This is a genomic window from Pseudomonas sp. SWRI77, assembly GCF_014269105.1.
Classification (GTDB): domain Bacteria; phylum Pseudomonadota; class Gammaproteobacteria; order Pseudomonadales; family Pseudomonadaceae; genus Aquipseudomonas; species Aquipseudomonas capeferrum.
In genome coordinates this window covers 339,855-397,525 of sequence record NZ_JABWRV010000001.1, presented here as the reverse complement: position 1 = coordinate 397,525, position 57,671 = coordinate 339,855, and the positions used below count along the sequence as shown (strand labels likewise).

Annotated in this window: 47 protein-coding genes and 1 riboswitch (1 of these 48 only partly in view); of the genes, 24 read left to right on the top strand and 23 right to left on the bottom strand. The window is 63.5% G+C overall.

The window, feature by feature from the left end; all coding sequences use genetic code 11:
- The first annotated feature begins 99 nt into the window (after window positions 1-99).
- Entirely contained in the window at window positions 100-717 is a 618-nt protein-coding gene (locus tag HU766_RS01800; RefSeq protein ID WP_033701906.1) for a hemolysin III family protein, read from the top strand.
- An 8-nt stretch (window positions 718-725) separates the two neighbouring features.
- On the opposite strand, the gene HU766_RS01795 is transcribed toward HU766_RS01800, so the two are convergent.
- The 3 genes from HU766_RS01795 to HU766_RS01785 all read right to left on the bottom strand — a co-directional run bounded on the left by HU766_RS01795 (window position 726) and on the right by HU766_RS01785 (window position 3,593).
- Window positions 726-1,445: a 16S rRNA (uracil(1498)-N(3))-methyltransferase gene (locus tag HU766_RS01795; protein ID WP_186652849.1), complete on the bottom strand. Its 720-nt coding sequence runs from the start codon at window positions 1,443-1,445 to the stop codon at window positions 726-728.
- 170 nt (window positions 1,446-1,615) lie between these two features.
- Window positions 1,616-3,022, bottom strand: coding sequence for an adenosylmethionine--8-amino-7-oxononanoate transaminase (locus HU766_RS01790; RefSeq protein WP_033701904.1), 1,407 nt, complete (start codon window positions 3,020-3,022; stop codon window positions 1,616-1,618).
- A gap of 79 nt (window positions 3,023-3,101) precedes the next feature.
- Window positions 3,102-3,593: a hypothetical protein gene (locus HU766_RS01785; protein ID WP_047582241.1), complete on the bottom strand. Its 492-nt coding sequence runs from the start codon at window positions 3,591-3,593 to the stop codon at window positions 3,102-3,104.
- 210 nt (window positions 3,594-3,803) lie between these two features.
- Here HU766_RS01785 and HU766_RS01780 point away from each other — a divergent pair, with 210 nt between their 5' ends.
- The 3 genes from HU766_RS01780 to HU766_RS01770 all read left to right on the top strand — a co-directional run bounded on the left by HU766_RS01780 (window position 3,804) and on the right by HU766_RS01770 (window position 7,025).
- Entirely contained in the window at window positions 3,804-5,675 is a 1,872-nt protein-coding gene (locus tag HU766_RS01780) for a flavin monoamine oxidase family protein (protein ID WP_186652847.1), read from the top strand.
- A gap of 191 nt (window positions 5,676-5,866) precedes the next feature.
- A complete protein-coding gene (locus tag HU766_RS01775; protein ID WP_186652845.1) occupies window positions 5,867-6,418 on the top strand; it encodes a cytochrome b in 552 nt (183 codons plus the stop codon).
- Window positions 6,419-6,449: 31 nt separating this feature from the next.
- Window positions 6,450-7,025 carry a YceI family protein gene (locus HU766_RS01770; protein ID WP_033701900.1) on the top strand — a complete coding sequence of 192 codons (576 nt, stop codon included), beginning with the start codon at window positions 6,450-6,452 and terminating at the stop codon, window positions 7,023-7,025.
- Between the two features lie 118 nt (window positions 7,026-7,143).
- Here HU766_RS01770 and HU766_RS01765 read toward each other — a convergent pair whose 3' ends face one another.
- From HU766_RS01765 to ahcY, 5 genes are all read right to left on the bottom strand, one after another.
- Complete coding sequence (locus HU766_RS01765) at window positions 7,144-9,042, bottom strand: DEAD/DEAH box helicase (protein WP_186652843.1); 1,899 nt, start codon at window positions 9,040-9,042, stop codon at window positions 7,144-7,146.
- Between the two features lie 218 nt (window positions 9,043-9,260).
- A complete protein-coding gene (locus HU766_RS01760) occupies window positions 9,261-10,049 on the bottom strand; it encodes a transporter substrate-binding domain-containing protein (protein ID WP_186652841.1) in 789 nt (262 codons plus the stop codon).
- 51 nt (window positions 10,050-10,100) lie between these two features.
- Complete coding sequence (locus HU766_RS01755; protein WP_186652839.1) at window positions 10,101-11,177, bottom strand: hypothetical protein; 1,077 nt, start codon at window positions 11,175-11,177, stop codon at window positions 10,101-10,103.
- A 92-nt stretch (window positions 11,178-11,269) separates the two neighbouring features.
- Complete coding sequence (gene metF / locus HU766_RS01750; RefSeq protein ID WP_186652837.1) at window positions 11,270-12,115, bottom strand: methylenetetrahydrofolate reductase [NAD(P)H]; 846 nt, start codon at window positions 12,113-12,115, stop codon at window positions 11,270-11,272.
- Between the two features lie 168 nt (window positions 12,116-12,283).
- Window positions 12,284-13,693: an adenosylhomocysteinase gene (ahcY, locus tag HU766_RS01745; protein ID WP_033701894.1), complete on the bottom strand. Its 1,410-nt coding sequence runs from the start codon at window positions 13,691-13,693 to the stop codon at window positions 12,284-12,286.
- Between the two features lie 20 nt (window positions 13,694-13,713).
- Window positions 13,714-13,810: riboswitch (S-adenosyl-L-homocysteine riboswitch) on the bottom strand.
- 179 nt (window positions 13,811-13,989) lie between these two features.
- On the opposite strand from ahcY, the gene HU766_RS01740 reads away from it, so the two are divergent.
- A complete protein-coding gene (locus tag HU766_RS01740) occupies window positions 13,990-14,391 on the top strand; it encodes a hotdog domain-containing protein (RefSeq protein ID WP_012312432.1) in 402 nt (133 codons plus the stop codon).
- A gap of 34 nt (window positions 14,392-14,425) precedes the next feature.
- On the opposite strand, the gene HU766_RS01735 is transcribed toward HU766_RS01740, so the two are convergent.
- The gene (locus HU766_RS01735; RefSeq protein ID WP_186652835.1) at window positions 14,426-15,661 is read right to left on the bottom strand and encodes a sodium:proton antiporter; all 1,236 of its coding nucleotides are present in this window, start codon (window positions 15,659-15,661) and stop codon (window positions 14,426-14,428) included.
- Between the two features lie 310 nt (window positions 15,662-15,971).
- Between HU766_RS01735 and HU766_RS01730 the strand changes: the two genes are divergently transcribed.
- Window positions 15,972-16,805: an EamA family transporter gene (locus HU766_RS01730; RefSeq protein ID WP_033701892.1), complete on the top strand. Its 834-nt coding sequence runs from the start codon at window positions 15,972-15,974 to the stop codon at window positions 16,803-16,805.
- 28 nt (window positions 16,806-16,833) lie between these two features.
- Window positions 16,834-17,220 (top strand): MAPEG family protein, encoded by a 387-nt coding sequence (locus HU766_RS01725; protein WP_033701891.1) that lies wholly within the window; start codon window positions 16,834-16,836, stop codon window positions 17,218-17,220.
- A gap of 92 nt (window positions 17,221-17,312) precedes the next feature.
- Here HU766_RS01725 and HU766_RS01720 read toward each other — a convergent pair whose 3' ends face one another.
- Window positions 17,313-18,464 carry a murein transglycosylase A gene (locus HU766_RS01720; RefSeq protein ID WP_033701889.1) on the bottom strand — a complete coding sequence of 384 codons (1,152 nt, stop codon included), beginning with the start codon at window positions 18,462-18,464 and terminating at the stop codon, window positions 17,313-17,315.
- A 119-nt stretch (window positions 18,465-18,583) separates the two neighbouring features.
- Between HU766_RS01720 and HU766_RS01715 the strand changes: the two genes are divergently transcribed.
- Window positions 18,584-19,030 (top strand): cytochrome c, encoded by a 447-nt coding sequence (locus HU766_RS01715; protein WP_186652833.1) that lies wholly within the window; start codon window positions 18,584-18,586, stop codon window positions 19,028-19,030.
- 71 nt (window positions 19,031-19,101) lie between these two features.
- Here HU766_RS01715 and HU766_RS01710 read toward each other — a convergent pair whose 3' ends face one another.
- The 4 genes from HU766_RS01710 to HU766_RS01695 all read right to left on the bottom strand — a co-directional run bounded on the left by HU766_RS01710 (window position 19,102) and on the right by HU766_RS01695 (window position 23,696).
- Window positions 19,102-19,494 carry a DUF1090 domain-containing protein gene (locus tag HU766_RS01710; protein ID WP_186652831.1) on the bottom strand — a complete coding sequence of 131 codons (393 nt, stop codon included), beginning with the start codon at window positions 19,492-19,494 and terminating at the stop codon, window positions 19,102-19,104.
- A 130-nt stretch (window positions 19,495-19,624) separates the two neighbouring features.
- Window positions 19,625-21,325 carry an NAD-dependent DNA ligase LigB gene (gene ligB / locus HU766_RS01705; RefSeq protein WP_186652830.1) on the bottom strand — a complete coding sequence of 567 codons (1,701 nt, stop codon included), beginning with the start codon at window positions 21,323-21,325 and terminating at the stop codon, window positions 19,625-19,627.
- A gap of 168 nt (window positions 21,326-21,493) precedes the next feature.
- Entirely contained in the window at window positions 21,494-22,684 is a 1,191-nt protein-coding gene (metK, locus tag HU766_RS01700) for a methionine adenosyltransferase (RefSeq protein WP_033701884.1), read from the bottom strand.
- 19 nt (window positions 22,685-22,703) lie between these two features.
- Window positions 22,704-23,696: a metalloregulator ArsR/SmtB family transcription factor gene (locus HU766_RS01695; protein ID WP_033701883.1), complete on the bottom strand. Its 993-nt coding sequence runs from the start codon at window positions 23,694-23,696 to the stop codon at window positions 22,704-22,706.
- Window positions 23,697-23,944: 248 nt separating this feature from the next.
- On the opposite strand from HU766_RS01695, the gene tkt reads away from it, so the two are divergent.
- From tkt to HU766_RS01650, 9 genes are all read left to right on the top strand, one after another.
- Window positions 23,945-25,942, top strand: a complete 1,998-nt coding sequence (tkt, locus tag HU766_RS01690; protein WP_033701882.1) for a transketolase — start codon at window positions 23,945-23,947, stop codon at window positions 25,940-25,942.
- Between the two features lie 152 nt (window positions 25,943-26,094).
- Window positions 26,095-27,156, top strand: coding sequence for an erythrose-4-phosphate dehydrogenase (gene epd, locus HU766_RS01685; protein WP_033701881.1), 1,062 nt, complete (start codon window positions 26,095-26,097; stop codon window positions 27,154-27,156).
- Window positions 27,157-27,168: 12 nt separating this feature from the next.
- On the top strand, window positions 27,169-28,332 hold the full coding sequence (locus HU766_RS01680) for a phosphoglycerate kinase (RefSeq protein ID WP_186652829.1): 1,164 nt from the start codon (window positions 27,169-27,171) through the stop codon (window positions 28,330-28,332).
- A gap of 32 nt (window positions 28,333-28,364) precedes the next feature.
- A complete protein-coding gene (locus HU766_RS01675) occupies window positions 28,365-28,583 on the top strand; it encodes a hypothetical protein (protein WP_033702581.1) in 219 nt (72 codons plus the stop codon).
- A 64-nt stretch (window positions 28,584-28,647) separates the two neighbouring features.
- Window positions 28,648-28,977 (top strand): MliC family protein, encoded by a 330-nt coding sequence (locus HU766_RS01670; protein WP_186652828.1) that lies wholly within the window; start codon window positions 28,648-28,650, stop codon window positions 28,975-28,977.
- 100 nt (window positions 28,978-29,077) lie between these two features.
- Entirely contained in the window at window positions 29,078-30,142 is a 1,065-nt protein-coding gene (gene fba, locus HU766_RS01665) for a class II fructose-bisphosphate aldolase (RefSeq protein WP_186652827.1), read from the top strand.
- 214 nt (window positions 30,143-30,356) lie between these two features.
- Window positions 30,357-32,483, top strand: a complete 2,127-nt coding sequence (locus HU766_RS01660; protein ID WP_186652825.1) for an EAL domain-containing protein — start codon at window positions 30,357-30,359, stop codon at window positions 32,481-32,483.
- Window positions 32,484-32,522: 39 nt separating this feature from the next.
- Window positions 32,523-33,023 (top strand): M48 family metallopeptidase, encoded by a 501-nt coding sequence (locus tag HU766_RS01655; protein WP_186652823.1) that lies wholly within the window; start codon window positions 32,523-32,525, stop codon window positions 33,021-33,023.
- Between the two features lie 12 nt (window positions 33,024-33,035).
- The gene (locus HU766_RS01650) at window positions 33,036-33,332 is read left to right on the top strand and encodes a winged helix-turn-helix domain-containing protein (RefSeq protein ID WP_033701873.1); all 297 of its coding nucleotides are present in this window, start codon (window positions 33,036-33,038) and stop codon (window positions 33,330-33,332) included.
- A gap of 30 nt (window positions 33,333-33,362) precedes the next feature.
- On the opposite strand, the gene HU766_RS01645 is transcribed toward HU766_RS01650, so the two are convergent.
- Entirely contained in the window at window positions 33,363-33,815 is a 453-nt protein-coding gene (locus HU766_RS01645) for a GNAT family N-acetyltransferase (RefSeq protein ID WP_186652821.1), read from the bottom strand.
- Between the two features lie 218 nt (window positions 33,816-34,033).
- Between HU766_RS01645 and HU766_RS01640 the strand changes: the two genes are divergently transcribed.
- Entirely contained in the window at window positions 34,034-34,771 is a 738-nt protein-coding gene (locus HU766_RS01640) for a transporter substrate-binding domain-containing protein (protein ID WP_186652819.1), read from the top strand.
- Window positions 34,772-34,788: 17 nt separating this feature from the next.
- Here the strand turns inward: HU766_RS01640 and yccS are convergent, their stop codons facing one another.
- The 8 genes from yccS to putA form a co-directional block, all read right to left on the bottom strand.
- Entirely contained in the window at window positions 34,789-36,972 is a 2,184-nt protein-coding gene (gene yccS, locus HU766_RS01635) for a YccS family putative transporter (RefSeq protein WP_186652816.1), read from the bottom strand.
- A gap of 82 nt (window positions 36,973-37,054) precedes the next feature.
- A complete protein-coding gene (locus HU766_RS01630) occupies window positions 37,055-38,236 on the bottom strand; it encodes an NAD(P)/FAD-dependent oxidoreductase (RefSeq protein WP_186652814.1) in 1,182 nt (393 codons plus the stop codon).
- A gap of 101 nt (window positions 38,237-38,337) precedes the next feature.
- Complete coding sequence (dbpA, locus tag HU766_RS01625; RefSeq protein WP_236643895.1) at window positions 38,338-39,675, bottom strand: ATP-dependent RNA helicase DbpA; 1,338 nt, start codon at window positions 39,673-39,675, stop codon at window positions 38,338-38,340.
- Window positions 39,676-39,787: 112 nt separating this feature from the next.
- A complete protein-coding gene (gene mdtD / locus HU766_RS01620; protein ID WP_186652813.1) occupies window positions 39,788-41,215 on the bottom strand; it encodes a multidrug transporter subunit MdtD in 1,428 nt (475 codons plus the stop codon).
- Between the two features lie 66 nt (window positions 41,216-41,281).
- Window positions 41,282-42,613, bottom strand: coding sequence for a TldD/PmbA family protein (locus HU766_RS01615; protein WP_186652812.1), 1,332 nt, complete (start codon window positions 42,611-42,613; stop codon window positions 41,282-41,284).
- Window positions 42,613-44,055, bottom strand: coding sequence for a TldD/PmbA family protein (locus HU766_RS01610; RefSeq protein WP_186652811.1), 1,443 nt, complete (start codon window positions 44,053-44,055; stop codon window positions 42,613-42,615). The genes HU766_RS01615 and HU766_RS01610 overlap by 1 nt, the downstream gene beginning before the upstream one ends.
- A 31-nt stretch (window positions 44,056-44,086) precedes the next feature.
- Window positions 44,087-45,889, bottom strand: a complete 1,803-nt coding sequence (locus HU766_RS01605) for an acyl-CoA dehydrogenase (RefSeq protein WP_186652810.1) — start codon at window positions 45,887-45,889, stop codon at window positions 44,087-44,089.
- A gap of 453 nt (window positions 45,890-46,342) precedes the next feature.
- A complete protein-coding gene (gene putA, locus HU766_RS01600) occupies window positions 46,343-50,296 on the bottom strand; it encodes a trifunctional transcriptional regulator/proline dehydrogenase/L-glutamate gamma-semialdehyde dehydrogenase (RefSeq protein ID WP_033701860.1) in 3,954 nt (1,317 codons plus the stop codon).
- 356 nt (window positions 50,297-50,652) lie between these two features.
- On the opposite strand from putA, the gene putP reads away from it, so the two are divergent.
- From putP to HU766_RS01570, 6 genes are all read left to right on the top strand, one after another.
- A complete protein-coding gene (putP, locus tag HU766_RS01595; RefSeq protein ID WP_186652809.1) occupies window positions 50,653-52,131 on the top strand; it encodes a sodium/proline symporter PutP in 1,479 nt (492 codons plus the stop codon).
- A 106-nt stretch (window positions 52,132-52,237) separates the two neighbouring features.
- Entirely contained in the window at window positions 52,238-53,074 is an 837-nt protein-coding gene (gene rlmJ, locus HU766_RS01590; protein ID WP_186652807.1) for a 23S rRNA (adenine(2030)-N(6))-methyltransferase RlmJ, read from the top strand.
- Between the two features lie 116 nt (window positions 53,075-53,190).
- The gene (locus HU766_RS01585; protein ID WP_186652804.1) at window positions 53,191-54,948 is read left to right on the top strand and encodes a carbamoyltransferase; all 1,758 of its coding nucleotides are present in this window, start codon (window positions 53,191-53,193) and stop codon (window positions 54,946-54,948) included.
- Window positions 54,932-56,062 carry a glycosyltransferase gene (locus tag HU766_RS01580; RefSeq protein WP_186652802.1) on the top strand — a complete coding sequence of 377 codons (1,131 nt, stop codon included), beginning with the start codon at window positions 54,932-54,934 and terminating at the stop codon, window positions 56,060-56,062. The genes HU766_RS01585 and HU766_RS01580 overlap by 17 nt, the downstream gene beginning before the upstream one ends.
- Window positions 56,062-56,958, top strand: coding sequence for an antimicrobial resistance protein Mig-14 (locus tag HU766_RS01575; RefSeq protein WP_186652800.1), 897 nt, complete (start codon window positions 56,062-56,064; stop codon window positions 56,956-56,958). Before HU766_RS01580 ends, HU766_RS01575 begins: the two co-directional genes overlap by 1 nt.
- Window positions 56,955-57,671, top strand: partial view of a PIG-L family deacetylase gene (locus tag HU766_RS01570; protein ID WP_186652953.1) — the 5' portion only. The gene runs 687 nt beyond the window's last position; the window shows 717 of its 1,404 coding nt (coding positions 1-717); its start codon is at window positions 56,955-56,957; its stop codon lies beyond the right edge, outside the window. Before HU766_RS01575 ends, HU766_RS01570 begins: the two co-directional genes overlap by 4 nt.

The window sequence follows — 57,671 nt, the reverse complement described above, 5'->3', positions numbered from 1 at the left end:
ACAGCGTTTTGTCCAACCTGAGGGAGCGGGCTTGCCCCGCGAAGAGGGACGAACGGAACACCTCAGGAACCCAGCCCGCCAAAGGAGGTCTGTGTTTGCATGTATTACGGTGAACGCTTCAACGCCTGGACCCACCTGGTCGGTGCCGTCCTGGCCTGCATAGGTGCCATCTGGCTGATCGTCGTCGCGGGCCTGCAGGGCGACCCCTGGAAGATCGTCAGTTTCTCCATCTACGGCGGCACGCTGCTGCTGCTGTACAGCATCTCCACCCTCTACCACAGCACGCGCGGGCGGGCGAAGGTGATCATGCGCAAGCTCGATCACCTGTCGATCTACCTGCTGATCGCCGGCAGCTATACGCCATTCTGCCTGGTCAGCTTGCGTGGGCCTTGGGGCTGGAGCCTGTTCGGGGTGGTGTGGGGGCTGGCGGTAATCGGCATGCTGCAGGAGATCAAGCCCCGCTCCGAGGCGCGGGTGCTGTCCATCATCATCTATGCGGTGATGGGCTGGATCGTCCTGGTGGCGGTCGACCCGCTACTGCGCAGCCTCGGCACCGCCGGCTTCGCCTGGCTGGCGGCCGGCGGCGTGTTCTACACGGTGGGCATCATCTTCTTTGCCTTCGACAGCCGTTTTCGACACTGGCACGGCATCTGGCACCTGTTCGTGATCGCCGGCAGTGTGATGCACTTCATTGCCGTGTCGTTCTACGTGCGCTAGGCGCTGGGTTAAAAGTCGCCCCACAACTGCTGTGCCACCGACAACGCCACCACTGGCGCGGTTTCGGTGCGCAGCACGCGTGGGCCGAGGCGGGCGGCGTGGAAGCCGGCGGCCTTGGCCTGGTCGACTTCGGCGTCGTTCAGGCCACCTTCGGGGCCAATCAAGAAGGCCAGGCGTGACGGCGTGGCGTGGCTGGTCAGCGGTTCGGCCACCGGGTGCAGCACCAGTTTCAGGTCGGCCTCGGTGTGCTTGACCCATTCGGCCAGTGTCACCGGCGAGTGAATCAACGGCACGCTCGACCGGCCGCACTGTTCGCACGCACTGATGGCCACCTGGCGCCAGTGGGCCAGGCGTTTGTCGGCGCGTTCGTCTTTCAGGCGGACTTCACAGCGTTCGCTGACGATCGGGGTAATTTCATTGGCGCCCAGTTCGGTGGCTTTCTGGATCGCCCAATCCATCCGTTCGCCACGGGACAAGCCCTGGCCGAGGTGGATGTGCAGCGGCGATTCGGCCTGGCCGGCAAGGGTCTGGTCCAGTGCTACGCGCACGGTTTTCTTGCCGACTTCGAGCAATTGGCCGCGAAACTCCTGGCCGCTGCCGTCGAACAGTTGCACGGCATCGCCCGGGGCCATGCGCAGCACGCGGCCGATGTAATGGGCCTGGGCCTCGGGCAAGTCATGCTCGCCAAGGCTCAGGGGGGCGTCGATGAAGAAGCGGGACAGTCTCATGGTTAAGCTCAGAAAGTGAAGAAGTCATCGACCCTTGTAGGAGCGGCCTTGCGTCGCGAAAGGGGCGCGCAGCGGCCCCAGGTTCTGTGGCGCAACACATATCGCCGGGGCCGCTGCGCGCCCCTTTCGCGACGCAAGGCCGCTCCTACCAGGGAATGCGTGGTGTTGGGTTAGCCCGGGTCGCGGAAATCGGGGTGGAAGTTGGCCGGCACCGCCACGCTGACGCTGTCTCGCGTGGCGATGTCGATGCCTTCACTGGCCACCTCGGCAAGGAAGTCGATCTGCTCGGGCGTGATCACGTACGGCGGCAGGAAGTACACCACGCTGCCCAGCGGGCGCAGCAAGGCGCCACGGGTCAGGGCGTGCTCGAAGACCTTCAAGCCACGGCGTTCCTGCCAGGGGTAGGCGACCTTGCCAGCCTTGTCCTGGACCATCTCGATGGCCAGGGCCATGCCGGTCTGGCGGATCTCGGCCACATGCGGGTGATCGGCCAGGTGCGCGGTGGCCGTGGCCATGCGTGCGGCCAGGGGCTTGTTGGCCTCGATCACGTTGTCCTGCGCGAAAATATCCAGCGTCGCCAGCGCGGCGGCGCACGCCAGCGGGTTGCCGGTGTAGCTGTGCGAGTGGAGGAACGCGCGCAGCGTCGGGTAGTCGTCGTAGAAGGCCTGGTACACGGTGTCGGTGGTCAGGCACGCCGCCAGCGGCAGGTAACCCCCGGTCAGTGCCTTGGACAGGCACAGGAAATCTGGACGGATACCCGCCTGTTCGCAGGCGAACATCGTCCCTGTGCGGCCAAAGCCCACGGCGATTTCGTCGTGGATCAAGTGCACGCCGTAGCGGTCACAGGCTTCGCGCAGCAGCTTGAGGTAGATCGGGTGGTACATGCGCATGCCGCCCGCGCCTTGGATCAGCGGCTCGATGATGACCGCGCTGATGCTGGCGTGGTGTTCGGCCAGGGTCTGCTCCATGGCCTGGAACAGGTTGCGCGAGTGTTCTTCCCAGCTCATGCCGTCGGGGCGCAGGTAGCAATCCGGGCTGGGCACCTTGATGGTATCGAGCAGCAGCGCCTTGTAGGTTTCGGTAAACAGCGGCACGTCGCCCACCGACATCGCGGCAATGGTTTCGCCGTGGTAGCTGTTGGTGAGGGTGACAAAGCGCTTCTTCTCGGGTTTGCCGATGTTCTGCCAGTAATGGAAGCTCATCTTCAGCGCGACTTCGATGCAGGACGAGCCGTTGTCGGCGTAGAACACCCGGTCCAGCCCCGCCGGGGTCATGGCGACCAGGCGTTCGGACAGCTCGATTACCGGCTGGTGGCTGAAGCCGGCCAGGATCACGTGTTCCAGCTGGTCGACCTGGTCCTTGATGCGCTGGTTGATGCGCGGGTTGGCATGGCCAAACACGTTGACCCACCAACTGCTCACGGCGTCCAGGTAGCGTTTGCCTTCGAAGTCTTCAAGCCACACGCCTTCACCGCGCTTGATCGGGATCAGCGGCAACTGCTCGTGGTCTTTCATCTGGGTGCAGGGGTGCCACAGGACCTTAAGGTCACGTTGCATCCACTGATCGTTGAGGCCCATGGGTACTTCTCCTGGCTGCACTGCTGGCTTGGACCGCGTAAGCCTAAGCAAAGCTGCCGGGTAGGACAACCGCTGCTCATCAATGACGCTGGGTGCCGGTCCATTCGAGCTTGCGAATATGTACGGTGCCGGCCTGCGAGGTGGAAATGGTCAGGCGCCGGAAAGGCCCGTCGATGACCTGGTGATAGGGTTGTGTGGAGATGGGGCCGGGCATCAGGTCCGTAAAACCGCTGCCTTCGATCGTGATCCAGTAGAAGTTGCGTGGCGCGGGAGCAGCCAGGTCGTAATCGTGGCCTTCGGCATCGAACAGCATGTGCAGGTCGTCACAAAGGAAGTCGCTGACCACGTAGTACTCCAGTCGCAAGCATTCGACCTCTTGGGCGAAGGTGATATCCACATCGCTGTTTTCGCCAATTACCAGTTCCGTGCCATCGTCGCCCCTGAACGCTTCGTGAAAGCCCGTCCAGGATGTGCTGTTGGCGCGAATACTCAGGCCAGATGCCGTGCACAAGGTTTGTTTGTGCCAGAGAAATTGCCGTGCGACGTGAGTGAAACACTCCTCGAAGATCATCTGCAGGCCCTCCTGGCGGGCGCTTGGCCATTCGCGTCAGCATCGCCTGCCGTGGTGCGAGCTGGCTACTGACAAAAATGTCAGTTGCCAAAAGGACTTGATGTCGCTGTGGTGGCAGGGTTGGCAGACCTGACGTATTCTTAACGCATCTGTCTCGGGGCATTTCTGCCTCCCTTTTTTTCTGAAACGTCTGACTCGGAGTTCGCCAACATGGCTGCTGCTTGGGTGCGCCTGTGCGCGTTGGTATTGATCGGTGTGTCCAGCGGCGCCGCGCTGGCGAAGGACAAAACGCCCACGGCCATCGTCGTGGGTGGTGGCCTGGCGGGCCTTACCGCAGCCTACGAGCTGCAGAACAAGGGCTGGCAGGTGACGCTGCTGGAAGCCAAGTCAGGCATGGGCGGCCGCTCGGGGCTGGCGACCAGCGAGTGGATCGGCAATGCCAAGGCGCAGCCGGTGCTCAACCAGTACCTCGACCGTTTCAAGCTTGAAACACTGCCTGCGCCGGAGTTCGTGCGCACGCCGGGTTACCTGATCGACGGTGAGTATTTCAGTGCCACCGACCTGGCCACCAAGCAGCCCGCCACCGCCGAGGCGCTCAAGCGCTATGAGAAAACCCTCGATGACCTGGCCCGGTCGATCGACGACCCGCTGAACCCCCAGGCGACCAGCACATTGTTCGCCCTCGACCAGATCAACGTTTCCACCTGGCTCGACAAGTTGCAACTGCCGGCCACCGCGCGTCAGCTGGTCAACCAGCAGATCCGTAGCCGCTACGATGAGCCGTCACGCCTGTCGCTGCTGTACTTCGCCCAGCAGAATCGCGTGTATCGGGGTGTCAGTGACCGTGACCTGCGCGCCGCGCGCCTGCCCGGTGGCAGCCCGGTACTGGCTCAGGCTTTCGTCAAACAGCTGAAAACTATCAAGACCAGCTCGCCGGTCACCGCCATCGTCCAGGACAAGGACGGCGTCACGGTCAAGGTGGGCAGCGTGGGCTACCAGGCCGATTACCTGGTCATGGCTGTGCCCCTGCGCGCCCTGGCCAAGATCCAGATGACCCCGGGCCTGGACAACCAGCACCTGGCGGCGATCAAGGGCACCAACTATGGCTGGCGCGACCAGCTGATGCTCAAGTTCAAGAAGCCGGTGTGGGAAAGCCGGGCGCGCATGTCTGGCGAAATCTTCAGCAACGCCGGCCTGGGCATGCTGTGGATCGAACCGGCACTCAAAGGCGGCGCCAACGTGGTGATCAACCTGTCCGGCGACAACGCCCGCCTGCTGCAGGCGTTCGGTGACAAGCAGATGGTCGACCAGGTGTTGATCCGCCTGCACGCGTTTTATCCACAGGCCCGTGGCTCGTTCACCGGCTACGAGGTCAAGCGCTACAGCACCGACGCCGGTATGGGCGGCGCCTACCTGGCCTATGGCCCGGGGCAGATCAGCAAGTACTGGCGCCTGTGGGAGCGCCCGGTGCAGCGCATCACCTTTGCCGGCGAGCATACCGACGCCCTCTACCCTGGCACCCTGGAAGGCGCTCTGCGCAGCGGCCAACGTGCGGCCAGCCAGGCACAGGACCTGTTGGCCGGCAAGTCATTCGACCCCGCCAAGGCTGTGCCGGTTGCGGCCGCAGCCGCAGCAGGTGCTGCTGCGGCCAAGGACAAGGGCGGGTTCTTCTCGAACATGTTCGGTGGCGGGTCCGGCAAGACCGACAAGTCTGAAAAAGCCCCCGCCAAGGCCGAGCCGCTGAAAGATGAGGCCAAGCAGGACAAGCCAGGGTTCTTCTCGCGCCTGTTTGGCGGGGCTGACAAGCCCGAGGTGAAAGCCGAGCCGCTTGCCAAGGCCGACGAAGTGGCACCGGCGCCTGCTGCGCCAACCCCCGTTGCACCGGCAGTTGAGGCCAAGCAAGAGGCGGCCAAGCCTGCTGCCGCCAAGCCCGCCGCAACCAAGGTAACCCCTGCCAAGCATGCGCCAGCACACAAGCCGGCGGCAAAACAGGCGCACAAGCCTGTCGAGGCTAAAAAGGCCACGGCAAAATCGGCGCCGGCCAAGAAGCCCGTGGCCGATACCCAGGCCAAGGCAGGCTGACCTCCGCCCAGTGCCGGCTCAAGGGCCGGCACTGGCGGCCCGCGTTAATCCAACTATCGTTAATGTTTCCTTAATGGGAAGCTTACACAATACATATCGGATTTCTCGATAATCCGAAGCAATTTTTTCCGCTTTTATTCGATACGTTACGCGTTAGTCTGTGCACAGCTTTCACGGGGAAACACGCCAACATGCAACTGCGCAATTCACCTTCTCGCTACGGCGTGGTCAGCATCATCCTGCACTGGGGTGTAGCGCTGGCAGTCTTCGGCCTATTCGGCCTGGGGCTGTGGATGGTCGGTCTGGACTACTACGACCCTTGGCGCAAAGCCGGCCCGGACTTGCACAAAAGCATCGGCCTGATGCTGCTGGGGGTGATGCTGCTGCGTCTGATCTGGCGTTTCATCAGCCCGCCACCGCCGGCGCCGGCCAACCACGGGGCACTTACCCGCGTGGCCGCCAAACTGGGCCATCTGGCACTGTACGTGGGGCTGTTCGCGGTGATGATCGCCGGTTACCTGATCTCCACTGCCGACGGCGTCGGTATTCCGGTATTCGGCCTGTTCGCAGTACCGGCACTGGTCAGCGACCTGCCCGATCAGGCGGACCTGGCTGGTGTGATTCATCTTTGGCTGGCCTGGGGCCTGGTGATTTTTGCCGTGCTTCATGGCCTGGCAGCATTGAAACACCATTTCATCGACCGTGACGCGACCCTGACCCGTATGCTGGGCCGCAAAGCTTGACTCTCAACCTCAATTGCAAGGAATAGAAAGGATGTTGAAAAAGACTTTTGCCGCTCTGGCGCTCGGTACTGCACTGTTCTCCGCTGGCGCCATGGCCGCCGAGTACAAGATCGACAAGGAAGGCCAGCACGCGTTCGTCGACTGGAAGATCAGCCACCTGGGCTACAGCTTCATCCACGGTACTTTCAAGGACTTCGACGGCAACTTCACTTGGGATAGCGCCAAGCCTGAAGCGAGCAAGATCAGCGTCGATGTGAAGACTGCCAGCCTGTGGTCCAACCACGCCGAGCGTGACAAGCACATCGCCAGCAAAGACTTCCTCGATGTGGGCAAGTTTGCAGACGCCAAGTTTGTTTCCACTGCCGTCAAATCGACCGGTGACAAGACCGCTGACGTGACCGGTGACCTGACCCTGCACGGCGTGACCAAGCCGGTCACCTTCAAAGCCACCTTCAACGGTGAAGGCAAGGACCCATGGGGTGGCGAGCGTGCTGGCTTCAACGCCACCACCACGCTGAACCTGAATGACTTTGGCATCAAGGGGCCAGGCGCGACTTCGCAGACCGTGGACCTGGATATCAGCCTTGAAGGCGTGAAGCAGAAGTAATGTGTTGTAGCTGAAAAAGCTGGGGCCGCTGTGCTGCCCTTTCGCGACACGAGGCCGCTCCTACACAGAGCGGCCTTTTGCCGTGAAAGGGCCGCGCAGCGGCCCCAGCTTTTTACGATCAGCGGTTGCGAGTCAGCAGCGCCGGGCGCTCGCCACGTGGGCGGCTTGGCAGATCGTCCAGTTGCTCAGGCGTCGGGTAACGGTCGAGCTTGGATTCCTTGCGGATGATCACCGGCTGGTTCTGCGGCTCACGCGAGCTGCGCACTGCAGGTTCCTGACGGGCAGCATCATCGCGAGCCGGGCGACCACGGCCACCGCCACCGCCACCGCCATCACGGCGTGCACCGCCACCGTTGTTGTTGCGCGGTGGGCGCTTCTCGCCGCTGGTGCTGCGTGGCTGGGCGCCATTGCGAGCTTGGCCACCGCCACCACCGTTGCTGCGCTGGGCAGCACCTTGGCTTTGGCCTGCGCCAGTACCAGCGCCACCACCACCAGGACGACGGTTACGCCCCTGGTTCTTGCCCTGGTACGGGCTGACGTAGTCGGCGCGGTTGCCGAAGTTGTCGACTTCGTCATCCAGGAACTCATCCGGCGCACGGTCAGATGGCGCTTTGGGGGTGCTGTTCTGGCTGGCTTGCTGCTGGCGTGGCTTGTTGTCACGCGGCTTGCGCTGCTGCGGCTTGTCGCCGGACCTTTCCTTCTCGGCAGGCTTGTCGGCAGCGGGCTGCTTGGCCTTGCCTTTATCCTTGCCTTTGTCCTTGCGGCCACCGTTGGCGTCTTTGCCGCCTTCGCCGCGTGGCTGGTTGCGACCGCCACGGCCGGTGTTCTGCGGGCGTTCGCGTACTTCAGGCTTCTCGGCTTCCACCTGGCTTGCATCAAAGCCCATCAGGTCGCCATCGGCAATCTTCTGCTTGGTGACCCGCTCGATGCTCTTGAGCAGCTTCTCTTCGTCTGGCGAGACCAGGGAAATAGCCTCACCCGAACGGCCTGCACGGCCAGTACGGCCGATACGGTGCACGTAATCTTCTTCGACATTGGGCAGCTCGAAGTTGACCACGTGGGGCAACTGATCAATGTCCAGGCCGCGGGCGGCGATGTCGGTGGCAACCAGCACCCGTACGGCATTGGCCTTGAAGTCGGCCAGGGCTTTGGTGCGGGCGTTCTGGCTCTTGTTGCCGTGGATGGCGGCGGCGGTCAGGCCGTGCTTTTCCAGGTACTCGGCCAGGCGGTTGGCGCCGTGCTTGGTACGGGTGAACACCAATACCTGTTCCCAGGCACCCAGGGTGATCAGGTGTGCCAGCAGTGCACGCTTGTGGCTGGCGGGCAGGCGGTAGATGCGCTGCTCGATGCGTTCGACCGTGGTGTTGGGCGGCGTGACTTCGATGCGCTCCGGGTTGTGCAGGAGCTTGTCGGCCAGGTCGGTGATGTCTTTGGAGAAGGTGGCCGAGAACAGCAGGTTCTGGCGCTTGGTCGGCAGTCGGGCGAGGACCTTCTTGACGTCGTGGATGAAGCCCATGTCGAGCATGCGGTCGGCTTCATCGAGGACCAGAATTTCTACATGGGACAGGTCAACCTTGCCTTGACCGGCCAGGTCGAGCAGGCGACCAGGGCACGCCACCAGGACGTCGACACCTTTGGCGATGGCCTGGATCTGCGGGTTCATGCCGACACCGCCGAAGATGCAGGCGCTGACCAGTGGCAGGTCACGGGCATAGACCTTGAAGCTGTCATGCACCTGGGCCGCCAGTTCGCGGGTCGGGGTCAGGACCAGTACGCGGGGCTGGCGTGGGCCATGGCGCTGCGACTTGTCGGGGTGGCCACCGGGGAACAGGCGCTCGAGGATCGGCAAGGCAAAACCGCCGGTTTTACCAGTACCTGTCTGTGCGGCGACCATCAGATCGCGGCCTTGCAACACGGCGGGAACAGCCCGCTGTTGCACCGGAGTCGGCTGGGTATAGCCCGCAGCCTCGATAGCGCGGACAAGAGCCTCGGAGAGACCGAGGGAAGCAAAGGACATGGGCGATCCTGTTCTCGTGTGGGCTGGGCCCGTTGGGATGTTCTGCCTGGCGCGACGGGCATCGGTGAGATGCGATCGCGTCCGGTCCAGCTTGGCTTTCACTGCATATCCAGGAAGCGGAGGGCTGACGCGGTAGGGCGTCGATGCCGATCGGGATGCCTGTTGCTAGGCCGAGCGTCCGGGCGTAAGCCTGGCGGGAAGGCCCGAGTATAACAGAGCTATCGCGGCGTGCTGCTTTCCTGCTGCTCAACGGCGTTGAGAATGTTTCCGATGTCGCCTGTGTAGCGGTTGTTGATGGCGGCATAGGCGGGTTCTTGCTTGAAGCGCTGCAATTCTTCAGCGAACGCCTGGGCCAACGCTTCGCGCCCAGGTTTGCGGGTCAGCCCCAGGTACTGCGTCTGTCGGCTGATCACCAGCGGCAGTTCTTCGACCTGCTGTTCCAGGCCCAGTTGACGCATCAGGTAGCGGCCAACCCTGCGGTCGGTAATCAGCAGATCGATACGGCCAAGCATCAACTTGCCGAAGTTGGCTTCATGGGTGGGGGCTGCTTCGCGTCGGAAACGGGGCGAGTCGTTGAAGGCCGCGCCGTAGGTATAGCCGGGCGATGTGCCTACGCTGAGGCCAGCGAGGTCATTCAGGCCGGTCACTGCGTGCCGACGGCTGCGGGCCTGAAACAGCACGAACTCGACATCCGACATGGGCTCCGACGGGTAGATCAGAAAAGGCCTGCGCGCGTCGATCTGAAAGATATCGACAATACCGTCCGCCAGCCCTTGCTCGATCATCGCCAGGCAGCGCTTCCAGGGTAGAAACTGCCATTCCACCTCTACACCCAAGCGCTTGAAGACCTGGGTGGTGACCTCGTAATCGATACCTCGGGGCTGGCCTTTCTGCTGGTAGATATACGGCGCCCAGTCGTCGGACACCAGGCGCAAGCGTTCGGCCAGGGCCAACGGGCTCAGGCAGGCGAGCAGCAGGATCCAGAACAGGCGGATGATGGCGGACATGGCCCGCAGATTACGCGCTCGGCCTGCTCAAGGCCAGTAAGAGGAGGCTGTTCAGGCCTGCGCCGAGCTTAACAGGTGCGCTTCGATATCCTTGCGCCGCGCCCCCAGCGACAGGCGCAAGCCCGGGTGGCGCAGACACTGGCGCAACTGCTCGGGCTCGATGCGACCGTGGCGCGCATTGAAGTTTTCCAAGGCTTTGTCCCACCAGGCCGATGCACAGGCGCGGTCGAATTCATTGGGGTAGGGGTAGCTGCCGTAAAGCAATTCGCGGGCAAACTGCCGCTCGTTTCGGGGCAGGGTCAGGCTCAGTGCCTTGTAGCCCAAACGGTGCAGGGTTGGCGGCCGTGGCAGTTGATCGTTGACCCGTGCGACATCGGCCAGCGCCGCCTCGCCAAGCGGCGCATCGCCGTGCTTGCGTAGCCAGGCCTGGATCTTGGCGCGAAACTGGGCTTTGCGGCTCCAGTAGTGGTGAATGACGTCGGTGCATTCGGCCACCTTCAGCCTGCGGTAGGCCGCCACCGCCAGGCAGAACTCCTCCAGGGTGTAAGCCTCGCGGGCCAGTGGGTAGAACTCGTCCATCATGGCGATGGAGTGGTCCAGGGTCGGCGCGTCTTCGGCGCTGAGCCCGATCACGCCAGAGTTGATCAGCGGCATCTGGCAATCGGCCAGGCCTCGGCTCTGGAGAACGGCCATCAGGTTCTTGTACAACGGGCACTTCTGGTTGGCGCCGTAGCGGCCACCGATGGCGTTGCACAGCAGTTGGCCGGGCTTGACGCGCTCGAACAGGCGCATCGGCGATTGCCGGAAGAAGGTGTCGGTATCGATCAGTATGGCCAGTGGGTGCTGCTCGAGTACCTGGCGGAGCAGCACGTGCTTGCTGCGAAAGTGATAACCGTGGGGCGCATTCCACGCTGTGCGCGTGGCTTCGTCGAGCAGATGCACCGTGACCGGCAGCTTGGCATACGGCGCTGGGTTGTCGGTGTAGACCTGGATGTCCAGGGCCTCGTCTGCCGACCGGCCCAAGTGGGCAAGGGCACTGACGATGCTGAAGCAGGCTTCCTGATGGTAGGTGGCCGGGCCGAAAGCCAGGTAGACGAGCTGAGGGCGCGATGGCTGGGGATGCTGCATGTCAGGCAAGACCTGTTTAACCCGAAATAAATAAGGCCTTAGTCTATGACCAAAGCCTTAATCATTTCTTAAGCAGATATTGCCAAGAAGTTTCAGCGAGGCAGCTTCAGGTTGTTCCAGATCGCAAGGCTCGCTTCGGCCTGGTTCAACGTATAGAAGTGCAGGCCCGGTGCGCCGCCTTGCAGCAGCTGTTCGCACATGCGGGTGATCACTTCTTCGCCGAATGCCTGGATACTGGCGGTGTCGTCGGCATAGGCTTCCAGTTGCTTGCGGATCCAGCGCGGGATCTCGGCGCCACAGGCGTCGGAGAAGCGTGCCAGCTTGCTGTAGTTGGTGATCGGCATGATGCCGGGCACCACCGGGATCTCGACGCCCAGTTTCTGCGCACGCTCGACAAAGTAGAAATAGCTGTCGGCATTGAAGAAGTACTGGGTGATGGCGCTGTCGGCACCGGCTTTGACCTTGTGCACGAAGTTGGCAAGGTCGATCTCGAAGTTGCGCGCCTGCGGGTGCATCTCGGGGTAGGCGGCCACTTCCAGGTGGAAGTGATCACCGGTTTCCTGGCGGATGAACTCGACCAGGTCGCTGGCATAGCGCAGCTCGCCGCTGGCCATGCCCATGCCCGAGGGCAGGTCGCCGCGCAGGGCGACGATACGCTTGATGCCCGCTGCCTGATATTCGGCCAGCAGGCTGCGCAGCTCTTCTTTGCTATCGCCAACGCACGACAGGTGCGGCGCGGCAGGTACCTTCACTTCACTTTCCAGCTGCAGCACGGTGTTCAGCGTGCGGTCGCGAGTAGAGCCGCCGGCACCGTAGGTGCAGGAGAAGAAGTCCGGGTTGTAGGTGGCCAGCTGGCGGGCAACGCCCATCAGCTTTTCGTGACCGGCATCGGTCTTGGTCGGGAAGAATTCGAAGCTGTAGCGGCGTTCTTGTGACATCACTCTTTCCTCAAGCAGCAAGCTGCTAGCGGCAAGCTGCAAGTAAAAGCCAGATCGGTGATGGCCGATCTGGCTTGGCATCGTTCAAGATCGTTAGTGCATGAACCACAAGCGACAGCGGCACGGGGCGCCTTTTCTTGCCGCTTGCAGCTTCAAGCTTGCCGCTTATCAGTAGCGGTAGGCGTGCGGCTTGAACGGGCCTTCGACAGTCACACCGATGTACTCGGCTTGCTGCGCGGTCAGTTTGGTGACGACGCCGCCGAAGCCGCGGACCATTTCCAGGGCCACTTCTTCGTCGAGTTTCTTGGGCAGCACTTCAACGGTCAGGCGCTCGGCTTTCTTCTCGGCCGACAGGTCGGCGTACTTCTGCTCGAACAGGAAGATCTGGGCCAGCACCTGGTTGGCGAACGAACCGTCCATGATGCGGCTTGGGTGACCGGTGGCGTTACCCAGGTTCACCAGGCGGCCTTCGGCCAGCAGGATCAGGTAGTCGTCGTTTTGCGGGTCGAAATCGCCAGCGCCGGTACGGTGGATCTTGTGTACCTGCGGCTTGACCTCTTCCCAAGCCCAGTGCTTGCGCATGAAGGCGGTGTCGATCTCGTTGTCGAAGTGGCCGATGTTGCACACCACGGCGCGCTTTTTCAGGGCCTTGAGCATGTTGGCGTCGCAGACGTTGACGTTACCGGTGGTGGTGACGATCAGGTCGATCTTGCCCAGCAGGGCCTTGTCGATGCTGGCTTCGCTGCCATCGTTGATGCCGTCGATGAACGGCGAGACCAGCTCGAAGCCGTCCATGCACGCCTGCATGGCGCAGATCGGGTCGACTTCGGTGACCTTGACGATCATGCCTTCCTGACGCAGGGACTGGGCCGAGCCCTTGCCCACGTCACCGTAGCCGATCACCAGGGCTTGCTTGCCCGACAGCAGGTGGTCGGTGCCGCGCTTGATGGCGTCGTTCAAGCTGTGACGGCAGCCGTACTTGTTGTCGTTCTTGCTCTTGGTGACCGAGTCGTTGACGTTGATCGCCGGGACTTTCAGCTCGCCCTTGGCCAGCATGTCCAGCAGGCGGTGCACGCCGGTGGTGGTTTCTTCTGTCACACCGTGGACGCGGTCCAGCACGGCCGGGTATTTCTTGTGCAGCAGCTCGGTCAGGTCGCCGCCGTCGTCGAGGATCATGTTGGCGTCCCATGGCTGGCCATCCTTGAGGATGGTCTGCTCCAGGCACCACTCGTACTCTTCCTCGGTTTCACCTTTCCAGGCGAACACAGGGATACCGGCGGCGGCGATGGAGGCAGCGGCCTGGTCCTGGGTGGAGAAGATGTTGCAGGACGACCAGCGCACCTCGGCACCCAGGGCAACCAGGGTTTCGATCAGCACGGCGGTCTGAATGGTCATGTGGATGCAGCCCAGGATCTTCGCGCCTTTGAGCGGTTGCTCGGCGAGATACTTACGGCGCAGGCCCATCAGTGCAGGCATTTCCGATTCGGCGATGATGGTTTCGCGACGGCCCCAGGCGGCCAGGGAGATGTCAGCGACTTTGAAATCGGTAAAACCAGCAGGCGTGTTTACAGCGCTCATGAGAGCCTCCATTCGTAGTGTGCGAATGGGCGCCGTTGTGCGTTGAGCGTCCGCAGGAGCGGACAACGCCCCATCCGAGCCTGACAGGTCTAGCCTGCTGCAGCGCCCCTCGGACAGGTGGCGGGCATGGCCCCGCGGCGGGTGGCCATGTAAAACGGCACAGATTATAGCCGTGACCGGGACCTTCGCCCAAGGTTTTCTGTCGATTAATCGAGACGATAGTCGATGTTCAATGGAGCGGTGACGGCGGCTCTGCCATCATGAGTACACGTTAGCCAAGCAGGTCAGGAGTACAGATGAACTTTCACACCCGCAAATGGGTAAAACCCGAAGACCTCAACCCCAATGGCACCCTGTTCGGTGGCAGCCTGTTGCGCTGGATCGACGAGGAGGCGGCCATCTACGCCATCGTCCAGCTGGGCAACCAGCGTGTGGTGACCAAGTACATGTCGGAGATCAACTTCGTCAGTGCATCGCGCCAGGGCGACATCATCGAGCTGGGTATTACCGCAACCGAGTTTGGCCGTACCTCGATCACCCTCAAGTGCGAGGTGCGTAACAAGATCACCCGCAAGAGCATCCTGACGGTCGACAAGATGGTCTTCGTCAACTTGGGTGAAGATGGCCAGCCAGCGGCGCATGGGCGGACCGAGATCAAGTACGTGCAGGACCAGTTCCCGGATTCTGCGGTGGAGTGAAAACCCGGGGGCCGCAAAGCGGCCCCGTGGTTTTTCAGGGTTGGGCGCTGACCTTGCGCACCACGCGGCCAATGCTCAGCCCCTGCACCAGGATCGACGACAGCACCACGATATAGGTGATCGACAGCAGCAGGTCACGCTCTTCGCCCAGCGGCAGCGACAGCGCCAGGGCCACCGAAACCCCACCGCGCAAACCACCCCAGGTCAGCACCCGCACAGTGCCCTTGGGGACCGGGCGCCAGCGCCGCAGCAGCACGATTGCCGGGGCCACGGTCAACAGCCGCGACAGCAGTACCGCCAACGCCAGCACGCTACCGGCCGCCAGGTGCATCCAGTTGAACGGCAGCAGCAGAAGCTCCAGGCCGATCAGCGCGAACAGCAAGGCGTTGAGCATGTCATCGATCAACTCCCAGAAACCGTCCATGTAGCGACGGGTCATATCGTTCATCGCCAGGTTGCGCCCCATGTTGCCGATGATCAGGCCGGCCACCACCATGGCGATCGGCGCCGAGACGTGCAGCTCGTAGCACATCGCCGAGCCACCGATGACCAGTGCCAGGGTCAGCATGACCTCGACTTGGTACTGCTCGATGCTCTTGATCATGCGGTAGGTGGCGTAGCCGATCAGGCCGCCGAATACCACGCCGCCAATGGCCTCGCGGGCGAACAGCACCGCCGTGTCGTAGGCACTGGGGGTTTCGCCCAGCTGGATGATGCCCAGCAGCACGGTGAACACCACGACTGCGGTGCCATCGTTGAACAGCGATTCGCCGACGATGGTGGTTTTCAGGGGCTTGGATGCATTGGCGGTACGCAATGCGCCGAGCACGGCAATCGGGTCGGTGGGCGAAATCAGCGCGCCGAACAGCAGGCAATAGATCAGCGGCACCTGCCAGCCGAACATCGCGAACACCCAATGCGACAGGTAGCCGATGACCACGGTTGCGATCAGCACGCCGATAGTGGCCAGCAGGCCGATCGGCCAGCGATAGCTGCGCAGGTCCGAGAGGTTGACGTGCAAGGCGCCGGCGAACAGCAGGAACGCCAGCATCCAGTGCATCAGCAAATCGTTGAAGTCGATCTGGTTCATCAGGCCTTCGACGCGTTCTTCCAGGCCAGGGAAGCCGATCAGGCTCAGGCCCTGCAGCATCAGGGAGAACATTAACGCGGTGACCATCACGCCAATGGCGGGTGGCAGGCCGATGAAGCGGTAGTTGACGTAGGTGAGGAGGGTGGTGAGGCAGATAAACGCGGCAACTAATTCAAGCATCCCGAATCCTGTAACAGTGGCTTCCAAGTCGTACCCGAATGGCTCGGGCAGTTCTTTGATGACCTGGCGAGGGGTTCGGGACACACGATTTGACCGGAATTGTTGGAATCGTTCCGGATGTGTTGGGTTTAGGGCGTGTTGGGGCTGTCAGGTGCATGCCTTTAGGGCTTTTGCGCCTATGAGATCGAGCGCCGCGCAGGCGGTGCTCGATCTCATAGGCGCTGAAGAACTTTCGTCTTGCACATGCCAGACTGCGCCCATCTGAAGGCGATATATTCAGGCCTCAATTACGTCACAAGGACCTCACGGCGTGTTGGCAACTTCCCTGGTACTGGTCGCCGCCTTGCTGCATGCGACCTGGAACACCCTGATCAAATTCAGCGGCGAGCGCCTGTTGGTGATCGCCAGCATGGACACCGTCGCACTGGCCTTCGCCGTGCTCGCCGTCGCCTTCGTCGAGGTGCCCCCCGCTGAAATCTGGCCCTGGCTGATCGCCTCGGCGCTGGCTGAGCAGCTGTACCGTTTCCTGCTGATCCAGGCCTATCGGGTCGGTGACCTGGGGCTGGTCTATCCTCTGATGCGTGGCTTGTCGCCGTTGGTGGTGCTGGGGCTGACCCTGGCGTTTGCCGGGGAGTCACTGAGCCAGCAGCAGATCATCGGCATCCTGCTCATCCCTTGCGGCATGGCGTGCCTGCTCTGGCAGGGGGGAGGGGGTGATCGCCTGCCGTGGTCGATGTTGCCGGTAGTGGCGCTGATTGGCCTATGCATCGGTTGCTACACCTGGTTCGATGGGCAGGCGGTGCGGCTGTGGGGCAAGCCGTGGGACTACCTGGTATGGCTGACCTTGCTCAGCGCCTGGCCCTTCCCGCTGCTGGCCAGTGTGGCGCGGCGGGCACCCTTCGTGCTGTTCTGGCGAACCCAATGGCGGCTGGGGTTGGCCGTTGGGTTTTGCGTGTTGTTCAGTTATGCCCTGGTGCTGTGGGCCATGCACCTGGGGTCGGTGGCCGAAGCGGCAGCGTTGCGAGAGTTGAGCGTAATTCTGGTGGTGCTGTTTGGCATGCGCTACCTCAAAGAACCTTTTGGCGGGCCAAGACTCCTAGCTTGCGGGCTGGTACTGGCAGGCATGCTGGTAATGAAGCTCTAACCCGATTATTGAACAAGGAGTCCTGTCCATGACCGTTGCCCTGTGGTGCATCCTGATCGCGCTGGCACTGCCGCCGCTTTGTGCGTTGATCGCCAAGGTGAGCAGTGGCCGTTTCGGCCTCAAGGACAATCACGACCCGCGCGCCTTCCTCGATACGCTATCGGGCCTGCCGCGCCGTGCCCACGCCGCGCAGCAGAACAGCTACGAGGCGTTTCCGGCATTTGCGGCGGCCGTGCTGGTGGCCGATATCGTCGGCAATGCCGAACAAGTGACGCAGGACGTGCTGGGCGTGATGTACATCACCAGTCGGCTGCTCTACATCATCTGCTACCTGGCGGACTGGGCGGCGTTGCGCTCGCTGGTGTGGTTTGCCGGGTTGGCGCTGATCGTGTCGTTCTTCGTCGTTTCGGCCTGAATCGTCGCCCTTTTCGCGGGTAAACCCGCTCCCACAGGGGCCATTGCGATCCCTGTGGGGGCGGGTTTACCCGCGAAGCATTCAGCACCGTATCAAAGGACTTTCGGCACTTCAGGCAGCGGTTTGCCTTTCGGCCACAACATCCAGATCTGCCCCTGCTGCTTCATGTTACCGGCCAGCTCGCCTGCCTCAGGCCCGGTGCCCCAGAACAGGTCCGCACGCACTTCGCCAGCAATGGCTCCGCCCGTATCCTGAGCGCCTACCGGCCGCACCACCGGCGTACCGTCCGGGCGCGTGGTCGACAACCAGAGCAGGCTGCCCAGCGGAATCACCTTGCGGTCGATTGCCACACTGTACCCTGCCGTCAATGGCACATTGAGCGAGCCGCGCGGGCCTTCGTTGCTGTCGGGGCGGGTGCTGAAAAACACGTAGCTGGGGTTGCTGGCGAGCAATTCCGGTACTCGCTGTGGGTTGGCCTGGGCCCAGGCGTGAATGGCGCCCATGCTCACCTCTTCCTTCTTCAATTGGCCCTGCTCCACCAGCCAGCGGCCTATCGGCCGATAGGGGTGGCCGTTCTGGTCGGCGTAGCCCAGGCGCAGTTGGCGGCCATCTTCCAGTTGTACCCGGCCCGAACCCTGGATCTGCAGGAACTGCAGGTCCATCGGGTCGGTCAGCCAGGCCAGCACCGGTGCCTTGACGCCCTCACGGTTGATCACCTCGGCGGTGTCGTAAGGCTTGAGCACGCGACCGTCCAGGCGCCCACGCAAGCGCTTGCCCTTGAGCTCTGGGTACACGCTGGCCAAGTCGACCACGATCATGTCGTCGGGCACGCCGTAAACTGCGACGTGGTTGGCCTCGGTAGGCTTCAGGCTGCCGGGGTAGACCGGCTCGTAGTAACCGGTGATCAGGCCGTTGGCATTGTTTTCGGCCGAGCGCAGGCCATAGACCTGCAGGTTCTGCTGCAGGAAGGCGCGTATCTGCAGGGCATCGTCGGGCACGCTGGCAGCGGCCTCGCAGGTGGCGGCCCAGACTGTGTCGCGCTTGAGCTTCTCGCAACCATTACGCCACGCGTGGAAGCCGGCAACCAGGTCGGCGTCGCTGACGCTGGGCAGGTCCTGCCAGGTGGCGTTGGCATAGGTGGCAATGGCATGGGGCTCTGGCTTGGCGCTTTCGCCGCCGTTGCAGCCGGCCAGCAGGGCCAGCGCCGGGAGTGTCCAGGCCAGGTGGCGCAGGGCAGATTTCATGTGGGGCTTCCTGTCACGGGCGAAGATGAATATTCGCCCCTGTTTTTTATGTGGCTATTGGTGTTTGGCCCCTGGGCAGCGATACTGGCTGCCCATTTTCGTAGGCCGTAGTGACCGTGATGTTCAAGCGATTGACCGTTGTTCTGCTCGCAGCCCTGGCCCTGAATGCCTGTGACCGTGTTGACCCGAATTCGCCGTTGGGCAAGCGTAAGGTGATCTTCAAGGACATGCTCAAGGCCAGCGAAGACCTGGGCGGCATGTTGCGCGGTCGTTTGCCCTTCGACGGGGTGAAGTTTGCCGAGGGGGCCGTGAAGCTCGACACCCTGTCGCAGCAGCCGTGGCAGCACTTCCCGCAGGCGCGCGATGGCGGCGACAGCAGTGCACGAGCAGCGGTGTGGGAGCGTCAGGCGCGTTTCCATGACCTTGCCCGGCAACTGGAGGGCGTGACTGGCGAGCTGGTCGATGCGACTCGGGGCCAGCCGCTGGACGCTGCGCAATTGAAAGGGCCGATGGACAAGGTCGAGGCAGCATGCAAGGCCTGTCATACCGAGTTTCGCAATCATTGAGGGTAAATGCCCTGGCTCCATCACCGGGAAACCGCTGATGGAGCCAGGGCAGGCAGCATAAGCAGGGCCTGTCAGCGGTCCAGTTCGTCCACTGCTTCCTGCAGTTCCTTCCGGGACTCTGCGAGCTTGTCTTTACGCTTGTTTATCTTTTCGGCGTCGCCTTTTTTCTCGGCTTTCTTCAGGTCTTTTTCGCGCTGTGCGACTTCATGACGTGCATCGAGCACTTTTTGTTCGCGCTCTTTGCGCAGGCTGTTATCGGTGCAGTTTTTTACGCCTTCCAATGCCTGCTCGAGCCCAGCGACCTGGTCGCTGTTGCCATGCTCACGGGCAATCTTCAGCTGGTTCTCGATCGCGCTGCGTTTGGCGTCGCAACCGGTCAGGCCGGCATCTGGCTGGGCAGCCTGCACCGCGCCAGCAGCCAGACCAAGGGTTGCGAGCAGGAAAAGAGTCGAAATACGTTTCATGAAAAGCCTCCTGAACGGGGCGGGCAGAAAAGTTGGGGGAAATCCTGCCTTGGTTTTGCCTATTTAGAAACCCTTGTTGGTTTTTTCTGGTCGATACTCAGACTTTCCTTACAAGAATTTTGGTAATAATTCATTGCGCGGGGGCTTTGTCGCTGAATTGGAATGCGTTGACGCCGGCCTCGTTCAACCGCGCTGCGATGGCTCGTACCTCGTTGGCCATGAAAAACGCTTCAAGCTGATGCGCGCGTACGGCGCCGATACCCGGCAATGCCTGCCAGTCACCGGCAGTACGCAAGGATAGCTGAGCCCAGTCACCTTCCAGTTGCATGCCGCCGGGGGCGGGTACGCCAAGCGCCCGCAGCCATCGGGCAAAGGGTTGTGACCGCGCGCCCTCGAAGCTGTTCACCAGCTGTGCGGCCGTCGCTTCGCTGATACCTGGCACCTCACTCAGGCGCTGGGCATCGAGGTGCAGCCAGTCAGTCATCGAGGTAACCACCCTCGCATCGACCAGGCGCCGCCACGTACCTGGCCCGGTGCGTGGCATGGCCAGCCCCTGCTTGCCACTGAGCCATGTGAGCCGTGCGATGAACTGCTCGTTGCAGCCATCGCCTGCGTGCCAGCAACTGTGCGGGTGATAGCGCCCTGGCGGCGGCACCTCCACCGGTTGGCGCACGGCCGCGCGATGCACCACGCGCTCGAAACGCGGGATGGTCAGCCCTGCCAGGCTGATTGCCACCTGGTCACCCGGGGCAATGTCGAGGTGCTGCCAGCGGGCCAGTGACCCCAGGCTTACCTGGGTGATCAGCCGGTCGTCCAGTTTGACCGGTTGAAGCTGCAGCACCGGTGTGATCCTCCCGGTGCGGCCGACCCGCAAGCTAACTTCGCGCACGTCTGCCAGGGCTTGGGCGTAAGGGTGTTTCCAGGCTGCGAGCCAGTAAGGGGCCTTGGCCTGCCAGCGCTCGGCGGGCGGCCGCGTACCCTGGCGCAGAATCACGCCATCGGTGGCGAAGGGCAGGGGTGAGCGGTACCAGTGCTGGCGCCAGTGCGCGGCTTGGGTGGCGGAGTCGATCGCGATGCTGTAGCGCTGGCTGTCGGGGAAGCCCAGTTGCGCCAGTTGCGAGACCCGTTCGGCCTGGCTAACGGGGCCTTGTGGCCAGTCCCAGACGAACAAGCCGATGCCGGCCCCTTGTTCCACGCTGAACTGCTTGCGGGCGAGCAGCCCGGCCACGGTCCCGCGCGCATTGGCACTGCCGGCCTGGGCTTGGATATGTGCGTCCAGGCGCAGGTACAGCTCACCTTGCAGCACCAGGTCGCGCGCTTGGGGCAGCTGCCGCGTGATGGCGCCGAGCCGAGGGATATGGCGACTCCAGTCGTGCCCTTGCACCCCATCACCGCGGCTCAGCAACTGCACCAGCTGCCCCTGCCGATAGCGAACGGAGACCGCCACGCCATCGACCTTGGGCTGTATCCACAGGCCCGTCTTGCCAGCCATCCAGCGGCCAACGGCCTGCTCGTCGGCGAGCTTGTCGACGCCGGTATGCGGGATGGGGTGGGGAACCGGGCCACGTGCCGTCGCCAGGGGGGCAAGTCCTGCCAGCAGGCCGAAACATTGCTGCAAGTGGTGCAGGCGTTGTCGGCTTTGGTCATACAGCTCATCTGCCACCAGCGCGATGCCCTGGCGGTGGTAGTGGTCATCCCATTGGGCAAGTGTGTCGCGCAGGTGGGCAACTTCGGTTTCGGCTTGTTGCATGGGCCAGTCGGGGCATGAGGCGGCCTTTGCCAGCGAGGCCTGCAGTGAGAGCAGCAGTGCAAATAGCAGTATGAACGGCATGGCCAGCATCCTTGCATGGCGGGAGGAGCCTTCAGCCTAGGCAGGTAGCGCGCTGGTCGCTGTGAGCAGTTGTCAGTCGATATGTCACAACGCTCACGGCGAAAACCTGAAAAGCAAAAGCCCCTGCCGATCGCTCGGCAGGGGCTTTCGTTTACCGCTGTAGGAAAATTACAGCCCGGCAGCGTCACGCAGCGACTGGGCGCGGTCGGTGCGCTCCCAGGTGAAGGTGGTGAAGGTGTCGTCGCCGACAGTCTTCTGCTGTGGCGTGCGGCCGAAGTGGCCGTAGGCAGCGGTTTCCTGGTACATCGGGTGCAGCAGGTCGAGCATCTTGGTGATGGCGTACGGGCGCAGGTCGAAGCACTCGCGCACCAGCTGTACGATCTTCTCGTCCGAGACCTTGCCGGTACCGAAGGTGTTGATCGAGATGGACGTCGGCTGGGCCACGCCGATGGCGTAGGACACCTGGATCTCGCAGCGCTCGGCCAGGCCGGCAGCAACGATGTTCTTGGCCACGTAGCGGCCGGCATAGGCGGCCGAACGGTCGACCTTGGACGGGTCCTTGCCGGAGAACGCGCCACCACCGTGACGGGCCATGCCGCCGTAGGAGTCGACGATGATCTTGCGCCCAGTCAGGCCGCAGTCACCCACCGGGCCACCGATGATGAAGTTGCCGGTCGGGTTGATGTGGTACTGGGTGCCCTTGTGCAGCAACTCGGCCGGCAGGGTGTGCTTGACGATCAGCTCCATCACCGCTTCCTGCAGGTCTTTTTGCGACACCTCAGGGTTGTGCTGGGTGGACAGGACGACGGCATCGATACCGACCACCTTGCCGTTTTCGTAGCGGCAGGTGACCTGCGACTTGGCGTCCGGGCGCAGCCACGGCAGCAGCTTGGACTTGCGCGCTTCGGCCTGGCGCTCGACCAGGCGGTGCGAGAAGCAGATCGGCGCCGGCATCAGCACGTCGGTTTCGTTGCTGGCGTAGCCGAACATCAGGCCCTGGTCGCCAGCGCCCTGGTCTTCCGGCTTGGAGCGGTCGACGCCTTGGGCGATGTCTACCGACTGCTTGCCGATGATGTTCATCACGGCGCAGGTGGCGCCGTCGAAGCCGACGTCGGAGCTGTTGTAGCCGATGTCGATGATGACCTTGCGTACCAGCTCTTCGAGGTCGACCCAGGCGGAAGTGGACACTTCGCCGGCGATGATGGCGACACCGGTCTTGACCAGGGTTTCGCAGGCTACGCGGGCGTATTTGTCCTGAGCGATGATGGCATCAAGGACAGCGTCCGAAATCTGGTCGGCGATCTTGTCCGGATGCCCTTCGGACACGGACTCGGAGGTGAAAAGGGAGTATTCGCTCATCTCGAAGGGTTCCTAAAATTTACCGATGGTGTATGTCGCCAGTCGCCCGCTGAAAGTGGCGGACCTGTATCTGGAAACCGTTACGCAAGCCCACGTAGAGGCTGTCCCCGGGGACCAGCCCGGCAACGTTGGCCCAACGGGCCAGGTCGTCCTGTTCGAAGCCCAGCCAGAGGTCGCCGCAGGCATCCCGCGCCCACCCCTGGTCATGGCTGCACAGTTCGGTGACCAGCAGGCTGCCGCCCGCTTTCACCCGTTTGGCCAGCAGGCGCAGGGCCAGGGCCGGGTCGCTGAAATGGTGCAGGACCATGTTCAGCACAACGCAGTCGGCTGCCACATCCGTTGCATCCAGTGCATCGGCCAACTGCAGGTTCACATTGTCCAGGCCTTCACGCTGGCAGACCTGGCGGGCCAGCTCGAGCATGGTCGGGCTGTTGTCCAGCGCGGTCACCGTGCCGAAGCGCCGCGCCAGGTCCGGCAGGAAGCCGCCGTCGCCGGGGCCTACCTCCAGTGCACTGGCAGCCGGGCCGAAATTCAGTTTGTCGAGCATGGCCAGCAGGCTTTCGCGGTACTGCGGCAGGCCGGCGATCAGGTCTTGCTGGGCGCGGAATTTTTCTTCCACGCGCTGGAAGAAGTCCTGGCTGGTGGCCGCACGGCGCTGCTGCACCTGGGCGATACGTGCCTGTACCGCCGGTGGCAAGGTCAGGTCGTCGACCTCCTCGAGCAGCGCCGTGTGCAGGCGCCCGCCAAGGCGCAGGCTGTCGGGCAGGGCGCGGCGGTAGAAGATGGCGTTGCCTTCGCGGCGGGTAGCCACCAGCTCGGCCTGGGCCAGTACCTTGAGGTGATGGCTCATGCCGGACTGGCCGATGTCGAAGATTTGCGCCAGTTCCAGTACGCCAAACGAATCGCTGGCCAGTGCACGCAAGACATTCAGGCGCAGCGCATCGCCACTGGCTTTGCACAGGGCAGCCAGTGTGTCGCTTCGCTCGGGGATCGATTGCGCACGGAGGTTCATGGGGCGGCAGTCTAGACAGGCATCGTTGCCCCCGCAAGACCAATATCAAAAAGTTTTGATATTGGCGATGAGCTGCGAGTCGCAAGGCTCAAGCTGCAAGAATAGAGCGTTCCGCGCGCGGGTCTGCTTTCGCTTGCAGCTTAAAGCTTGCCGCTCGCAGCTTTAATGTTTGCCCCCAGCCCCCCCAGTGGGCGAAAATGACCGCCTTTTTTCGTTTCACTACTTATTCAAGCCCCAGGAGATCAGCGATGCCCAGCCGTCGTGAACGTGCCAACGCCATTCGTGCACTCAGCATGGATGCCGTGCAAAAGGCCAACAGCGGCCACCCAGGTGCCCCTATGGGCATGGCGGATATCGCCGAAGTGCTTTGGCGCGACTATCTGAAGCACAACCCGAGCAACCCGAGCTTCGCCGACCGTGACCGCTTCGTGCTGTCCAACGGCCACGGCTCGATGCTGATCTACTCGCTGCTGCACCTGACCGGCTACGACCTGTCGATCGACGACCTCAAGGCCTTCCGCCAGTTGCACAGCCGTACCCCGGGCCACCCGGAATACGGCTACACCCCGGGTGTCGAGACCACCACCGGCCCGTTGGGCCAAGGCCTGGCCAACGCCGTGGGCTTTGCCCTGGCCGAGAAAGTGTTGGGCGCGCAGTTCAACCGTGACGGCCACAACATCGTCGACCACAACACTTACGTGTTCCTCGGCGACGGCTGCATGATGGAAGGCATCTCCCACGAAGTCGCCGCTTTGGCTGGCACCCTGGGCCTGGGCAAGCTGATCGCGTTCTACGACGACAACGGCATCTCCATCGACGGTGAAGTCGAAGGCTGGTTCACCGATGACACGCCCAAGCGTTTCGAAGCCTACAACTGGCAGGTGATCCGCAACGTCGACGGCCACGATGCCGAAGAAATCAAGATGGCGATCGAGACCGCGCGCAAGAGCGAGCAGCCGACCCTGATCTGCTGCAAGACCATCATCGGCTTCGGCTCGCCGAACAAGCAGGGCAAGGAAGACTGCCACGGTGCCCCGCTGGGCAACGACGAAATCGCCCTGGCCCGCAAAGCACTGAACTGGAACCACGGCCCGTTCGAAATCCCGGCCGACATCTATGCCGAGTGGGACGCCAAGGCCGCCGGTGCCAAGGCTGAGGCCGAGTGGAACCAGCGCTTCGACGCCTACGCCAAGGCACACCCGGAGCTGGCTGCCGAGTTCAAGCGCCGTGACAGCGGCGAGCTGCCGGCCGACTTCTCGGAAAAGGCCCAGGCCTACATCAATGAAGTCGCTGCCAAAGGCGAGACTATCGCCAGCCGCAAGGCTAGCCAGAATGCCCTGAACGCTTTCGGCCCGCTGCTGCCTGAGTTCCTCGGCGGCTCGGCTGACCTGGCCGGTTCCAACTTGACCCTGTGGAAAGGCTGCAAGGGCGTCGAAGCCCATGACGCCAGCGGCAACTACGTGTACTACGGCGTGCGCGAGTTCGGCATGACCGCGATCATGAACGGCGTTGCCCTGCACGGCGGCCTGGTGCCTTACGGCGCGACCTTCCTGATGTTCATGGAATACGCCCGCAATGCAGTGCGCATGTCGGCCCTGATGAAGCAGCGCGTGATCCACGTCTACACCCACGACTCCATCGGCCTGGGCGAAGACGGCCCGACTCACCAGCCGATCGAGCAGCTGACCAGCCTGCGCAGCACGCCGAACCTGGACACCTGGCGCCCAGCCGACGCGGTCGAAGCGGCCGTGTCCTGGAAAAACGCCCTGGAGCGCAACGACGGCCCATCGGCGCTGATCTTCTCGCGCCAGAACCTGCAGCACCAGGACCGCGACGCCCAGCAGATCGCCGACATCAGCCGCGGTGGCTACATCCTCAAGGACTGCGCTGGCGAGCCTGAGCTGATCCTGATTGCCACCGGTTCCGAAGTGGGCCTGGCGGTTCAGGCCTTCGACAAGCTGACCGAGCAGGGCCGCAAGGTCCGCGTGGTCTCCATGCCGTGCACCAGCGTGTTCGATGCCCAGGACGCTGCCTACAAGCAGTCGGTACTGCCTCTGGAAGTGGGCGCGCGCATCGCCATCGAAGCTGCCCATGCCGACTTCTGGTACAAGTACGTCGGCCTGGAAGGTCGTATCATCGGCATGACCACCTACGGTGAGTCGGCCCCGGCCTCTGCCCTGTTCGAAGAGTTCGGCTTCACCCTGGAGAACATCCTGGGTACCGCCGAAGAGCTGCTGGAAGACTGATACAGGCAAAGTGAGGGCCGCAGGCCCTCATTCGCGGCACAAGGCCGCTCCCAGAGGATCTGCATAAACCGCAGTACCCTGTGGGAGCGGCCTTGTGCCGCGAATGGGCCGCATGGCGGCTCCGTTCAACCGCCGGAGTTCAAGAGCTACCTATGTCCCACCCGCGTCCCTACAAAGTTGCACTCAACGGTTATGGCCGCATCGGCCGCTGTGTCCTGCGCGCGTTGTTCGAGCGGGGGGCGAAGGCCGGTTTCGAGATTGTCGCGCTGAACGACCTGGCCGATCAGGCCAGCCTTGAATACCTGACACGCTTCGACTCCACCCACGGGCGTTTCCCCGGTGAGGTGAAGGTCGACGGCGATTGTCTGCATATCAATGGTGACTGCGTGAAGGTAATGCGCAGTGCCACCCCGGAAGGCATCGACTGGGCCGCCCTGGGCATCGACCTGGTGCTGGAGTGCTCCGGCGCCTACAACACCCGCGCCGATGGCCAGCGTTTTCTGGATGCCGGCGCGCCACGCGTGCTGTTCTCGCAGCCCATGGCCAGCGAGGCGGACGTGGACGCCACGGTGGTCTACGGCATCAACCAGGCGTGCCTGACCGGCAGCGAGCGCCTGGTGTCCAACGCGTCGTGCACCACCAACTGCGGCGTGCCGCTGTTGCGTGTGCTGGACCAGGCGTTCGGCATCGAATACGTGCAGATCACCACCATCCACTCGGCGATGAACGACCAGCCGGTGATCGACGCCTACCACCACGAAGACCTGCGCCGCACGCGTTCGGCGTTTCAGTCGGTGATCCCGGTGTCCACCGGGCTGGCACGCGGCATCGAGCGGTTGCTGCCGGAACTTGCCGGGCGAATCCAGGCCAAAGCGGTACGCGTGCCGACCGTCAACGTGTCGTGCCTGGACATCACCCTGCAGACCGCCCGCGACACCAGTGCCGCCGAGGTCAACCGGGTGCTGCGCGAGGCAGCGCTGGAAGGCCCGCTCAAAGGATTGCTGGCCTACACCGAGCTGCCCCACGCCAGCTGTGATTTCAACCACGACCCGCATTCGGCGATCGTCGATGCCAGCCAGACCCGTGTTTCCGGCCCCCGCCTGGTGAACCTGCTGGCCTGGTTCGACAACGAATGGGGGTTCGCCAACCGTATGCTCGACGTCGCCGAACACTTTCTGCACGTCGTTCACCCAACCCGCAACAAACAGCCCTGAAGGACTGCATTCATGACCGTGTTGAAGATGACCGACCTCGACCTGCAAGGTAAACGCGTACTGATCCGCGAAGACCTCAACGTACCTGTGAAGGACGGTGTGGTAACCAGCGACGCGCGTATCCTGGCAGCGCTGCCGACCATCAAGCTGGCCCTGGAGAAGGGTGCGGCGGTAATGGTCTGCTCGCACCTGGGCCGCCCTACCGAAGGTGAATTCTCGGCCGAAAACAGCCTTAAGCCGGTCGCCGAGTACCTGAGCAAGGCCCTGGGCCGCGACGTGCCGCTGGTCGCTGACTACCTGGCCGGTGTCGAGGTCAAGGCCGGTGACCTGGTGCTGTTCGAGAACGTGCGCTTCAACAAGGGCGAGAAAAAGAACGCCGACGAACTGGCGCAGCAATACGCTGCCCTGTGCGACGTGTTCGTGATGGACGCCTTTGGTACTGCCCACCGCGCCGAGGGTTCGACCCATGGCGTGGCCAAGTTCGCCAAGGTTGCCGCCGCTGGCCCACTGCTGGCTGCCGAGCTGGACGCCCTGGGCAAGGCCCTGAAGGCCCCGGCCAAGCCAATGGCGGCCATCGTTGCCGGCTCCAAGGTTTCCACCAAGCTGGACGTGCTGAACAGCCTGAGCAGCGTCTGCGACCAACTGATCGTTGGTGGCGGTATTGCCAACACTTTCCTGGCCGCTGCTGGTCACCCTGTGGGCAAGTCGCTGTACGAGCCTGACCTGGTCGACACCGCAAAAGCCATCGCCGCCAAGGTCAGCGTGCCGCTGCCAGTCGACGTGGTGGTCGCCAAGGAATTCGCCGAAAACGCTGAAGCCACCGTCAAGGCTATCGCCGACGTTGCCGCTGACGACATGATCCTGGACATCGGCCCACAGACTGCAGCCAACTTCGCCGAGCTGCTGAAGTCGTCGAAGACCATCCTGTGGAACGGCCCCGTCGGCGTGTTCGAGTTCGACCAGTTCGGCAATGGCACCAAGGTGCTGGCCAAGGCCATCGCCGAAAGCCCTGCGTTCTCCATCGCCGGTGGCGGTGACACCCTGGCGGCGATCGACAAATATGGCGTCAGCAAGGAAATCTCCTACATTTCTACCGGTGGTGGTGCCTTCCTCGAGTTCGTCGAGGGCAAGGTACTGCCGGCTGTGGCGATCCTGGAAGAGCGGGCTAAAGCCTGACAATGGCGGCGCCTGGCAAAGGGAGCGACCTGATGGTCAAGCAATTGCCTGTGATGATCCTGGCCGGCCTGCTGAGCGCCTGCTCCGGCAGCCCCTCTTCGGACGATGACCCGGCGCAGCCGCCCAAGGGCGGTTGCTACCAGTCCGAGTGGCAGGCCGAAACGGTACCGGTCATCAACAAGCGCGTGGGCCCTGAAGGCCTGGAGAAGTATGACGAAGACCACCAGCGCAAGGCTCCAGGCTGCCCTTGAACCGATGCGCTTCGTCGGAGCAGGCAACCAAGCGACCGTTGTGTGGTCATCTAGAGGATACGTAATGAAAGCGCTGATGGCCTTGATGGCCCTGGCGACACTGGCAGGATGCTCACTGCTGCAGCCGGCGCAACCCGCCCCGGCAGACGACTGGACCCGTTGGGTCTGTGACAGCCAGGCCGAGGTGCTGTGGCGCTTCGCTGACCCGCAGCAGGACTCGGTCGACGTCCGCCTCGGTGGCGGCGACCAGGTCTACCGGCTCAAATCCGAGCCGAGCGCGTCGGGCGCGATGTACAGCGATGGCGTGCTGGCCTTCCACACCAAGGGCGAAGAAGGCCTGGTGTACTGGGTGGCAACCAACGATCTGATTGGGCGGGGCTGCAAGGCACCGTGACTGGCCGGGCTGCCATGGTGGCCCACACTACTTGAACAGCAACCGCCCCTGCGGCAGGCTTGCACGAAACAAACGACGCTTGTCGGGAGAGAGATACACAATGGCACTCATTAGCATGCGCCAGATGCTGGACCACGCCGCCGAGTTCGGTTACGGCGTTCCAGCTTTCAACGTCAACAACCTCGAGCAGATGCGCGCCATCATGGAAGCGGCCGACAAGACCGATTCCCCCGTGATCGTCCAGGCTTCGGCCGGTGCCCGCAAGTACGCCGGCGCGCCCTTCCTGCGTCACCTGATCCTGGCCGCCATCGAAGAGTTCCCGCACATCCCGGTGTGCATGCACCAGGACCACGGCACCAGCCCTGACGTGTGCCAGCGTTCGATCCAGCTGGGCTTCAGCTCGGTGATGATGGACGGCTCGCTGGGCGAAGACGGCAAGACCCCGACCGACTATGAGTACAACGTCCGCGTTACCCAGCAGACCGTTGCCATGGCACACGCCTGTGGCGTTTCGGTAGAAGGCGAGCTGGGCTGCCTGGGTTCGCTGGAAACCGGCATGGCGGGTGAAGAAGACGGTATCGGCGCCGAAGGCGTGCTGGACCACAGCCAGATGCTGACCGACCCGGAAGAAGCGGCCGACTTCGTCAAGAAGACCCAGGTCGATGCCCTGGCCATCGCCATCGGTACCAGCCACGGTGCGTACAAATTCACCAAGCCACCTACCGGTGACGTGTTGGCGATCGACCGCATCAAGGAAATCCACAAGCGCATCCCCAACACCCACCTGGTCATGCACGGTTCGTCCTCGGTGCCACAAGAGTGGCTGGCGATCATCAACCAGTACGGCGGCGACATCAAAGAGACCTACGGTGTACCGGTCGAAGAGATCGTCGAAGGCATCAAGCACGGCGTGCGCAAGGTCAACATCGACACCGACCTGCGCCTGGCGTCCACCGGTGCCATGCGTCGCCTGATGGCGCAGAACCCAAGTGAGTTCGACCCGCGCAAGTTCTTCGGTGAAACCGTCAAGGCCATGCGTGACGTGTGCATCGCCCGTTACGAAGCCTTCGGTACTGCCGGCAATGCCTCCAGGATCAAACCGATCTCCCTGGAAGGCATGTACCAGCGCTACCTGAAAGGTGAGTTGGCCGCCAAGGTCAACTGATTCGCAGGCCGCACTGAAAAAACCCGCAGCGATGCGGGTTTTTTTATGCCCGCGCTCAAGCGCGCAGATATTCACGGCAGAGCAACCGTTAGTCGGCTACCGTACAGTTTAGGCACTGATAGCGTTCTGATTGCATTGCTTGTTACAAACTCGGGTCTAGAGTAATTATCGGATCCAACCGCGATGTGAAGTCGGTCACAAATAGAGAAGCAGCATGGATGGCGCTCACCCTCAACCTCAGCCAGTGGATGGCAGCTCGGTTCTGCTGGTAGTAGACGATTACCCCGAAAACCTCATCAGTATGCGGGCCTTGCTGGCCCGGCAGGATTGGCAAGTGTTGACTGCCAGTTCAGGGACAGAAGCCCTGACCGCGTTGCTCGAGCACGACGTCGACCTGGTTTTGCTGGATGTACAAATGCCGGAAATGGACGGCTTCGAAGTCGCCCGGCTAATGCGCGGCAGCCAGCGTACACGGCTGACCCCGATCATTTTCCTCACCGCCAACGAGCAGTCCGATGCCGCTGTGCTCAAGGGTTACGCCAGTGGCGCCGTGGACTACATGTTCAAGCCGTTCGACCCGCAAATTCTCAAGCCCAAGGTCCAGGCCCTGCTCGACCAGCAGCGTAACCGGCGCATGCTGCAACGCCTGAGCCGCGAGCTGGAAGCGGCGAGGGCATTCAACGCCTCGATCCTGGAGAACGCTGCCGAAGGCATTCTGGTGGTGAATGCCGCAGGTACCATCAGTTTCGCCAACCCGGCCATTTCACGCTTGCTGGCCGCTGCGGTGGAGCAATTGCAGGGCGCCCAGTTGCTTGACCTGGTGCAGATGGCCAATGCCAATCTGTGGAACGAGTCGGACTTCTACCAGGCCTACCTGGGGCGGCAGATCTTTCGCGTGCACGATGCCCAGTTGCGCACCCTGGGTGGCCAACTGGTGCCGGTCGCGCTGTCCTGTGCGCCGTTGCCGGCCGATCAGCAGGCGATGGTGGTGACGGTGCTGGACATGTCGGTGGTGCGCAACCTGCACCAACAGCTTGAGTACCAGGCGGTGACCGACCCACTCACCGGCCTGCTCAACCGCCGCGGCTTCTATCAGTCTGCCGAGGGCGTGCTGCTGCGCAACGAGCGTTCGGACAAGGCCCAGGCGCTGATGTACATGGACCTGGATGGCTTCAAGCGGATCAACGACTCGTTGGGTCATGAGGCGGGCGATCGCGTGCTCCGCTGGGTGGCAGAACAGCTCAAGGACTGCCTGGGCAGCGAGGCGTTATTGGCGCGGATGGGCGGTGACGAGTTCACGGCGTTGTTCGACAGCCTGCCGTACCCCGAGCAGGCCGGGCGTTACGCCGAGCGACTGCTCGAGCGCGTTTCGATCAGCCAGCAGATAGAAGGGCTGGATGTATGCCTTGGCGTCAGCATTGGCATCGCCACCTTTCCTGACTGTGGCGCAACTGTCGAAGGCCTGTTGCGGGCTGCGGATGCGGCGATGTATGCGGCCAAGCAGGCCGGGCGTCAGCAGTATCGCTTCTATGACCAGGAACTCAACGGCCGGGCGCGCTCACGGCTGATGCTCGAAGACAGCGTGCGCGCCGCTATCGAGCAGCACGATTTCAGCCTGGTGTATCAGCCCCAGGTGGCTTTCGCCGACGGCCACTTGCGCGGTTTCGAGGCGTTGCTGCGCTGGCAGCACCCCAGTGTTGGCGATGTGCCCCCGGGGCTGTTCATCCCCTTGCTGGAAGAGGCGCGGCTGATCAACCGCCTGGCCAGCTGGATCTACCGCCAGGGCGCGGCCCAGCGCCAGGCCTGGTGCGAACGTTTTGCCCAGGGGCTGGTGCTGGGCATCAGCCTGAGCCGCGCCCAGTTCGTCATGCCGGGCCTGGTCGAGGAGCTGCAGCGGGTGATCCAGGACTACCAGCTGGACCCGGCGCAGCTAGAGGTCGAGGTGGCAGAGACGTCGTTGATGTACAACATCGACGCGGCCGTGAAGCAGATACACCGGCTGCGCGAACTGGGCGTGCGGGTGGCGCTGGATGATTTTGGCGCCGGTGACTGCTCGTTGCGCATGCTGCGTGACTTGCCGATCGACACCCTCAAGCTCGACCGCCACCTGGTTGCGCGCTTGCCGGGCTCTGCGGTAGACGCCGCGCTGGTGCGCAGTGTGATCGGCTTGTGCGCCGACTACCGCATCACGGTGATTGCCGAAGGCGTGGAAACCCCGGCCCAGGCCGACTGGCTCAAGGCCAATGGCTGTGCCTACGTGCAGGGGTTTCTGGTTGCACACCCGATGACGGCGGCGGATGCCAGCGGCTTCCCGGCGATTTTCTCCTGGCCCCGGCCATGATTGGCTAGAATCGCCATTCGCCCCGCCGAATGCAGTGCCATGACCGTATTACGTTACTTGCAAGCCTACCCGCCACACCTGCAGGAGCAGGTACGGCAGATGATCGACAGCGACCGCCTGGGGGGCTACCTGCAGCGTCGCTACTCCGACCGCCATGACGTGCAGAGCGACAAGGCGTTGTACAGTTATGCCCAGGACTTGCGCCAGCAGTACCTGCGCAGCACGCCCAGCCTGGACAAGGTGCTGTTCGACAACCGCCTCGACCTGACCCACCGTGCCCTGGGGCTCAACACGGCGGTATCGCGGGTTCAGGGTGGCAAGCTCAAGGCGAAGAAGGAAATCCGCATCGCCTCCTTGTTCAAGGAGGCCGCGCCGCAGTTTCTGCGCATGATCGTGGTGCACGAGTTGGCGCACCTGCGTGAGCGCGACCATAGCAAGGCGTTTTACCAGCTCTGTCAGCACATGGAGCCGGACTACCACCAACTGGAATTCGACCTGCGCGTCTACCTGACCTATCGGGAGCTGCCGGGCAACTGTTAAGGACCACGCAGCATGGAAGTGAGCAAGACCAAGAGCAGCTTCTACCGGCGCCTGTACGTGGCCTGGCTGATCGACAGCCAGACTGCGACCAGCGTGCCGGCCCTGATGGAGGCCACCGGCATGCCACGGCGCACCGCCCAGGACACCATCGCCGCCCTGGCCGACCTGGATATCATCTGCGAGTTCGAGCAGCAGGAGGGCGCGCGCAATCATGCCGGGCACTACCGCATTCATGACTGGGGCGCGATCGACAAGCAGTGGATCATCCAGCATTTGCGGCAGATCCGAGAAGTGCTGGGGTATCGGTGATGGTGGGGGCGCAAAACGCCCCCGGCTTTCTCAGCCCTTACGCATGCCGATGTGCGGTATGTCATCCTCCAGGTATTGCTCGCCAACCGCTTCGAACCCATGCCCTGCGTAAAACCCTTGCAGATGCGCCTGCGCCGACAGATACACCGGCGTCCCCGGCCAGCAATGCTCGGCAGCCTCCAGCCCTTTCAGCAGCAACGCATGCCCAAGCTTCAGCCCACGCGCCGCCGGTGAGGTCACCACGCGCCCGATCACCACATCACCCCCCTGGGATTGCGGGTCGAGCAGGCGCAGGTAGGCCACCAGCTTGTCATCCTGCCACGCCATCAAGTGCAGGGTATCGCCGGCCAGGTCCTGGCCATCGACTTCCTGGTAACTGCAGCGCTGCTCGACCACGAACACTTCGGTGCGCAATTGCAGGATGGCGTAGAGCTGGTCCTTGCTCAGGTCGGTGTGGTGCTTGCAGAGCCAGTCGATAGACATTGGCGAACTCCTTGAATGGGCCGTCGATCATCGCAAATCCTGTGGCTGTGGACGAGTGGATGATTGCTGCAGGGCATTGCCTGCGCGTCTCGGCCAAAATAGAGGCAAAATGACACTATTGCCCGCTGCCGTGAGCCACGGCTTTGTGTACTCTCATCCGCAGTCGCGGCAAAGGCCGCCTACACAGTGTGCGCCCTCCATTGCAAAAGGACTTGAGCATGCGGCCACTGCTTGGTGTTCTGGGATTGCTGGCAGCCCTGCTGGCTGCGCCAGCCCTGGGTGAAGACAAGCTGCGGCTGGTGGCAGACAAATGGCCACCGTTCACCGATGCAAGCATGCCGGGCGGCGGTTTGGCGACCAGCATCGTTACCACGGCACTGACCCGGGCCGGCTACGCCAGCGGGTTTGAGGAGGCGCCATGGGCACGGGCCTTGATGGGCGTCAGCGAAGGGCGCTACGACGTGTTGATCAATGCCTGGTACAACGACTCACGTACACGCATCGGGCATTTTTCCAACGCTTATCTGAACAACAAGATTCACCTGCTCAAACGCAAGGGTGAGGCCTTCGCCTACCAGCAGCCGTCCGACTTGTACCCCTACAGCATCGCCGTGGTGCGCGATTATGCCTATTCACCCGAGTTCGACAGCGACACCCGCTTGCACAAGGTGGCGGTGCGCAACTTCTCGTCGGCCGTGCGCATGCTGGCGGCCGGCCGGGTGAACCTGGCGGTGGAGGATGAATACGTGGCCCGTTACAACCTGCAACGTGAACCGCAGGCGGTTCGCGATGGCGTAGAGATGGTCGAGCCGCCTCTGGGGGAGAACAGCCTGCATATTCTGGTCAGCCTTAAGCACCCCCAGCACCAGCAGATCGTCGAACGTTTCGAGCGGGCGATAGCGGCGATGAAGGCGGATGGCAGCTATGCGCGCCTGCTGCGCCAGCATGGTTTTTGACCCAGGCCACAAAGCACTCAGGCCGTAGGGCTTTCCTTGACCAGGTGCGCCGCCAGCGTGCGCAACGGTGCCAGTTGCCGGCAGATCAGCGCCAGCTGGGTCTGCACCAGCCGCTGATGTTCATCCAGCTCTTCCGGCATCTGCTCCAGGTCGTTGGCCAGCGCCTCTTCGGCATCACTGTGGATGGCGACCGGTAGCCGCGCTGCCAGGCCGTTGGCGATTTCGTCCAGGCTGTTGGCCAGGCTTTGCCCGGCGCCCTCGATCAATTGCTCCTGAACCTCCGCCGGCAGGGCGGTATCACGGTGCGCGCCCAGCCCCGAGAGGTAGCTGAGCAGGGTGTGCGACAACACCAGGAAGCGGAAGCCGACGTCCGCCTCCTTACGGAAGTGCCCTGGCTCCATGAGCATGTTCGCCAGCGTGGTGGACAGCGCTGCATCGGCGTTGTGGGCGTTGCGCCGAGCCAGGCGGTAGGCGAGGTCGTCGCGCTTGCCATGGGCATACTGCTGCATGATCTGGCGCAGGTACACGCTGGCGCAGGCCAAGGTGTTGGCCAACGCCTTGTTCAGGCGCCGGCCTTGCCAGTCGGGCAGGAACAGGAACACCGCCAGAATGGCGATCAGGCTGCCCACCAGGGTATCGAACAGGCGCGGCAGGAACAGGCCGTAGCCGTCGCCGATCTGGTTGAAGCAGAACAGCACCATCAAGGTGATCGCCGCCGTGGCCAGGGTGTAACGGGTCGTCCGGTTGACGAAGAACACCACCCCGGCGACCACGGCGAACATCGACTGGATGATCGGGTTGGGGAACAGGTCGAACAGCGCCCAGCCAACCGTCAGGCCGATGGCCGTGCCGAAAATCCGCTGCACCAGCTTGCGCCGGGTGGCACCGTAGTTGGGTTGGCAGACGAACAGTGTGGTGAGGATGATCCAGTAGCCCTGGGTGGGGTGGATCAGGTGCACCATGCCGTAGCCGATCGACAGTGCCAAGGGCAGGCGCAAGGCATGGCGGAACAGTAGCGAGGTGGGTGTGAGCTGGGTGCGCAGGCGGCTCCAGACGTCCTTCAGGGAGCGTGGCGAACGGTCGAGCAGGCTGCTGTCACTGGCATCGGCCAGGCTGTCCGGGTTGCTGGCGGCACCCAGCAGGCGGTCCAGGGTGGCCAGGTTGGCCGCCAGGGCCCGCAGCGAACGCAGCAGGCTGCGCCAGGCTGGGTTGTTCTGGTTGCGCAGGTGCTCCAAGGAGGCGTTGAGGTCTTCCAGGGTGTCGGCAAATCGGCTGTCGAGGACAAACGGCTGACGCATGCGGATCGAGCGCGCCAGGTCCTGGCAGGCCGAGCCTTGATGGCGCAGCAGGCGCTGGCAGCGGAACATCACATCGCTGTGGAAGAACGCTTCGGCCAGTGCGTTGTAGGGGTAGTGCGAGGCGCTCACCCGCTCGTGGATGTCCTGGGCCAGGAAGTACAGCTTCAGGTAGCGGCTGACCTTGGAATTTGGCTGGCTGTTGCCGACCCGGTGCAGGATGATTTCCTTGGCGGCGTTGAGCGCCGCGACCACCTTGCCGTTTTGCTGGGCCAGTTCCAGGCGCCGGGCCTCCAGGTCGTGGTGGCGGATCGGCTCGAACAGGTTGGCCTTGAGCTTGAGGTAGCGCCCCAGCTCGAAAAACAGCTTGGCCAGGCTTTGCTGTACCGGCTGGTTGGAGAACAGCGCCTGCCACAGCACCGACAGCAGGCCGTACCAGGCTGCGCCCGCCACCAGCAGCATCGGCTCGTGCCAGAAGTCGGTGACCAGGCCGCCGCGTTGGTCCACGCCGATCATGGTGTACACCGCCGTGATCAGCGTTGCCGAGGCGATTGCGCCATAGCGCTCGCCCAAGGCGCCCAGCATGGTCAGGCCGAACGCCGCCAGGGCCAGGGCAATGGCGAACACCCACGGGTAGGGGAACAGCAGCTCCACGGCCAGGGCAGCGATGGCAAAGCACACCAGGGTCACGGCCAGGGCACTGAGACGGCCCTGCCAACTGTCGTCGGTCTCGGCCAGTGCGCTGGCGATGATGCCCAGGAACAACGGGATCAGCAGGGCCATTTCATCCTGGTACCAGCACAAGGCCATGCTGCCGGTGAGGGCGACCGTTACCCGGATGCTATAGCTGAACTTGTCTTGGCCCCACAGGCGACGCAGTGACTGACGGAACGAGCTCGATGACATGATGGCCTTGGGCTGTGATCGAATGAATACATTGCCGCACGGACCAGCAAGAAGCGTTCCGTGCTGCTGAATGGATTCTACTCTACACGAACTGTGCCGCTGCGTTAGCCGATGCCCACGCCCACTGGAAATTGAACCCGCCCAGGTGGCCGGTCACATCCAGCACCTCGCCAATGAAGTACAACCCTGGACTCTTGAGCGACTCCATGGTCTTGGACGACACCTCGCGGGTATCCACGCCGCCCAAGGTCACCTCGGCGGTGCGATAGCCCTCGGTGCCGGCAGGTACGACCTGCCAGGCCGCCAGTTTGTCGGCGATCTGCGTCAGTTCGGCCGGGGTGTACTGCTTCATCGGCTTCGATTCGAACCACTGCTCGGCCAAGAGGTTGGCCAGCTTGCGGGTGAACACCTCGCCGAGCACGGTCTTGAGCTCTGCATTGGCGCGCTCGGCCTGCTGCTGTTGCAGCCAGGTCAGGGCGTCACGGTCGGGCAGCAGGTTGATCTCCACCGTGTCGCCCGCCTCCCAGAACGAAGAAATCTGCAGGATCGCCGGGCCACTCAGGCCGCGGTGGGTAAACAGCAGGTTTTCGCGGAAATGGGTGCCGTTGCAGCTGGCGGTGCAGTCCAGCGAGGTGCCCGACAGTTCTGTGCACAGTGCCTTGAGTTGGGGCTCGGTGATGGTGAAGGGCACCAGCCCGGCGCGGGTCGGCAGCAGGGTGTGGCCGAACTGGCGAGCCACCTGGTAGCCGAAACCGCTGGCGCCCAGGGTCGGGATCGACAGGCCGCCGGTGGCGATCACCAGCGACTGGCAGGCGAACTGCCCGGCACTGGTCTGCAGCAGGTAGCCGGTTTCGGTCTTTTCGATGTGCGAGATGCTGGTGTCCATGCGCAACTCGGCACCGGCTTCGTCGCACTCGGCCAGCAGCATGTTGAGGATGTCGCTGGCCTTGTTGTCGCAGAACAGCTGGCCGAGCTTTTTCTCGTGGTAGGGCACACCGTGCTTGGCCACCAGCTCGATGAAGTCCCACTGGGTGTAGCGGGCCAGGGCCGACTTGCAGAAATGCGCGTTGTGCGAGAGGAAGTTGGCCGGCTCGGTGTACATGTTGGTGAAGTTGCAGCGCCCGCCGCCGGACATGAGGATCTTCTTGCCTGGCTTGTTAGCGTGGTCGAGCAGCAGCACCCGGCGGCCACGGCGGGCGCTGAGCTGGGCGCACATCAGGCCGGCGGCGCCGGCGCCGAGGATGATCACGTCGGTGGAATGCACGGGGTACCTCTTGGAGATTGCTGGGCTGCGGCAGGGATATGCATGCCCCTGTAGGAGCGGCCTTGTGTCGCGAACGGGCCGCAAAGCGGCCCCAAAGGATTTCAGAGAATACGAACTTTCAGAACGCGGCCCTTGATCTTGCCGCTGTTCAGCCGCTGCATGGCCTGCTTGGCCAGTGCTCGCTCCACCGCCACAAAGGCCTGGAAGTCGAAGATGGCGATCTTGCCCACCTGCTTGCCCGGGATGCCGGCATCACCGGTCAGTGCACCCAGGATGTCACCCGGGCGCAGCTTGTCCTTGCGCCCGGCAGCGATGCACAAGGTGCTCATCACCGGCAGCAGCGGCTCACCGCCCTTGTTTTTCAGGCTGTCGAGCTGGTCCCAGCGCAACGGGCTCTTCTGCAGTGCCTCGATGGCCTGGGCGCGATGCCCTTCGGCCGGGGCCACCAGGCTGACCGCAACGCCTTTCTCACCCGCACGGCCGGTGCGGCCGACACGGTGCACATGGATTTCGGCATCCCGCGCCAGTTCGACGTTGAGCACCATGTCCAGGCCGTCGATGTCCAGGCCGCGTGCGGCCACGTCGGTCGCTACCAGCACCGAGCTGCTGCGGTTGGCGAACATCGCCAGCACCTGGTCGCGGTCGCGCTGTTCGAGGTCACCGTGCAGGGCCTGGGCGACGATACCTTTGGCGGTGAGGTGGGCGACCACGTCTTCGCACTGCTGCTTGGTGAAGCAGAACGCCACGCACGATTGTGGGCGGTAGTGGCCGAGCACGCGGGTCACCGCATCCAGCCGCTGCTGCGCGTCGATTTCGATGAAGCGTTGTTCGATCTGGTTGTCGGTGTGCAGGCTCTCGACCTTGACCTGCTGCGGCTTGCGCATGAAGTCTGCGGCCAGTTGCTCGATGCCGGCCGGGTAGGTGGCCGAGAACAGCAGGGTCTGGCGACGCGCCGGGGTCTTGCCGATGATGCTGGCGATGGCGTCGAAGAAGCCCATGTCGAGCATGCGGTCGGCTTCGTCCAGCACCAGGGTGTTGAGCCCGTCGAGTACCAGCGTGCCCTTTTCCAGGTGCTGCTGGATGCGCCCCGGGGTGCCGACGATGATGTGCGCACCGTGCTCCAGCGAGGCAATCTGCGGGCCGAGCGAGACGCCGCCGCACAGGGTCAGGATCTTGATGTTGTCCTCTGCACGGGCCAGGCGGCGCAGCTCTTTGGCGACCTGGTCAGCGAGCTCGCGGGTCGGGCACAGCACCAGTGCCTGGCAACCGAAGTAACGCGGGTTGATCGGGTTCAGCAGGCCGATGCCGAACGCAGCGGTCTTGCCGCTGCCGGTCTTGGCCTGGGCGATCAGGTCCTGGCCTCTGAGGATGACCGGCAGGCTCTGGGCCTGGATCGGCGTCATCGAGGCGTAGCCGAGGGCGTCCAGGTTGGCCAGCATGGCGGCGGACAGCGGCAGAGTGGCAAAGGCGGTGGTTTCGGTGGTCACGAGGCGGGCCTGTGTAGCGAAGCGAAAAATGCCGCACAGTCTACCAGCCTCGTGGCCATTCGCCCTACGACTCCATGTGTTGTTCCGGACGACGGGCACGCCTTCCGTCTGTCGGCGCCAGTTGCAGGAAGATCGCCGCTGCCAGCATCGACATGATGCCGATGGTGACGAAGGTCAGCTGAAACGCCCCCAAGGTGCTTTCCACGCCTTCGGCACTGCCCGCGGCGGTGAAGCCGCCGAGCAATGCCCCGGCGCAGGCCACGCCCAGGCTAAGGGCCAGCTGGGCGACCACCGACAGCAGGCTGTTGCCGCTGCTGGCGCTGGCATCGTCGAGGTCGATCAGGGTCACCGTGTTCATGGCCGTGAACTGCATGGAGTTGATCGCGCCGAGCAGGCCAAGGTGTATCAGCAGTACGGCGTAGGGCGTTTGTTCATCAATCAGCCCCAGGCTGGCCAGCATCAGCCCCAGCAACAGGGTGTTGCCGGTGAGGATGATGCGGTAGCCAAGGCGCTCGATCAGCGGCCGGGCGATGGACTTGGCGAGCATCGCCGCCGCTGCCAGCGGGATCATGCTCATGCCGGCCTGGGCCGGCGAATAGCCCAGCGCCACCTGCAACAGCAAGGGCACCAGGAAGGGCAGGGCACCGCTGCCCAGGCGGGCGAACAGGTTGCCGAGGATGCCGATGGCAAAGGTGCGTACACGGAACAGGCTGGGCGAGAACAGCGGCTCTGGGTCGCGCCCGGCACGCAGCCAGTACGCGGCCAGGCAGGCCATGCCGGCGAACAGCAGCAACATTACCCGCAGGTGTGGCAAGTGCAGCTCGCCCAAGCCTTCCATGGCGATGGTGATCAGCACCATCGCCGCGCCGAACAGCAGAAAACCCGGGCCATCGAAGCTGGTGCGCTCGGCTCCGCGCAGGTCGGGGATGAACTTCCACACGGCATAGCAACCGATGGCGCCCACCGGCAGGTTGAGCAGGAAGATCCAGTGCCAGCTGAGTATCTCCACCAGCCAGCCGCCGACCGTAGGGCCGAGCAGAGGGCCGAGCAGGCCGGGGATGGTGATGAAACTCATGATGCGCACCAGTTCGGTGCGTGGATAGGCGCGCAGCACCACCAGCCGCCCGACCGGCAGCATCAGCGCGCCGCCCAGGCCCTGGACGACCCGCGCCAGGATCAGAAAGCCCAGGCTGTTGGCGGCCGCGCACAGCAACGAGCCAAAGCTGAACAACAGGATGGCGCTGAAGAAGATGCGCTTGGTGCCGAAGCGGTCGGCGATCCAGCCGGAGGCGGGGATCAGCAAGGCCACGGTGAGCATATAGGCGATGATCACGCCTTGCATGCGCAGCGGGTCCTCTTCCAGCGAGCGGGCCATGGCCGGCAGCGCGGTGTTGAGGATGGTGCCGTCCAGGGACTGCATGAAGAAAGCGATGGCCACTACCCACGGGATCCAGCGGGCGGTGACGGGGTCGAGCGGGGTGCGTTCGGGCATGACGTCCTCGTTTGTCAGTACCGGCCTCTTCGCGGGCTTGCCCCGCGAAGAGGCCAGCAACGCCAATCACAATGTCAGGGTAAGGCCTTTGACCAGAGCCCCCGGCAAATGACTCGACCCGGTACTGCGCTGTCCATAGGTACTGGTGGAAAGGATCATCTCGCGCTCGCGGGTCAGGTCTTCCAGTTGGTTGCCCAGCAGGCTGTACAGGCTGTCATCGAAGCGCATGGTGCTCACCGGCCCCTGAATCTCGCCATTCTCTACCCAGAAGGTGGCAAAGCGGGTCAGGCCGGTCATGCGCGCCGCTGGCAGGTCCGAGTAGTTCAGGTACCAAAGGTTACTGATATACAGCCCGGTGCCAAGCCGTTCGAGGATCGCCTCACTGGCCAGGTTGCCCGCCGCCAGGCTCAAGGCGCAGGGCGACTCGTAGCTGTCGGCGCCATTGGCCTGCAGTGCGAACTCGGCCGCGCTACGCGCGCTGATCAAACGCTGCACGGCCTGGCCTTGGGTGATCAGCGGCACATCGAGGCGCGGTGAACCCTCATCCGAGAACGCCGGGCTCAGCGAGCCGCTGACCTGCTCGTCGAAGCTGACCAGCGGGCTCAAGCGGGCATCGCCGTTGTACAGGCGTTGCAGGGCGCTGTTGCCGGTGGCCAGCGCCTGCGCGGAAAAACCGCCCCAGCACAGCATGCCGGCAATCTCGTCCATGGCCGCAGGCGCCAGGTAGGCGCGGTAGCTGCCCGGCTTCAAGGTAATCGCCGGGCGACCGAGGAAGGCCAGCTGTTCGCGGGCCTGGCGCAGGCGAGCGGTGAAGTCGTCGGCGTGCCACACCTGCCCGGCATAGTTGGCTTTCACTGCTTGGCCGTTGCTGTGGAACAGGCTCCAGTCCATGTTGAAACTGTTGGCCTGGTGCCAGCCGAAGGCGCCGAACGAGCTGGCGAAACCGCGACAGATCGGCCCGGCGGCATAGATGCCGACCAAGTCCAGGTCGCCGGCTTCACGTTCGATCAGGGCAAGGACCTCATCCAGCTCCGGCAGCGGGTGATCCTGCTGGCTATGGCTGTGCCATGGGGTATCGTCCAGGCGCAGGTAGGGGTCGACCGGCAACAGCGGCAGGGTCTGGCGCAGTTGGCTGAGGGCATCGGCCAGGCGCGTGCGGTCCAGCACGGCATCATCGCCGAGGGTGATCTGCTGCTCGGCCTGGCGGCCGTCACGCATCAGGCGCACTTGCACGCTGGCCTGGCTGACCTCGCCGGCCTGGCGCACCTGGGCGTGGTTGAAGCGGATGAACTGCGACTTTTCGGCGCTGTAACCAAGGGTGAACTGCTCGCCCACCTGAAGGGTATCGCGCAGGGCGCCAAGCAGGGTTTCGAAGCGTTGCTGGGGTGTGGCGCTCATCAGGCATCGCCTCCGAATACGTCGATCTGGCGGAACACGCAGGCCGGCGAGGCGTGGCCGACCCGTACCACCTGGTTGGGTTCGCCTTTGCCGCAGTTGGGCGTGCCCAGCACCTGGAAGGTGCTGCGGTCGCCGACTGCCGACAGGTTGCGCCAGAACTGCGCCGAGATGCCGCGGTAGTTGGGGTTTTTGACGACGCCCTTGAGTTCGCCGTTCTCGATCAGTTGGCCCCACTCGCAGCCGAACTGGAACTTGTTGCGTGCATCGTCGATGGACCACGAGCGGTTGGTGCGCATCAGGATGCCGTGCTCCACGCCCTTGACCAATTGTGCCAGCGAGCGGTCGCCTGGCTCGATGTTGAGGTTGGCCATGCGGTCGATCGGTGCGCGGTTCCAGCCACAGGCACGGCTGTTGGCCACGCCGTCCAGGCCCGAGCGGAACTGCGACAGGGCGCCGCCCAGTGGGCGCAGCAGCAAGCCGTCGCGGATCAGGAATTGCTTGCTGGCCTGGGTGCCGTCATCGTCGTAGCTGTAGCTGGCCAGCTCTTCACCGATGGTCGGGTCGAAGGTCACGTTGAGCAGCGCCGAGCCGTATTGCAGGTGGCCGAAGTCGCTGGCTTTGACGAAGCTGGTGCCGGCGTAGTTGCGCTCGTCGCCGAGAATGCGGTCCATCTCCAGTGGGTGGCCGATGGACTCGTGAATCTGCAGCATCATCTGGTCGGGCATCAGCAGCAGGTCGCGCGGGCCGCTGGGTGTATTGGGTGCCAGCAACAGTTGCAGCGCTTCGTCGGCGACGCGACTGGCGGCGCCGACCAGGCCACAGCGCTCGACGATCTCGAAACCGCCCTGCTGGCCGAAGTTGTCCCGGCCCAGGCTGCGGCTCTGGCTGTCCTGGCCGTCGCTGGCGGTCACGCTCAGGCCTGGGAACAGGAAACGCTGGGCGTGGCGCAGTTCGGCGCCGGCAGAGTTGAGGTAGGTTTGCTCGACCACGCTCATGCCCAGGCCGGCCTGCCAGTCCACCAGGCGGCTGTCCTTGGGCACGCTGGCCGATTCGGCGGCGAGCAGGCCGAGGCAGTCGGCAAGGCTGGGCAAGGGTTGATCGAAGTGGGGCGAAACGTGGTCGTGGCGCGCGCTGGTCACCGGTTGCTCGCGCAGGTCCAGCAGGCTATGCCTGGCGATCTGCCGGGCCAGGGCTTCGGCGCGTTCGAGTGCCTGTTGCAGGCCGTGCTGGGACAAGTCTGCGGTGGCTGCATAAGCCTCCACACCATTGACCCGCACGGTGAGCATGGCGCCCTCGTCCTGGCTGAAGAACGGTGGCTCGGTCACATTGCGGCGCACCGACAGCGCCTGGTGCGACTGTTTCACATGGCGCAGGGAAAACAACTCCGCCGTGCTGCGCAGCGCGGCGAAGCGCTGGCGCAGCAGGGCGCTGGAATCGAACATGCGGGAACCTCCGAGTCAGTGGTGGCTCCCCCTAGAACCACTCCTCTTGCATGCTCAGGCACGTATCGTCGCGGGCCTCGAGCAATGCCAGCTCATTATGGCAGCCAGGCACTTCCCAGGTGAGGAAATAACGGGCGGCCTGCAGTTTGCCCTGGTAGAAGTCGCGGTCTGCGGCATTGCCCTTGAGCAGGCCAAGTTCAGCGTGGAGGGCTTGCTCCAGCCAGCGCCAACCAATCACGCAATGGCCGAACGCCTTCAGGTACAGGGCCGAGTTGGCCAGGGCGGCATTGACCTTGCCTTGGGCGAGATCGCCCAGCAGGGCGAGGGTGACGGCTTGCAGGCGATTGACCAGTTGCTCCAGTGGCTGGCGCAGGGTGTCGAGGCCGGGGTGGTGGCTGGCGCGCTCGGCCGTGCTGGCGATCAGGCGGATCAGTTGCTTGAGCCCGGCGCCGTTGTGTTGTGCCAGTTTGCGGCCGAGCAGGTCGAGTGACTGGATGCCCTCAGTGCCCTCGTGGATCGGGTTCAGGCGGTTGTCGCGGTAGTACTGCTCGACCGGGTATTCGCGGGTGTAGCCGTGCCCGCCGAGGATCTGGATGGCCAGTTCGTTAGCTTTGAGGCAGTACGCCGACGGCCAGGATTTGACGATAGGGGTCAGCAGGTCGAGCAGTGTCTGGGCCTGTTGCCGGGTGCTCTGGTCGGCGGCGGTCTGGGTGTCGTCGAACAGGCGCGCGGCGTACAGGCCCAGGTCGAAGGCGCCTTCCACGTAGGCTTTTTGGGTCAGCAGCATGCGCTTCACGTCGCTGTGCCCAATGATAGGGACGGCGGGGCTCTGCGGGTCCTTGCTGTCTGGCAGGCGCCCCTGCGGCCGTTGGCGCGCGTATTCCAGCGAATACAGGTAGCCGGCGTAACCGAGCATCACCGCGCCCATGCCGACGCCGATACGTGCCTCGTTCATCATCTGGAACATGCAGGCCAGGCCCTGGTGCGGCTGGCCGACCAGGTAGCCGACGCACTGGCCGTTGTCACCGAAGTTGAGCGCGGTAGAGGTGGTGCCGCGCCAGCCCATCTTGTGGAACAGGCCAGCCAGCAGCACGTCGTTGCGTTCGCCACGGCTGCCATCTGGATTGACCAGGTACTTGGGCACGATGAACAGGGAGATGCCCTTCACCCCAGGTGGAGCGTCCGGCAGCTTGGCCAGGACCATGTGCACGATGTTTTCCGACAGTTCGTGGTCGCCGCCGGAGATGAAGATCTTGTTGCCCTTGAGCCGGTAGCTGCCATCGCCCGCGGGTTCGGCGCGGGTGCGGATATCGGCCAGTGAAGACCCAGCATGCGGTTCGGTCAGGGCCATGGTGCCGAAGTAGCGGCCTTCGATCATCGGCTGCAGGAACAGGCGCTTTTGCTCCTCGCTGCCGAAGCTTTCGATCAGGTTGGCCGCGCCCATGGTCAGGAACGGGTAGGCCGTAGTGCCGGCGTTGGCAGCCTGGAAGTGGGCGAAGCAGGCTTGCGAGACCAGGCTGGGCAGTTGCATGCCGCCGGCTTCGAAGTCGCGGTTGGCGTTGAGAAACCCCGCATCGAGGAAGGCATCGACTGCCGGTTTGACCTCCGGGATCAGCTCGGCGCGGCCGTCCACATAGCGCGGCTCGTTTTCGTCGGCCTTGCGGTTGTGGGGCGCGAAGTACTTTTCGGCGATGGTGCGGGCGGTGGTCAGGGCCGCGTCGAAGGTTTCGCGGCTGTGCTCGGCGAAGCGCGGGCGCTGGGTCAGGGCTTCGGCGTCGAGCACTTCGTAGAGTTCGAAGGCGAGGTTGCGGGGGCTGAGCAGGGTCTCGGGCATCGGGGCGGTCCTTGGGCGGGGTTGGACCGAGTCTAGGATTTAAATAGGGGTGGGAGACAGGTTAATAGGTGGGGGTGATATGGGTTTAGAAGGTGTGGGGGCGGGCAGGCGCTAGCCATGACGTATTGGCTGGTCCTCAGATCGAGCGCCGCCCGCGCGGCGCATCGCGAGCCAGCTCGCTCCTTGTATGTTGTGCCTGGCCTGGCGAGAGAGGTTATTCTCGTCAGGATCACGAAGCAATATCGAGGCGAACACCAAGGAGCCGCGCGCCAATACCTCAGGAATAATTGGCCCGAAACAAATGTAGGAGCGGCCTTGCGTCGCGATGCGCCGCGCGGGCGGCGCTCGATCTCGAGCGCGCCCGAGAAGCCAGTGGCATGCACCTGGTGGCCGTAACACCAAACCCATAAAAAAAGGAGAGCCTAAGCTCTCCTTCTTCACCACCGTCAGCTATCAACCAATGGTCATCAAGCTGGCATTACCCCCAGCAGCAGCGGTATTCACACTCACCGCCCGCTCAATCACCAACCGCTCCAGCGCAATCTGATGATCCCCGCTGGACAACCCGTGCACCCCGACGATCGCCCCGGCGCGCTTGGCCACCTGCTGGCAAACGCCACGCAGCTGGTCCGAGTCACCATGGTGGATCACGGCATCGAACGCCACGTCATCCTTGTTCCAGTCCGCCACCAGCTTGACCTTGCCCTGCAGCTCCTTCGGCAGGCGGCCGCGCAGGCCTTTGCCTGGCTCGCCATCCACCCACACTGCCGAGCTGCCAACGGCCAGCACCGCGGCAAACTGCGCCAGCAGGTCAGCCTCGTTGTCCGCCAGGCACAGCACGTGCTCGCGCGGCAGGATGGTGTAGCTGTTGCGCTCGCCGGTAGGCCCTGGCAGCAGGCGGGCGATGCCGCTCTGCGACTGGCCGGCGAACTGTGTGCACAGCGCGGCCAGGTCGGCCTGCTGGTTGCTCTCGGCCCAGGCCTTGAGACTGTGCAGCGGCTTGATCAACTGCTCGTGCAGGGTACGGTCCGGCTTGCCTTCGCCATCCTGAAGCTGGAAGTGACGGCCAATCGCGTCAGCCGGGCGGGTCGACAGCAGGCGGTACAGGTACAGCGGGCCACCAGCTTTCGGGCCGGTACCAGACAGGCCTTCACCACCGAACGGCTGCACGCCCACCACCGCACCAACGATGTTGCGGTTGACGTACATGTTGCCGGCGTTGGCGTTCTCCACCACCTTGGCGATGGTCTCGTCGATGCGGGTGTGCACGCCGAGGGTCAGGCCGTAGCCGGAGTTGTTGATCTGCTCGATCAACTGGTCGAGGTTGCGGCGGTTGTAGCGCACCACGTGCAGCACCGGGCCGAAGATCTCGCGCTTGAGCTCATCGAAGCTGTCCAGCTCGATCAGGGTCGGCATGACGAAGGTGCCGCGCTTGACCTCGCCAGCATCGGCGATGGCGACCTGGTACACCGAGCGGCCCTTTTCACGCATGCCCTGGATGTGTTTTTCGATACCCGCCTTGGCTTCGGCGTCAATCACCGGGCCAATGTCCACGGCCAGGCGGTCCGGGTTGCCCAGGCGGTTTTCGGCCATGGCACCCTTGAGCATTTCGATCACGCGGTCGGCAGAATCTTCCTGCAGGCACAGTACGCGCAGGGCCGAGCAACGCTGGCCGGCGCTGTCGAAGGCCGAGGACACCACGTCGATCACCACCTGCTCGGTCAGCGCCGAGGAGTCGACGATCATCGCGTTCTGGCCGCCGGTTTCGGCGATCAGCGGGATCGGCCGGCCCTGGTTGTCCAGGCGCCCGGCGACGTTGCGCTGCAGCAGACGGGCGACTTCGGTGGAGCCGGTGAACATCACGCCTTTGACGCGCTCGTCACCGACCAGGCCAGCACCCACGGTCTCGCCACGGCCTGGCAGCAGTTGCAGGACGCCTTCGGGAATGCCGGCCTCAAGCAGCAGGCGCACGGCCTGGGCCGCGATCAGCGGGGTCTGTTCGGCAGGCTTGGCCAAGACCGGGTTACCGGCCGCCAGGGCAGCGGCCACCTGGCCGGTGAAGATCGCCAGTGGGAAGTTCCACGGGCTGATGCAGACCACCGGGCCCAGCGGGCGGTGGGCGTCGTTGCTGAAGTCGTTGCGTGCCTGCACTGCGTAGTAGCGCAGGAAGTCCACGGCCTCGCGCACTTCGGCGATGGCGTTGGCGAAGGTCTTGCCGGCTTCGCGGATGAGCAGGCCCATCAGCGGCTGGATCTCGGCTTCCATCAGGTCGGCAGTGCGCTCAAGGATCGCAGCGCGCTCGGCGGGCGGGGTGGCCTGCCAGATCGGCGCGGCGTTGAGTGCGCACTGGATGGCGTTGTCGACGTCGGCAACGGTGGCTTCCTGAACATGGCCGACCACGTCGCGGTGGTCTGCCGGGTTCAGTACCGGTGCTACGGCAGCTTCACTGGCGGCGCAGGCCAGCAGCGGGGTGGCTTTCCAGTCGTTATGGGCGGTGGCCAGCATGGCGCAGGACAGCGACGCCAGGCGGTGTTCGTTGGCCATGTCGATACCGGCCGAGTTGGCCCGCTCGCTGCCATACAGCTCACGCGGCAGCGGAATGCGCGGGTGCGGCAGGCCGAGGCTGCCTTCCTGGGTGCCCATGCGCTCGATGCTGGCGACCGGGTCGGCGACCAGTTCCTGGATGGAAATGGAATGGTCGGCAATGCGGTTGACGAACGAGGTGTTGGCGCCGTTCTCCAGCAAGCGGCGGACCAGGTAGGCCAGCAGGGTTTCGTGGGTGCCGACCGGCGCGTACACGCGGCACGGGCGGTTCAGCTTGCCTTCGGAGATCTTGCCGACCACTTGTTCGTACAGTGGCTCGCCCATGCCGTGCAGGCACTGGAACTCGTACTGGCCTGGGTAATAGTTCTGGCCGGCGATGTGGTAGATGGCCGACAGGGTGTGGGCGTTGTGCGTGGCGAACTGCGGGTAGATGGCTTCGGGCACTGCCAGCAGCTTGCGTGCACAGGCAACGTAGGAAACGTCGGTGTACACCTTGCGGGTATAGACCGGGTAGCCTTCCAGGCCTTCAACCTGGGCGCGCTTGATCTCGCTGTCCCAGTAGGCGCCTTTCACCAGGCGGATCATCAGGCGGTGGCGGCTGCGCTTGGCCAGGTCGATGACATAGTCGATGACGTACGGGCAGCGCTTCTGGTAGGCCTGGATAACGAAACCAATGCCGTTCCAGCCAGCCAGCGAAGGTTCGAAGCACAGGCGCTCGAGCAGGTCGAGCGACAGCTCCAGGCGGTCGGCCTCTTCGGCGTCGATGTTCAGGCCGATGTCGTATTGCTTGGCCAGCAGGGTCAGCGACAGCAGGCGCGGGTACAGCTCTTCCATCACGCGCTCGTACTGGGCGCGGCTGTAGCGTGGGTGCAGCGCCGACAGCTTGATCGAGATGCCCGGGCCTTCATAGATGCCGCGGCCATGGGAGGCTTTGCCGATCGAGTGGATGGCCTGCTCGTAGGACGCCAAGTACTTCTGGGCGTCGTGCTCGGTCAGTGCGGCTTCGCCGAGCATGTCGTAGGAATAACGGAAACCCTTGGCCTCGAAACGGCTGGCGTTGGCCAGGGCTTCGGCGATGGTTTCGCCGGTGACAAACTGCTCGCCCATCAGGCGCATCGCCATGTCGACGCCCTTGCGGATCATCGGCTCGCCGCTTTTGCCGATGATGCGGGTAAGCGACGAGGTCAGGCCGGACTCATTATGGGTAGACACCAGCTTGCCGGTCAGCAACAGCCCCCAGGTGGCGGCGTTGACGAACAGCGACGGGCTGTTGCCCAGGTGCGGCTGCCAGTTGCCGTTGCTGATCTTGTCGCGGATCAGCGCGTCACGGGTGCCTTTGTCGGGGATGCGCAGCAAGGCTTCGGCCAGGCACATCAGCGCCACGCCTTCCTGGGACGACAGCGAGAACTCTTGCAGCAGCCCTTGGACGATGCCTGCACGCCCGCCTGCGCTCTTCTGGTTGCGCAGTTTCTCGGCGATGCCGGCGGCCAGTTTGTTGGTGGCCTCTGCCAGCGGCGCGCTCAGGCGAGCCTGCTCCAGCAGCATCGGGATGACTTCCTGCTCGGGGCGGCGATAGGCGGCAGTGATGGCCGAACGCAGGACCGATTGCGGCAGGATGCTCTCGGCGAACTCAAGGAAGCACTGGTGAGCATGGTCGGGCTGGATTTCGCCCGCGTCGTCGGCCAGGTTGCTGGCCTGACCGTTCAGTTCGGTCAGGGTGGCGCCACCCTCGAGCTTCTCCAGGTAGTTGAAGATCGCTTGCTTGATCAACCAGTGCGGCGTGCGGTCGATGGACTGCGCAGCTGCTTTGAGTCGCTCACGGGTAGGGTCATCAAGTTTGACCCCAAGGGTGGTCGTCGCCATTTCTTATCCTCGTTATTGCCACGGTTGTGGCCTAAGCTGATGCCAAGAGTATCTGTAGGGCAATTCGGGTGCAACCAGGTGCAACCCGTTTTTTTGGCAGAAAAGGTGCAACTCGTCCGGCGAACATTCCTACGCTGAACAAAGGGTTGTTTATGGTGCGTTTTAATCTGAAAAACGAGGTTTTTGCTCCCAAAAGGAGCAAAAAGTAGGCAATAACTGAAAATGCACAAGTAGGTGCAACTACAGGAAGAAAAATGGTTGCACCTCGTTTGTGTTGTTGCATAGGATTCGTCGCCTGGGTGCAACCACCTCGTTGTGGTTGTGCATGAAATAAAAACAAACGCCAGGGCACACGCATGGGCAATCCACTAACGATCACCTTCGTGATCTACATCGCGGTAATGGTGCTGATCGGCTTCGCCGCCTATCGCGCCACCAATAACCTTTCCGACTACATCCTTGGCGGGCGCAGCTTGGGCAGTGTGGTTACCGCGCTTTCCGCCGGTGCCTCCGACATGAGCGGCTGGCTGTTGATGGGCCTGCCGGGCGCCATCTACTTCTCGGGCCTTTCCGAAGCCTGGATCGCCATCGGCCTGACCGTTGGTGCCTACCTGAACTGGCTGTTCGTTGCCGGCCGCCTGCGGGTGCAGACCGAACACAACGGCGATGCACTGACGCTGCCGGACTACTTCGCCAGCCGTTTCGAAGACCAAAGCGGCCTGCTGCGGATCATCTCGGCCATCGTCATCCTGGTGTTCTTCACCATCTATTGCGCCTCTGGCATCGTGGCCGGTGCTCGTCTGTTCGAAAGCACGTTCGGCATGCCGTATGAAACCGCGCTGTGGGCCGGTGCTGCGGCGACCATCGCCTACACCTTCGTCGGTGGCTTCCTGGCGGTGAGCTGGACCGATACCGTGCAAGCTACGTTGATGATCTTCGCGCTGATCCTTACCCCGATCATCGTGCTGATCTCCACCGGTGGCGTCGACACCACCTTCCTGGCCATCGAGGCGCAGAACCCGGCCAACTTCGACATGCTCAAAGGTGCAACCTTCGTCGGCATCATCTCGCTGATGGGCTGGGGCCTGGGTTACTTCGGGCAGCCGCACATTCTGGCGCGCTTCATGGCCGCCGACTCGGTCAAGTCGATCGCCAAGGCACGCCGCATCTCCATGACCTGGATGATCCTGTGCCTGGCTGGCACCTGCGCCGTGGGCTTCTTCGGCATCGCCTACTTTTCGGCGCACCCTGAGCTGGCAGGCCCGGTCACCGAGAACCGCGAGCGCGTGTTCATCGAGCTGGCGAAAATCCTGTTCAACCCATGGATCGCCGGTGTGCTGCTGTCGGCCATCCTGGCGGCGGTGATGAGCACCCTGAGCTGCCAGTTGCTGGTTTGCTCCAGTGCCTTGACCGAAGACTTCTATAAAGCCTTCCTGCGCAAGAATGCCTCGCAGCGCGAGCTGGTCTGGATCGGCCGCCTGATGGTGCTGGCCGTGGCGCTGATCGCCATCGCCATGGCAGCCGACCCGGACAACCGTGTACTGGGCCTGGTGGCTTATGCCTGGGCAGGCTTCGGTGCTGCCTTTGGTCCGGTGGTGCTGATCTCGGTACTGTGGAAGGGCATGACCCGTAACGGTGCCCTGGCCGGTATCGTGGTGGGTGCGCTGACCGTGATCGTGTGGAAGCAGATCGATGTCTGGGGCCTGTACGAAATCATCCCGGGCTTCCTGTTGGGCAGCATCGCCATCATTCTGGTGAGCAAGCTGGGCAGCCCATCGCAGGCGATGGTGCAGCGCTTCGAGACGGCCGACGCGGCGTATCACGCTGACAAGTAATACCTGTTGAATGAGCGGTGCCTGCTTCGCGGGCACCGCTGATCGACAGCCAGGCCTGACTCCGCCTGCAAGGCAAGGTAAACTTGCCACCCCCGCAGGAGTTGCCATGAATTATCGTCACGCCTTCCACGCCGGCAACCACGCCGACGTCCTCAAGCACATCGTGCTGACCCGCCTCATCGCCCTGATGTCGCGCAAGGAGCAGCCGTTCGCCTATATCGACACCCACGCAGGCCTTGGTCTGTATGACTTGCAGGGCGACCAGGCGACCCGCACCGGTGAATACCTCGAGGGCGTTGCCCGGCTGTGGAATCGCGACGACCTGCCGGCCATGGCTGGCGATTACCTGCGCATCATCAAGCGGCTCAATGCCGATGGCGAACTGCGTTACTACCCAGGCTCGCCAGAGCTCGCCCGCCGGCTGATGCGTCAGCAGGACCGCGCCCTGCTCAACGAGAAGCACCCCGAAGACGGGCCGCTGCTCAAAGAGAACATGAAGAAGGACCCGCGCGTATTCGTGCACCTGGGCGAGGGCTGGCATGTGCCGCGTGCCCTGCTGCCGGTGCAGGAAAAACGCGCGATCATGCTGATCGACCCGCCGTTCGAGCAGGCCGATGAGCTCAAGCGCTGCACCAACTCGATGAAAGAGGCAATCGGGCGCATGCGCCAGACGGTCGCGGCCATCTGGTACCCGATCAAGGATCAGCGCTCGCTGACCCGCTTCTATCAGGACCTGACCAGCACCGGCGCGCCCAAGCTGTTGCGTGTCGAGTTGTACGTGCACCACCAGGACAGCCCGCAGGGGCTCAATGGCTCTGGCCTGGCCATTGCCAACCCGCCGTGGGGGCTGGAAGAAGAGCTCCGCGAGCTGCTGCCGTGGTTGGCCAAAGAGCTGGCGCAAACCGCTGGCAGCTACCGGATGGACTGGCTGATCGCCGAATAACCAGGCGCCTACAAGGGGCGGTGTGTCCTTGTTGTTTGCGTTATAATCCCGCCCTTTAGCCGCCATCCGCCCACAAGGCCGCTGGCGCATCTCTACCGAATGAAGAGGCTAATCCCTTGGCATTGACGATTCTTGGCCTGTCCGGCGCCCTTAGCCATGACCCTTCCGCGGCCCTGTACATTGACGGCAAGCTGATTGCCGCCGCCGAAGAAGAGCGCTTCGTGCGTGACAAGCATGCGAAGAACCGCATGCCCTACGAGTCGGCGAAGTTCTGCCTGGAGCAGGCGGGCATCAAACCGTCCGACGTCGACGTGGTAGCCATTCCGTTTGCCCCGATCAGCCTGTTCGGCAAGGCCCGCTGGCACTATGCCAAGCGTTACTGGTACGCCCCGGACCGCGCCCTCGACGCGATCCTGATGGGCAACCGCCGCTACAAGCGCTACCGCAAGAAGATCGTCTGGTGCCTGGAGCAATTGGGTTTCGACCCGAAAAAGGTCAAGATCGAGCCGGTCGAGCACCACCTGGCCCACGCCTCCAGCGCCTACCACTGCTCGGGCTTCAAGGAAAAGACCGCGATCCTCGGCATCGACGGTAAGGGCGAGTACGCCACCACCTTCTTCGGCTACGGCGAAAACGGCAAGATCCACAAGATCAAGGAGTTCTTCGACCCGGACTCCCTGGGCGGTCTGTATGGCGCGATCACCGAGTTCCTCGGTTTCGAGATGCTCGACGGCGAGTTCAAGGTCATGGGCATGGCGCCGTACGGCGATGCCAGCAAGTATGACTTCTCGCGCCTGGCCAGCTTCGAGAACGGCGAACTGGTGATCAACACCGAATACGCCAACGTCATCGGCCTGCGCCGCTATAAAGAGAAGGGCAAGGGCTTCTACTTCTCGCCGAAGCTGATCGAATGGCTGGGCCCCAAGCGCGAAGGCGACATTGCCGACGAGCCGTACATCCACTACGCAGCCAGCATGCAGGCGCTGTTCGAAAAGCTGGCCCTGCAGATGATCGACCATTACCTGGGCGACACCTTGAAGCAGACTGGCAAGCTGGCTTTCGCCGGCGGCTGCGCGCTGAACGTCAAGCTCAACCAGAGGATCATCGCCCGCCCGGATGTGAAGGAGCTGTTCGTCCAGCCCGCATCCGGTGACGCCGGTACTGCGGTGGGTGCTGCTGCTTATGTTTCCCACGCCCGTGGCGTGCCGGTCGAGAAGATGGAACACGTCTACCTCGGCCCGTCGTACTCCAACGAGGACGTGATCGCCGCCTGCGCCCGTCACCCGGACCAGCCGAAGTGGCGCAAGCTCGACAACATGCCAGAGCAGATCGCCAAGATCATGGTCGACGGCAACCCGGTGGCCTGGTTCCAGGGCCGCATGGAGTTCGGCCCGCGCGCCCTGGGCGGTCGTTCGATCATCGGTTGCCCGAGCGTCGAAGGCGTGGCTGACCGCATCAACCACCAGATCAAGTTCCGCGAGCGCTGGAGGCCTTTCTGCCCGTCGATGCTCGACACCGTCGCGCCGCAGATGATCAAGGTCGACCACCCGGCGCCCTTCATGACCTTCACCTTCGAAGTGGCTGAAGAGTGGAAAACCCGTGTGCCGGAAGTGGTCCACGAGGACGGCACTTCGCGTGCCCAGGTGCTGAAGCGCGAGTACAACCCGCGCTACTACGACATGATGAAGGCGCTGGAAAACCTGACCGGCAACGGCGTCTCGCTGAACACCTCGCTGAACCGCCGTGGTGAACCGATGATCTGCTCGCCGACCGATGCCTTGAACATGTTCTTTGGCTCGGACCTGCAGTACCTGATCATGGAAGACATCCTGGTAGTGAAGGACGGCGCGGCCGCGTATGACCAGCCGCTCTGAACCGCGCATCCTGCAGTTCTGCCATGGCTATGACGGGCCGTTCCTGGACTGTGCCCGTCAGTACGCCAGCCTGTTTCAGGGGCGTGGCTACCAGGTCACCACGGTATTTCTCACCGGCGCCGCCGACCCGCAGGTTGCGGCGGGCTGCGCGTCGGACGAGGTGCTGTTCCTGGAGTTCAGCTCCAAGGCTGTGCGTGGCCTGAAGCTCGGCGCCATCCGCGCCTTGCGGCGGGTTGCCGCCGAGCGCAATTTCAGTTTCTGCATCGCCCACCGGTTCAAGCCGATCTATGTGGCATTGCTGGGTACCGGCCTACCGGTAATCGGTGTGCACCATGCCTTTGGCGACTATCAGCGCAAGGGTCGGCGGCTGTTTGCCAACCTGTTCAGCAAGCGCCTGAGCCTGCTGGGTGTTTCGGATGCGGTGCGTGACGACATGCGCCGTTGCTTGCCGCAGTGGCCGGCCGAACGCATCCAGACCCTGTACAACCGTATCGACATCCAGGCACTGCAAGCAGCATTGGTGCCGCGTGAAGCGGCGCGCCAGGCCCTTGGCCTGGACCCTCAGGCGTGGATCGTCGGCAATGTCGGGCGCCTGCACCCAGACAAGGACCAGGCCACGCTGTTGCGTGGTTTTGCCGAAGCGCTGCCCGGGCTTCCCGCAGGCGCGCGCCTGGCGATTCTGGGTAAAGGCCGCCTCGAAGCCCAGCTCAAGGCATTCGCGGCCGAGCTCGGCATTGCCGGCCAGGTGGATTTCCTCGGCCAGGTGCCGGACGCGCGGCGCTATTTCAAGGCGTTCGATGTGTTTGCCCTGAGTTCCGACCATGAGCCGTTCGGCATGGTCCTGCTCGAAGCCATGGTCGCGGGCGTACCACTGCTGGCCACGGCCTGTGGTGGGGCACGCGAAGTGGTCGAGGGTGTGGGTGTGCTGTTCCCGCTGGGCGATGCTGCGCAGCTGGCTCAAGGCCTGAAACACATGGCCGCGCTAGACGACCAGCAGCGCGAGGCGTGCGCCGAGCACATGCTGCAACGCCTGCACCAGCGCTTCTCCGACTCGGCGGTACGCGAGGCCTTCTGGCAACTGCCGCAGGTGCGTGCCTTGGTGGCGAAGGCGTGATGCTCAATCGTATTCAAGCCTTCCGCGAGCGCGGCTGGCAAGTTATCGACGCCAAGGCGTATGCCGAGGCCTGGGCGCGGTTTGGTGGCAGCGTTGCCACCCATCCGCGGGTGGTCGAGCAGTTGGCTGAGCTGGCGCAGATCCCCGTGCGCTACCTGGGTTGGCTGCAAGACGGCGAGTTGAAAGCGGCGATTCCGACTTGGGGGCGCCACCTGGCGCTGTCCAAGGACGTGCTCAAGCGCGCGGGCAAGAAGGGCCTGTTCGACCTGGGCAATGCCGAGATCATCCTGCCGGCCGCCGCCGATGCCAGCGCGCCGCTGCGCCATGCCGCGCGTTACCTGTCCGAGCTGAACCAGGGCCGTTTTACCGGCCTCAAGGCACAGACCGAGCAGTTGGCCATGGCCCGCGCCCATGAAGACCTGTCGAAGAAGTTCCGCTACAACCAGCGCCGCGAGTTGCGCCTGCTGGAAGAGGCGGGCGGGGTGGTGCGGCCGATCAGTGACTTCGACGCCGGCCAGATCGCCGCCATGTACCGTGACCTGTTCCAGCGCCGCTGGGGCTTCCCGGCTACCGGCGCCGAGCGCCTGGCCGAGGTGCTTGAGCGTTTACGCGAGCTGCTGATCGGTTCGGTGCTGCTGCTGGACGACAAACCGATCGCGATTCAGCTGGTGTACCGGGTCGAAGCGCCCGAGTGGGTCAGCGTCGAGTACGTCAACGGCGGCGTCGACCCCGAGACCAAGGCATTCAGCCCCGGTAGCGTGCTGAGCTTCCTCAATACCCAGGCAGCCTGGGAAGACGCTCGCGCACGTAACAAGCCACTGCGGTTCTCGTTCGGCCGTGCCGACCGCGAGTACAAGGATCGCTGGTGCAACCCTGTGCCGGTGTTCCAGGCGTGAGCCGCAAGCAGCAATTGCTCAAGCGCCATCGGCGCAACAAGCGCCTGGGCCTGCTTGCCGGCCTGGTCGCACTGATCGCGCTGGGGGTACTGGCCTGGTGGTGGCTGCCGCTCTTGCTGCTGCCGTTGGTCTGGGCCGCCCATGAGGCCTGGTTCGCCGATCACTTGTTCTACGCACCCGGCGAGGATTATGCCTACAACTTCGGTGAGCTAACCCGCGCGGCGGCGGCCAGCCTGCAGGGTGGGCTGCTGCAGGCCGATGCGACACTGCAAGGTGACGAGACCCTCGTCCTGGAACTGCGGATAAAGAGCACCTGGCTGGGACGCTTTCTCGACCCACGGGTGGAGCTTTCTGCGGATGCGCTGAGTGATCGGCAAACCTTCGAGCGCGGCGTCGACGGGGTTCGCTTCCTGAACCTGACCGGCATGGCCTTGCCGCTCAAGGCCGGCACGCTGCGTGTGCGTGGTCGCCATTGCCGGCTGCAGGGTGAACCGCGCCTGTGGATAACCCCCAGCGTCGAGTTGCAGCGCCGCCGCGTCATGGTGATTGCGCCGCATGCCGATGATGCCGAGCTGGCGGCTTATGGGCTGTACAGCCAGGCTGACGAAACCTGGGTGGTCACCCTGACTGCCGGCGAGATCGAAGCCGAGCACTATCAGAAAATGGGCCTGGGCAAGGCCCAGGCGGCACGCCTGAAAGGGCGCTTGCGCGCC

Excerpts from the sequence above, each read along its gene's own strand:
- HU766_RS01800 (WP_033701906.1), top strand. The coding sequence starts at position 100 with ATGTATTACGGTGAACGCTTCAACGCCTGGACCCACCTGGTCGGTGCC.
- HU766_RS01795 (WP_186652849.1), bottom strand. The coding sequence starts at position 1,445 with ATGAGACTGTCCCGCTTCTTCATCGACGCCCCCCTGAGCCTTGGCGAG.
- HU766_RS01790 (WP_033701904.1), bottom strand. The coding sequence starts at position 3,022 with ATGGGCCTCAACGATCAGTGGATGCAACGTGACCTTAAGGTCCTGTGG.
- HU766_RS01785 (WP_047582241.1), bottom strand. The coding sequence starts at position 3,593 with ATGATCTTCGAGGAGTGTTTCACTCACGTCGCACGGCAATTTCTCTGG.
- HU766_RS01780 (WP_186652847.1), top strand. The coding sequence starts at position 3,804 with ATGGCTGCTGCTTGGGTGCGCCTGTGCGCGTTGGTATTGATCGGTGTG.
- HU766_RS01775 (WP_186652845.1), top strand. The coding sequence starts at position 5,867 with ATGCAACTGCGCAATTCACCTTCTCGCTACGGCGTGGTCAGCATCATC.
- HU766_RS01770 (WP_033701900.1), top strand. The coding sequence starts at position 6,450 with ATGTTGAAAAAGACTTTTGCCGCTCTGGCGCTCGGTACTGCACTGTTC.
- HU766_RS01765 (WP_186652843.1), bottom strand. The coding sequence starts at position 9,042 with ATGTCCTTTGCTTCCCTCGGTCTCTCCGAGGCTCTTGTCCGCGCTATC.
- HU766_RS01760 (WP_186652841.1), bottom strand. The coding sequence starts at position 10,049 with ATGTCCGCCATCATCCGCCTGTTCTGGATCCTGCTGCTCGCCTGCCTG.
- HU766_RS01755 (WP_186652839.1), bottom strand. The coding sequence starts at position 11,177 with ATGCAGCATCCCCAGCCATCGCGCCCTCAGCTCGTCTACCTGGCTTTC.
- metF (WP_186652837.1), bottom strand. The coding sequence starts at position 12,115 with ATGTCACAAGAACGCCGCTACAGCTTCGAATTCTTCCCGACCAAGACC.
- ahcY (WP_033701894.1), bottom strand. The coding sequence starts at position 13,693 with ATGAGCGCTGTAAACACGCCTGCTGGTTTTACCGATTTCAAAGTCGCT.
- HU766_RS01740 (WP_012312432.1), top strand. The coding sequence starts at position 13,990 with ATGAACTTTCACACCCGCAAATGGGTAAAACCCGAAGACCTCAACCCC.
- HU766_RS01735 (WP_186652835.1), bottom strand. The coding sequence starts at position 15,661 with ATGCTTGAATTAGTTGCCGCGTTTATCTGCCTCACCACCCTCCTCACC.
- HU766_RS01725 (WP_033701891.1), top strand. The coding sequence starts at position 16,834 with ATGACCGTTGCCCTGTGGTGCATCCTGATCGCGCTGGCACTGCCGCCG.
- HU766_RS01720 (WP_033701889.1), bottom strand. The coding sequence starts at position 18,464 with ATGAAATCTGCCCTGCGCCACCTGGCCTGGACACTCCCGGCGCTGGCC.
- HU766_RS01715 (WP_186652833.1), top strand. The coding sequence starts at position 18,584 with ATGTTCAAGCGATTGACCGTTGTTCTGCTCGCAGCCCTGGCCCTGAAT.
- HU766_RS01710 (WP_186652831.1), bottom strand. The coding sequence starts at position 19,494 with ATGAAACGTATTTCGACTCTTTTCCTGCTCGCAACCCTTGGTCTGGCT.
- ligB (WP_186652830.1), bottom strand. The coding sequence starts at position 21,325 with ATGCCGTTCATACTGCTATTTGCACTGCTGCTCTCACTGCAGGCCTCG.
- metK (WP_033701884.1), bottom strand. The coding sequence starts at position 22,684 with ATGAGCGAATACTCCCTTTTCACCTCCGAGTCCGTGTCCGAAGGGCAT.
- HU766_RS01695 (WP_033701883.1), bottom strand. The coding sequence starts at position 23,696 with ATGAACCTCCGTGCGCAATCGATCCCCGAGCGAAGCGACACACTGGCT.
- tkt (WP_033701882.1), top strand. The coding sequence starts at position 23,945 with ATGCCCAGCCGTCGTGAACGTGCCAACGCCATTCGTGCACTCAGCATG.
- epd (WP_033701881.1), top strand. The coding sequence starts at position 26,095 with ATGTCCCACCCGCGTCCCTACAAAGTTGCACTCAACGGTTATGGCCGC.
- HU766_RS01680 (WP_186652829.1), top strand. The coding sequence starts at position 27,169 with ATGACCGTGTTGAAGATGACCGACCTCGACCTGCAAGGTAAACGCGTA.
- HU766_RS01675 (WP_033702581.1), top strand. The coding sequence starts at position 28,365 with ATGGTCAAGCAATTGCCTGTGATGATCCTGGCCGGCCTGCTGAGCGCC.
- HU766_RS01670 (WP_186652828.1), top strand. The coding sequence starts at position 28,648 with ATGAAAGCGCTGATGGCCTTGATGGCCCTGGCGACACTGGCAGGATGC.
- fba (WP_186652827.1), top strand. The coding sequence starts at position 29,078 with ATGGCACTCATTAGCATGCGCCAGATGCTGGACCACGCCGCCGAGTTC.
- HU766_RS01660 (WP_186652825.1), top strand. The coding sequence starts at position 30,357 with ATGGATGGCGCTCACCCTCAACCTCAGCCAGTGGATGGCAGCTCGGTT.
- HU766_RS01655 (WP_186652823.1), top strand. The coding sequence starts at position 32,523 with ATGACCGTATTACGTTACTTGCAAGCCTACCCGCCACACCTGCAGGAG.
- HU766_RS01650 (WP_033701873.1), top strand. The coding sequence starts at position 33,036 with ATGGAAGTGAGCAAGACCAAGAGCAGCTTCTACCGGCGCCTGTACGTG.
- HU766_RS01645 (WP_186652821.1), bottom strand. The coding sequence starts at position 33,815 with ATGTCTATCGACTGGCTCTGCAAGCACCACACCGACCTGAGCAAGGAC.
- HU766_RS01640 (WP_186652819.1), top strand. The coding sequence starts at position 34,034 with ATGCGGCCACTGCTTGGTGTTCTGGGATTGCTGGCAGCCCTGCTGGCT.
- yccS (WP_186652816.1), bottom strand. The coding sequence starts at position 36,972 with ATGTCATCGAGCTCGTTCCGTCAGTCACTGCGTCGCCTGTGGGGCCAA.
- dbpA (WP_236643895.1), bottom strand. The coding sequence starts at position 39,675 with ATGCTGGCCAACCTGGACGCCCTCGGCTACGCCTCGATGACGCCGATC.
- mdtD (WP_186652813.1), bottom strand. The coding sequence starts at position 41,215 with ATGCCCGAACGCACCCCGCTCGACCCCGTCACCGCCCGCTGGATCCCG.
- HU766_RS01615 (WP_186652812.1), bottom strand. The coding sequence starts at position 42,613 with ATGAGCGCCACACCCCAGCAACGCTTCGAAACCCTGCTTGGCGCCCTG.
- HU766_RS01610 (WP_186652811.1), bottom strand. The coding sequence starts at position 44,055 with ATGTTCGATTCCAGCGCCCTGCTGCGCCAGCGCTTCGCCGCGCTGCGC.
- HU766_RS01605 (WP_186652810.1), bottom strand. The coding sequence starts at position 45,889 with ATGCCCGAGACCCTGCTCAGCCCCCGCAACCTCGCCTTCGAACTCTAC.
- putA (WP_033701860.1), bottom strand. The coding sequence starts at position 50,296 with ATGGCGACGACCACCCTTGGGGTCAAACTTGATGACCCTACCCGTGAG.
- putP (WP_186652809.1), top strand. The coding sequence starts at position 50,653 with ATGGGCAATCCACTAACGATCACCTTCGTGATCTACATCGCGGTAATG.
- rlmJ (WP_186652807.1), top strand. The coding sequence starts at position 52,238 with ATGAATTATCGTCACGCCTTCCACGCCGGCAACCACGCCGACGTCCTC.
- HU766_RS01580 (WP_186652802.1), top strand. The coding sequence starts at position 54,932 with ATGACCAGCCGCTCTGAACCGCGCATCCTGCAGTTCTGCCATGGCTAT.
- HU766_RS01575 (WP_186652800.1), top strand. The coding sequence starts at position 56,062 with ATGCTCAATCGTATTCAAGCCTTCCGCGAGCGCGGCTGGCAAGTTATC.